Genomic DNA, 42,131 nt, shown 5'->3' on the forward strand with positions numbered 1-42,131 from the left:
ATGTGACATCTTTTTGATTGTGTAGGAACTTCAAAAGTAGATGTTTTTTTTCGCCAACAGCGGGGAACATTTGCCCCATGGGGCAAATGTTCCCCGCTGTTCTTTTAAATGCTGTTGCATTTATTTGTTGAATCTAAGTCTGATTAAAAAAGAAGAACAAGGAAATCAACTTGTAAACGAAGTATTAGAATATGCTCATCAAAACAATAATCTAGGATTAGAAAAAGAAACACTTACTGTTCTATTAAAGTACAAAAAAGAGCAATATAATGCCAATTTTGTGAGATACGAGGAGTTGAATAAACTGATACTTGATGAGAATAATGTGATCAAGAATACTTTTGCAAGACTTAGTTTTGAAGCAGATTCGTTAGAACGAGCAAATGCGCAATTACAGAATCAAAAAAGTATGATTACGATGGTAGCTAGTGCTTTATTAGTATTAGCTATAACTATCTTTTTTATCATTCTATTTAGACAAAAAGCAAAGGAAGTATCTTTAGTAAAATTGTTCCAAAAAGATACTGAAAAATATTATGATTCCATTATTAATGTAAACAGTGAGCTAGCAGAAGCACGTAATTTAGAACGTAAGGAAATAGCTAAAGAATTACACGATGGGGTTTTAAATAGACTATTTGTCACTAGATTTTTATTAATGCAAGTGAATAAAGAGTCTGTTGATGAGCATAGAGATTCTTTAATAAATGAAGTGAAACAAGTGGAACAGTATATCAGAGGAGTATCACATGCTTTAGCTAATGATGAGGATTTCAAGGTAAATGAGTTTTCTAAATTGTTAGAAGATCTAGTTTCAATTCAAAACAGAAACGAATCAATTGTGTTTAGTTTAAGTTTGGATCAAGGAATCAATTTTAAAAACTTAAATAACAACTATAAGGTACATATTTATAGAATAGTACAAGAATGTCTACAAAATGTTCATAAACATGCTCAAGCTACTAGGTGTGAGGTGGTTTTTGAAAATTATGCTGATACAAGTTTTAAAGTGTCGATTATTGATAATGGGGTTGGGTTTGATGTTAATATTGTAAAAAAGGGAATAGGGTTTAATAACATTAAGGGAAGAGTTGAGTTTATGGAGAGTAGGATTAATGTTTTAAGTGCAGAGGGCAAGGGAACAAGTATATCATTTGTTATTGATTTAAAAGAATCAGCAGAAGGTTAGAATAGAATCGTAATATAAATTGAAAAAGGACGCTTTTTAGCGTCCTTTTTTCATTTATTCTTCTTCTGTAGAGAAGGTTATTCTTTTAGAAAAATACATTAGTATGGCGATGATGGTGAATAGACCAATACTACCTACTATAAGAGCAGCTTCTTTGAGTTGTAATAAGAAAAATAAAAACGTGTATAAAGCAAATAATAATCCAAAGATAGTTGCTGCAATACGTTTGTTTTTACTCAGTCCATAGATAAATGATGTAATCAAAATTATAGTTGCCGATGCTGAAATAATATACGCTATACTAAAGCCTGTGTATTCTGCAAAAGATAAGAGTAAGACGAAGTTGATACATAGAGCTAATCCTACTAGCGTGTAGTGTAAGATGTTGATACTTAGGTTTTTTATATTCTCCATAAAAAAGAATGTAGCGAAGGTTAAACCTATAAATAGTAAAGCATATTTAGTAGCTCGGTTTACCTTACTATAAAAGTCATTGATTTGTATAAATTTCATTCCAAAACTATAATCTGTCAATTGAGGGATTGTATTTAGATCTGAACTGACAGGTATAGATTGAAAAATTGTCCATTTTGACTGCTCGTTTACGCTTTGTTTTTCATCGTTATCAGGTAGATAATTTCCAATATATTTGATATCCTTATAGTCAGAAGAGACATTGACATTAGTCTGTTTAGCAGTAGCTAGAAAGTTAATTTCTGTAGACCCCTTTAACTGAATAGGGAAATTAATATTACTCAGATCTATATCCTCTTTATTGATATCGTAACTTAAAAAAGCAATACTAGAATTGATTCTTAAAGATCTATCCTGCTCAAAGTATTGTTGAGGGTTTTTATTGATAAGAATCTCTTGAGTGAAACCTTTACTGTCTGATACAGAGAAGACAATCTTTGCATTTGTAAATGCTTCCTTATCTACTAGATTTAACTTAGACGCTAATTCATCTAGAGTAGGGAAGCTAGCTTTTACATTTAAGTTAGTATTATAAAGTGCTACTTCATATAAGCTTCTTTTCTTAATTTGTGTTTTTATATCACCTGTAAAGTCTTGTTTGATTGGAGTTTGTAAATAACTATTTAATTGTTTCATTACTTTTCCATCTTCAGTAAGATGATTAGTATAGTATTCTACCAGGACAAAAGGCCCATATATGGTTTGTTTTTGTCCCCATTTAGAGGTTACTTCAGTTGTTACTTCATTCTGAAAACTTTCACGTTCAGAGATTAGACTACTGATAAAAGGTAGTGTGATAAGTAACATAAGAGATAATACACTGATTATAACTCCTTTGATCATTGGTTTGTAATTTTCTTTTTTCATATTCTTAAAGTTGAAAGTACTTTGTTTTTCAAAGTTAATGGGTAAAAAAATTATTTAAGCTTTTTAATTAAATTTTCTAAATAGGCTAGGTGTTGTTTAAAGGCAAACTTACCTTCTTCAGTTACAGTATAAGTAGTATTTGTTTTTCTACCAACAAATCCTTTTGTAACAGTTATATAATCATTTTCTTCTAGATTCTTTAAATGAGAGGCAAGGTTTCCATCTGTTAGGTCCAGATATTCTTTTAGATCTTTAAACGATAGAGAATCATTGACCATTAATCCACTCATAATACCTACACGGATACGATTGTCAAAGACTTTGTTTAATTTTTCTAAATCGAATTTCATATATCTGTTATAATTTATTTATCGTACTTATTCCATAAAATAATTCCGTAAAGCAAATGTACTAAACCGAACCCTATTGCCCATAGTAAAAGTGTGTAATCTAAGAAATAGAACGCTAGTAAACCTAAGACTATTTCTAGTGCAGCGATTGTTTTCACTTCTTTTACAGTGTCTTCTTGCACACTAAATAATGCTAACCCATAGAATAATAATGTAGTAGGTAAAGCAAGTTGTAGTAAATGATACTTATACAATATTAAGCATAGAATTCCTGCTATTATTAGTGGAATAGAGAAGCGTACTAATAATCGCTTAGTAACTTGATTTAAAAATGATTTACCTTGTTTACGTGTTTTGCGTATTGTAAAGTAAAACCCACCTACCACAGCAATGACAAAGGTAGCGATAGCTAGCACTAGTAGCATTTCTGCAGTATAAGCAGTTTGGTACGGATCTTCTAGTGTTAGATTTTCATAAGAGTACGTAGAACTTGTCTGCCAATAGTATAAAACACTTGCCGCAAGAAGTCCGCATAGACCTACCCATATACCACTCCAACCACTAAGGCTTAAAAACTTAGTAGAGCGCTCCATTATCGACTTGATTTGATTTAAATCTTCAATAGCTTTATTTGTCATAGTAAAAGTACTTTGAAATACAAAGTTAGTAAAATAATGATATGTGCAACAAAAAAGTGAATATTTATTTTAAAGGCTATAAATCTATACTAATACGTTCCATTATAATCATAAAAGAGTATTTATAGTTAATTCAAAAATCATGTAGATATTATGTGAGTTTGCTTGTTTTGATAAGTAAATTAGGTGTAATAAATATCTTTAACTTAAAAAAACAAAGAAATTATTGAAAAGATAATTGTGAGAAAATAGGCAGTGGTCGCATAGTTATCGCATAGTGATGGCATACTGCTCGCATATTTTTGATGGTTTTTTATGTGACCACTATGCGATAGAAATGTAATCATTATACTATTATGGTAATATAAATACTTTTTAAAATCATTGATATCTATGTTTACTAGAAGTTGTTCTGTTTGTAGGTAGGCGTTTGAGCAGTATTTTATGTCAGTTTACGTTTAAATGAAAGAATCATAAAGAGTAAATTTGTTACTTGCAGTCAATTTAATAATGAATTATGACACAGATTACTTCCTATATTTTTTCCACAGCTAAAGCTTTGACAGAAGAGCAGAGTATAGACTATAATCATCAAGTAGATCAGTTTAATGTTTGGCCTGCTTATGTATTAGCTGATAACGTGAATCTAACATATTGGGATAGCATATATGAGTTGTTCGCTGATTATCAGTTTTATCTTTTAGAAGGAGATATAGTTGTTGGTAATGGAAATTGTATTCCACTTCATCTTACCGCAGAAGAGTTAGCTGACTTACCTGATGGAGGATGGGATTGGGCTTTAAAAAAAGCTGTTAAAGATCATGAGAAAGGATTAACCCCAAATACACTTTGCGCATTACAGATTGGACTCAATAAGAATTATCAAGGTAAAGGCATTAGTCATCAACTAATTCAATATATGAAAAGCATTGCTTTGTCTACAGAGATGAATGCTTTTATACTACCCATTAGACCTAATTTAAAGACAAACTTTCCTTTGATTCCAATGGATGATTATATCCAATGGGAGAATGAAGAAGGCTTGCCTTATGATGCATGGATACGTACACATATAAAAGGAGGAGCTCATATCGTGAAGGTTTGTCAGCGTTCTATGGTTGTTGAAGGAAGTATCGCCGAATGGGAAGAGTGGACTAATATGAAGTTTAGAAGCTCTGGTCAATACATCTTACCTGTATTGCTTAATCCTATTCAGATAGATTTAGCAATGGATAAAGGCGAATATATCGAACCTAATTTATGGATGAGATATGAATTAGATTAACTCTGTAGGATTGTATAACGGGGTATAGGGGAGAATTATGTGTTGTTGATTTAAGGATAAGTAACTCAAATCTTTTGAGGGGAGTAGTGAAATTAGCGAATATTTATTATATTGGCATTCTACAAAAACTAAAAAATTATGCAACAAAATACACCCTATACGCCTACTAACAAGGTGCGTATAGTTACTGCGGCGGCTTTATTTGATGGCCATGATGCGGCGATTAATATTATGCGTCGTATTATCCAATCAACAGGATGTGAGGTTATTCACTTAGGACATGATAAGAGCGTTGAAGAGGTAGTGAATACAGCTATCCAAGAAGATGCTAATGCGATTGCAATGACTTCATATCAAGGAGGTCATAACGAGTATTTTAAATATATGTACGACCTGCTACAAGAAAAAGGAGCAGGACATATCCGAATCGTTGGAGGAGGAGGAGGAGTAATTCTTCCTAGTGAGATAAAAGAGTTAATGGATTACGGTATCACACGCTTATATTCTCCAGATGATGGACGTGCGATGGGATTACAAGGAATGATTAACGATATGGTAGGAAAGGCTGACTATCCTACAATGGACTTACAATTACCAGAAGGAAAAGATGTTTATCAATCTCTAGCAGATAAAGATGTTACTACGATTGCTCGTTTAATTTCGTTAGCTGAAAATAGAGAAGAAGATTTCCTTAAAGTATTCCAATACGACGAAAAGAAACATAAGAATACACCTATATTAGGTATTACAGGAACGGGTGGAGCAGGTAAGTCATCTATGGTAGATGAGTTAGTTCGTCGTTTCTTGATTGACTTCCCTGAAAAAACAGTTGCACTAGTGTCTGTTGACCCTTCTAAGCGTAAGACAGGAGGAGCTTTATTAGGAGACCGTATTCGTATGAACTCGATTAATAATCCTCGTGTATTTATGCGTTCTCTGGCTACTCGTCAGTCTAACTTAGCGTTATCTCGTTATGTTGAAGAAACACTTCAAGTACTTCAGGTTGCTAATTATGACTTAATTATTCTTGAAACTTCGGGGATTGGTCAGTCAGATACAGAGATTTTAGACCACTCAGATGCCTCTTTATACATTATGACTCCAGAGTTTGGAGCGGCTACTCAGTTAGAGAAAATTGATATGCTTGACTTCGCTGATATCGTTGCAATCAATAAATTTGATAAGCGTGGAGCATTAGATGCAATTAGAGATGTAAAGAAACAATACCAACGCAACCATAACTTATGGGATGTAAACCCAGACGAAATGCCTGTATTTGGCACAATTGCTTCTCAGTTTAATGATCCAGGTACCAATGCTTTATATAAAGCAATTATGGATAAAGTGGTAGAGAAAACGGGAGCAGACTTAACGTCTAGTTTCGAAATCACTAAGGAGATGAGTGAGAAGGTATTTGTAATACCTCCTAACCGTACACGTTACTTATCTGAGATAGCGGAGAACAACCGTAAATATGATGAGACGGTATTAACTCAAAAAGAGGTAGCTCAGAAGCTATACGGTATTTTTAAAACAGTAGAAACAGTAGCTGGTAAATTGCCAGAAATAGATAAGTCAGGAATCGTAGAAGAAACAATAACTTCTAAAGATGCTGATACACAATTGTTCATCAACCTTCTATTAAAGGAATTTGACAAGGTGAAGATGAACTTAGATCCTTATAACTGGGAAGTGATTCTGACATGGGATCAGAAGGTGAACAAGTATAAAAAACCTGTGTACTCATTCAAAGTACGTGATAAGGAAATCAAGATTGCGACGCATTCAGAGAGTTTATCACATTTACAGATTCCTAAGATTGCACTGCCTAAGTATGAAGCTTGGGGAGATATCTTACGCTGGTCATTACAAGAGAATGTACCAGGAGAATTTCCGTTTACTTCAGGACTTTATCCGTTTAAGCGTGAAGGAGAAGATCCTACACGTATGTTTGCAGGAGAAGGAGGGCCAGAGCGTACCAATAGACGTTTTCACTATGTGTCATTAGGTATGCCTGCTAAACGTCTATCTACTGCATTTGACTCTGTGACTTTATATGGTAATGATCCAGGACACCGCCCTGATATTTATGGTAAGATTGGTAATGCTGGGGTTTCTATCTGTTGTTTAGATGATGCGAAGAAGTTGTATTCAGGGTTTAACCTAGCGCATGCTTTGACATCAGTATCGATGACTATTAACGGGCCAGCACCAATGTTATTAGGATTCTTTATGAATGCTGCTATTGATCAACAGTGTGAAATCTATATCAAAGACAATGACTTAGTGGCTGAAGTTGAAGCAAAGATTGAAGCTATTTATAAAGCAAAAGGTGTAGAGAGACCTCGTTATAATGGTGAATTACCAGAGGGGAACGACGGTCTTGGATTGATGCTTTTAGGGGTAACAGGAGATCAAGTATTACCAAAAGAGGTGTACGCTGAGATTAAAAAGAATACGTTATCACAAGTGCGTGGTACGGTACAAGCGGATATCTTAAAAGAAGATCAAGCTCAGAATACTTGTATCTTCTCTACGGAGTTTGCACTTCGTTTAATGGGAGATGTACAAGAGTACTTCATTGAGAAAAATGTGCGTAACTTCTACTCTGTGTCTATCTCAGGATACCACATTGCAGAAGCTGGAGCTAACCCTATTACACAGTTGGCATTTACATTAGCGAATGGATTTACTTATGTAGAGTACTACTTAAGTAGAGGAATGGATATTAATGACTTCGGGCCAAACTTATCGTTCTTCTTCTCGAATGGTATTGATCCGGAGTATGCAGTAATTGGTCGTGTAGCGCGTCGTATTTGGGCAAAAGCACTGAAGAACAAGTATGGTGCTAATGAACGTGCACAGATGCTTAAATATCATATTCAGACTTCAGGGCGTTCATTACACGCACAAGAGATTGACTTTAATGATATCCGTACTACACTTCAAGCGTTGTATGCTATCTATGACAACTGTAATTCACTTCACACTAACGCGTATGACGAGGCTATTACGACTCCTACGGAAGAATCTGTGCGTAGAGCTATGGCAATACAGTTAATCATAAATAAAGAGCTAGGATTGGCTAAAAACGAGAATCCAATACAAGGGTCATTTATTATTGAAGAATTAACGGATTTAGTAGAGGCTGCTGTATTAGCAGAATTTGATAGAATTACAGAAAGAGGAGGAGTGTTAGGAGCAATGGAGACCATGTACCAACGTTCTAAGATTCAAGAAGAGTCATTGTATTATGAAACATTAAAACACAATGGTACGTTCCCTATTATTGGAGTGAATACTTTCTTGAGTTCTAAAGGATCTCCAACAGTAGTTCCTGCTGAAGTTATCCGTGCAACAGAAGAGGAGAAACTATTCCAAATCAAGACAAAAGAGAATTTGAATAAGGCTAATGAGGCTTTAGTAAAAGAAGAATTAGAGCGTATTCAAGAGGTAGCTATTCAAAATGGCAATATATTCGAAGCGCTAATGGATGCTTCTAAAGTCTGTTCGTTAGGTCAGATTACTTCAGCATTGTTTGAAGTAGGAGGGCAGTACAGACGTAATATGTAAGATTAATTTCTCGCTTATTTATATAAAGCCTGTGGACTGAGTGTTCACAGGCTTTTTTTTGGTTTTTGGTGACTAGTATAGACGCAGTACTTTGCGTGTCACACAAGTTAAGAACACATCTAAAAGATGTATTATGTGACACGGAAGATATTCCGTCTCTACCTTATGTAGATTGTATTTTGACCTACTATTGTATTGCTTACAATGGAGTGATATGACATATATTATGTGATACGGAAGATATTCCGTCTCTACCTTATGTAGGTTGTAGTTTGACCTAGTGCTATATTACTTACAATGGAGTAATACGACATATATTATGTGACACAGAAGATATTCCGTCTCTACCCCTTATGTAGATTGTGGAAATATGATGTGGGTACATGTTGCAAAATATGCAGAATCTAGGATGCACAAAAAAACGCCCTGCTAAAGATCTAGCAGGGCGTTTTTAAATATATACTATAAACGATTAGTATTATCTCAATTGAGCTTGTAAAACATTTTCTAATTGGTATTTTACTTTACCCATGATTTTATCTACTTGACTATCAGTAAGTGTTTTTGTAACATCTTCCATGATAATAGAGATAGCGTATGATTTCTTACCATCTTCGATTTTTTCTCCTTGGTAAACATCAAATAGAGTTACGTCTTTGATGACTGCTTTATCTACTTGTTTTACTAGGTTATAGATCTCTTCGAAAGTTACTGCTTCGTTGATTAATAAAGCATAATCACGTTTAACTGAAGGGAATTTATTGATTTCAGCAATTTTGATTTTAGCAGAAACAACTTTTAATACATTATCCCAGTTAAATTCAGCGTAACAAACTTCTTGTTTGATATCAAAGTGTTTTGTTACTGATTTTTTCAGAATACCGAACTCTACGATTAATTCTTTTCCTATATAGTAAGCAATACCTTCTGAGAATAAATCTGATTCTACAGGTTGAGTACTTATCTTATTTAAGCCTAAACGAGTGATAATACCGTTGATGTATCCCTTGAAGTCAAAGAAGCTAATTGGTTTTTGCTCAGAGTTCCAGCTTGCTTTAGTGATATTACCTGTAGCAAATACTGAAAAACGTTTGTATTCTTCGAAGTTGTTAAGCATCTTGTGGTATGTTTTACCAAACTCGAAGAATTTTAAATCACCACGTTTTCTATTTACGTTGTAAGAGATAGACTCTAATCCTCCGAATAATAATGACTGTCTCATTACTGATAAGTCATGACTTAGTGGGTTAAGGATATCTACTTGGTAATTAGATTTAATATTTTCGCTTAACTCTGTGTAATCAGGAGTTGTTAATGAGTTATTCATAATCTCATTAAACCCTTGTGCTACCAATTGCTGAGCCACAATATTTGTTACTCTATGATCTTCTGTTCTAGAACTATTAGCGATAGTTGCATTTAATTTAGAAGAGAAAGTAATGTTGTTAAATCCATATACTCTCAAGATTTCTTCTATAACGTCAATCTCTCTAGTTACATCAGCACGATAAGCAGGAACAGTAATACCTATACCTACATCAGACATACTGTGAACTTTAATATCTAATGATACTAAGATTTTCTTGATTGTTTCTTTAGAAATTTCTTCTCCTAATAATCTATTGATATTATTGAAGTTTAAGAATACAGAATGTTCTTCTACTTTCTTAGGGTATAAGTCGATAATATCAGAAGTGATTTCTCCACCAGCTACTTGTTGGATTAATAAAGCGGCATGTTTAAGAGCATATTCAGTAATAGCAGGGTCAACACCTCTCTCAAAACGGAAAGATGAATCTGTATTAAGACCATGTCTTTTTGCTGCTTTTCTTACCGTAACCGGATTAAAATAAGCACTTTCTAAGAAAATATTTGATGTGCTTTCAGAAACAGCAGATTTGCTACCTCCGAATACACCTGCCATACACATTGGTCCATTCTCATCACAGATCATTAAGTCATCTTCGTGAAGAGTTCTTTCTACTCCGTCTAGAGTTACGAACTTAGTACCTGCGGCAACAGTTTTTACGATTACTTTACCACCTTTTATTTTAGCAGCATCAAAAGCATGTAATGGTTGTCCTAAATCGTGTAAAACGTAATTGGTAACGTCTACGATATTGTTTTTAGGAGTAATACCGATTGCTTTCAATCTATTTTGTAACCAGTCTGGAGAAGGTTTTACTTCTATGCCAGAGATTGTTACACCACAGTAACGAGGTGCTTTTTTATAGTCTTCAACACTAACATCAATCTTAAGTGTTCTTCTTTCAACTTTAAATTTGCTAACAGAAGGAGTGATTAATTCTTTGTGTTGAGTTTCTTCTTTAGAATTTTGTAGTAGACCAGCTCTTAAGTCACGTGCTACTCCCCAGTGGCTCATAGCATCAGAGCGGTTAGGAGTAAGACCGATTTCAAAAACTTCGTCTGTAGCGATATTAAATAAAGTAGCAGCTGGTGTTCCTGGCTCCCATTTATCTTCTAAAACTAAAATACCGCTTCCATCTGTACCTAAACCAAGTTCTACTTCAGAACAAATCATACCAAAGCTTTCTTCTCCACGAATCTTGCCTTTTTTGATTTGGAATGCATTTCCTTCTGCATCGAACAATTCTGTACCAATAGTAGCAACCGGTACTTTTTGCCCTGCAGCAACGTTCGGCGCACCACATACGATTTGTACTGGCTCACCTGTTCCTAAATCAACTTTTGTTACGTTTAATTTGTCTGCATTTGGATGTTTTGTACAAGATAATACGTGTCCAACAACAACTCCTCTTAGACCACCTTTAAGACTCTCATATGTAGTGATTCCTTCTACCTCAAGACCTAAGTCTGTTAAGATTTCTGAAGTTTCTTCTGGTGTTATGTCTAATTTAATGAATTGTTTTAACCAATTGTATGAAATATGCATTCGAGAATATTTTTTTATAAGTACGCAAATATACGCATTGCCAAAGTTTAAGTAAAATTATTTGTGATGAAAAAATCACAAATTAGCGTTAAGTGAAGAAATTATAGAAATTTCTGTTTAATATCCTCACTTGGTATCATACAGCTTTCTTTTTTTCCATACCATTTGTATCTGTTTTTAGCGATATATTCGTATAGAGCATCTGTGATACCTGTTGGTAAGAATGAGAATATGCCGATCAGGGAGTACTTTCCTCCTAGAGCAGAAGCAATCTCAAAGGCAGCTTTTGATTTGATAAAATAGGCTACACCTGGTTCATATAGAACGATGCTGTCTATCTTAGTACGATCAATACCGATATAGTTTAGAATCTCTTTCCCTTTTTCTGAATCTAAGGCTACGAATCTAAACTGATCTTGTTGATCTGCTTTAATAACCTTATTGACGGTGCTGTCGCATAAATTGCAAACACCGTCAAATAAGATAATTTTTTTATTGCGAGGTATATCTAACATTATTTTTTGCGTTCTACCATTTCTAGTTGATCAAGGCTTACTTTAGATGTAAAGATACCATAATTAACTGTTGCTTTATTTTTTTCGATTACATCGATTGTTCCCACTGAACGACCATCTATCATACGAACGCGATCTCCCACTTTAAGAGGGAAGTTGGTTTTCTTCTGTGCATCTTGTAGTTGCTTTTTCGCCTTTTCTTCTTTCTTCTCTTTGCGAATCACTTCTACTTTTTGCTCCACTTCCTTAATTAGCTCTTTTTGTTGAGCTTCTTTTTCTTTCTTCTCTTTTATGGTAACCTTCTTGCGTTTAGAATTTTCAATTTCAACTACTTTTAGAACTTCTCCAAAAAGAGTTTTCTTACTTTTATTATTAAAGTATTTTTCAGACAAATCATCTAAGCGTTGACCTAGAGCTACTAAACGTTGATTAGAATCAAATAATTCCTGATAACGCTCTAGTTTCTCTTGAATTTTAGCATTGATGGTCTCCATTTTCTTACTCTCATCCCTTGCCTTAGTCTCTTCCTCTTTTAAGTTCTGAGAAGTACGTTCTAGTTTATGTCTTTCTTTCTGTAGATTAGCGATAGTCTTGTCAAATCTAACTTTATCTCCTTCTACTTTTTTCTTGGCTCTATTAATTAGGCTAAACGGAATACCATTTTTCTGTGCAACTTCGAAGGTAAACGAACTACCTGCTTGTCCAACGTTTAGTTTATACATTGGTTCTAATGATTTCTCATCAAATAGCATATTGGCATTCGTAGCATTCGGTAACTCATCTGCTAGTATTTTTAGATTCGTATAGTGAGTGGTAATAATACCATATGCCTCTCTATCATAGAACTCCTCTAAGAATACTTCTGCTAATGCACCTCCTAGTTCTGGATCAGATCCTGTACCAAACTCATCAATTAAGAATAGCGTATTATCGTTACATTTCTTTAAGAAATAGTTCATATTCTTAAGTCTATAACTGTAAGTACTTAGGTGATTCTCTATAGACTGATTATCTCCAATATCTGTTAGTATTCTATCGAATAAGAATGTTTTACTTCTTTCGTGTACCGGAATAAGTAATCCAGACTGTAACATCAGTTGTAATAATCCTACTGTTTTTAGTGTGATACTCTTACCACCAGCATTTGGTCCAGAGATAACGATTATTCTACTGTTTTGCTCTAGATTAATTGTTTGTGGATAGGTAGGTTTATTCTTCGCTCTATTGTTTAACAGTAAAATAGGGTGATAAGCCTCTCTAAAGTACATTTCTCTTTCTTTGCTAATCTCAGGAAGTAAACCGTTGATTTTATTAGCATACTTCGCTTTTCCAGCAGTAACGTCGATATAGGTTAAGAAGCTTTGATACTCTAAAAGTAGATCTCTAAAAGGGCGAATAGCATCTGTTAGGTTTTTTAGAATACGTACGATTTCTTCGCGTTCTTCATACTCTAGGTTGTTTAACTCTCTAGAGAATCTCAAAGTAGCTTCAGGTTCGATATAGACAATACTTCCCGTTTTAGACGTTCCTAATACACTTCCTTTTACTTTACGTCTATGCATAGCAATTACTGCTAGTACACGTCTGTTTTCTACCACCGTTTCTCTGATATCGTCTAGATACCCAGAACTGTTGTATTGTGTAAGTGCTGCGCCAAAACTTTGGTTTATTTTACCACGAACTATATTGATGTTTTTGCGGATATTCAATAAATCTAACGAAGCATTGTCTTTGATTTCACCATATTTATCCAGGACATTATCTATTTCTTTAAGAATAGATTTTTCTAAAGGCGTTTGTTCTGCCTCATGGTATAAATTAGGATAGTACTCTTCGAATTTTTTTAAATAAGAGATTAGGGTAATTGTGGTGTCTGTTAGGGTTTGTATCTTTTTAAAGCTACTTACTTCTAAGAAACTATTTTCTATTCCTAAAAACTTTAATTCGTAGTCTATACTGTCAAAGTAGTGATTCGGGATAATGTTATTATTGGTAAATGAAGAAACGTATTCTGAAGTCTGCTTTAATGCTCTCATCGTTCCTGCTTCTGTTTTAAGCGGGCATATCTCCATAGCAGCTTCTTTACCAGCCTCTGTAGTACAAAGGGCTGATACTGTTTCTAATACCGTGTTGAATTCTAAATCTTGTAATGTTTTTTTGTTTATTGATGTCATTTTATTAAAATGAGAATATGTACAAAAATAACATTATTTGAGTGAATTAAAGATTTTTAATTCATTACAGACACAATTTTATACGAATGGTGTAGTAATAGGTGCTAAAATAAATTATAATTCTGTAGGCTATTATAGAGCAGTTAGAATTGTAATTTGATATAAACTGCTTTGCAATGAGTCCGTACTGTGTCCGTTATTAGTCCGTAGTGAGTCCGTAGTGAGTCCGTTATTTGAGGCGAATTAACGGAGTTGCTATGAAAGCACTATTCATTTATGAAGTATTCATTAGAAGTAAGGTGGTAGATAAAGGGCTTGAAGAGTATAGGTGTTTACTATTTTAGGGAATAGAATAATATTGCCGTTTTTAGTAGATTAAAACAGGGTATATTCTTGTTTTGATTTATAGAAGGATATTTTACATTTGATAAGTCATTAATACACGTAGAAGAAAATGCAAAGTAACCATTTTGTCGATAGATTATTAGAGGATTTACAGGATAGTATAATTTATAGAACGCTAACAAAAGGGGAAGAAATTCTTCAATTGGGGGAAATTTGTGATTATGTAGGAATTGTTCGTAAAGGATGCTTGAGGATGTATTATATAGATGCAGAAGGGGATGATGTATCTTTTGCATTTTATCTGTCTAATCATATATTTACTAACTATGAAGGTGTGCTGACTAATGCACCATCCCAATTAACCATTGTGGCTACAGAGGAGACAGAAGTAGAGCTAATCCGTAAGTCAGATCTCTTTGCGTATTATGAAACATCTATAGAGGCACAATTACTAGGTAGAAGAATGGCAGAGTTGATTTTCTTAGAAGCAAAGAAAAGAATAGACTTTCTCTTGTTCTTAAACCCAGAACAACGCTATTTACAGTTGATAGAGAGTACTCCTGAGGTGTTTAAATGTATTCCACAAAAGTATATTGCAAGCTATATAGGGGTGAAACCTCAGTCTCTGTCTCGAATACGAAAAAGATTAAACGAAAAAGGATATTAACTTAAGTGAATGTTTTAGAGAAAAGGAAGGATGAACTTTGTGGTCATAATATTTAATAGATGACAATGAGTTTAGAAGTAATGATTAAGATAGTGAATACCCTTATTTTCTCATTTCTATCAGCCGTACATATTTATTGGGCACTTGGTGGTACATGGGGTGTAGTAGGGGTACTTCCTACAAAAAATGGAGAGAGAAAATTAAATCCTTCACCTTTAGGTACTTTAGTAGTGGCGAGTGGCTTAGCTGTGTTTGCAGGAATTAGTCTAGGTGATGTATCAGCTTATAAATGGGTTTATTTGGTTATGGGAATTCTATTTGGATTGAGAGCGATAGGAGATTTTAATTATGTAGGGGTATTTAAAAAAGTGAAAAATAGTGTATTTGCTAAAAAAGATACGACGATATTCATTCCTCTTTGTTTTTATTTGTCACTTAGTAATATATTTTTATATATGTCCTAAAAATCAGTGAATACAAGTGTTAACTGATATAAATCAGTTGATTTCTGATTTAAAAATACGTATTTTGGAAATGTTTTCTAAATAGAAGAAACACCTTAGATGTTTAATTATTTTCAAGCATTTTTAATATGAGATATGTATCAGCTTCAGAAGCCGCTAAAGTTATAAAATCAGGAGACCGAATTTATGTACATGCCGCTGCTGCAACTCCTAATATATTAACCAAAGCAATTAGTGATAGAGCGGAAGAACTGCGCAATGTAGAGTTTTGTCATATTCATACAGAAGGGGCAGCTCCTTATGCTGATCCTGCCTTATCAGAGAGCTTTCATGTGAACTCTTTCTTTATTGGTAAGAACGTTCGGCATACTATTGCCGCTGGTAATGGTTCTTATATTCCTGTTTTTCTTAGCGAAGTACCTAATCTGTTTCGCAAAGGAGCTTTAAAAGTAGATGTAGTTCTTATACAGGTATCACCACCAGATGAACACGGTTTTTGTTCATTAGGTACATCAGTAGAAGCTACTGTTGCCGCTATGGAGTGTGCAAAAGTAGTAATCGCTCAAGTAAATAAATATATGCCACGTACTTTCGGAGATAGTGTATTGCACATATCTAAGATAGATATGGCGGTAGAATATCATACTGCTATCTATGCACAGAAACAAGCCGTTATTACAGATACAGAAGCGCTAATAGGAGATCATGTGGCTGCTCTGATAGAAGACGAGAGTACATTACAGATGGGGATAGGTTCTATTCCTAATGCAGTATTGTCTAGACTTACTAATCACAAGAATTTAGGATTGCACACAGAGATGTTTTCTGATGGTGTAATTGATTTAATAGAGAGTGGTGTAATTGACTGTTCTAAGAAAACAATAGCTAAAGGAAGGGCTCTAGCAACTTTCTTAATAGGATCAGAACGTTTATATAAATTTGTGGATAACAACCCGTTTATCGTAATGAAGGAGTCTAGTTATGTAAACGATACGGCTATTATTCGTCAGAACCCAAAAGTAGTAGCGATTAACTCCGCATTAGAAGTAGATGTGACAGGGCAGATTTGTGCTGATTCTCTAGGGGTACATATGTATTCTGGAGTAGGAGGACAGATGGATTTTGTGAGAGGAGCTTCTTTGAGTAAAGGTGGAAAGGCAATTATAGCCTTATCTTCTACTAGTAATAAAGGGCATAATCGTATCGTACCTTTCTTAAAACAAGGAGCGGGAGTGGTGACTACTCGTGCCCATGCACAGTATATCGTTACAGAATATGGAGTAGCAGACTTGTATGGCAAGACGTTGAAACAACGTGTAGATGCAATGGTGGAGATTGCTCACCCTGATTTCAGAGAAGAAATTCTCAAAACTTATCACGACAGTATCAAATAGTTTTTATAATTGATTACAAAAGAAAACCAGCGTCATAATTGGTTTTCTGACCTAGAGCATTATCGCTATTAAGGGTATTTCCTATAGTTAACAATTATTTGATTTGTGAGAATAAATAGGAATGAAAAAGCCATTACAAGTGTAATGGCTTTTTTATATTTATTTTCTTTTATATCCGAATAATTCTTTTTCTTGGATGATTTTAGAAATACCTTCTGGTAATTTTTCTTCCCATCCATTTTGATTTTGTTGTAGCAACTTCAGTACATCTCTTGAGAAGATAGATAAATGATCTTTTTCATAATCTTCAATATCGATGATTTGGTTGTTCTTTTTGAAGAATTTATACAACTCTTTAATATGTAAGTCTACTTTTAGATTAGTAGAGTCTACTATTTGTTCTTCGTTACCTATCATAGGGTATAGGTAGATCTTCATTGTGTTTCTAAATAGCTTTCCTAAACCTTCTAATATACCTCCTGTTAGATGAGTGTAGTATTTCTCTTCAAAAATATTTAATAAGCTACTAACTCCCATTGCTAATGCAATCTTCTGATCAGTATATTTAGAGAAGTATTCTGTAAGTTTATAATATTCTTGGAAATTAGAGATCATTACAGTTTGTCCAAGAGAACATAATAAGTCTGCTCTATCTAAGAAGTCTATTTCGTCTAATGAACCTTCTGCTAAAAGATTAGACAAGGTAATTTCAAAAACAACTTTAGTGTTTTCTTTAGCTAAGTTGTTTTGTGTCATGAATTTATCTAAAGACTTCTGATACATGTCCATATTAACGATAGTAACAGGTCTAAAGCTACCTCTAAGTGCTAGTATGTTTTGTTTGTATAAAATGTTAGCTGCTAGTTCACTACGTCCACTAGGACTGAACATTACAGCGTCAGTCATTCCATTTTTAACTAACTGTAAGCTCATTAATCGATTGTCTACTGTCTCAAAGATAGGACCAGAGAAGTTAATACTATCGATTTCGATTTGATCTTTATCTAAGTGGTCATAAAGACTGTGAATTAGTTTTTTAGCGTCATGGTGTTGGTAGAATGCACCATAAATTAGATTCACACCTAAGATACCTAATGTCTCTTGTTGTAGTTTAGAATCTGTCTCTTTGAACTGTATGTGTAGTACTATCTTGTTATACGCTTGGTTAGAAGCTGTCTGAAACATAATACCTACCCATCCATGCCCTTTGTTTTTCTTAGCGTAGTCAATTGTTGCTACTGTATTGGCATAACTAAAGAAAGTCTTGTTAGGATTCTCTTCGCGTATTAATCTTTCTTCAATCTTTTTTGTCTCATAATCAAGCATTTTGATTAGGCGACTTTCTGTAACATAACGTCCATCTTCTTCTACAGAATAGATAGCGTCACTAAATACTTTATCATAAGCAGACATCGCTTTGGCTACTGTTCTAGAAGAACCACCAGCTCTAAAGAAGTGACGGACTGTCTCTTGTCCTGCACCGATTTCTGCAAATGTTCCGTAAATGTTGTTGTTAAGGTTGATTTTTAGTGCTTTATCTGAAATGGCAGGGTGATGTTCTATTACTCTATCCCCATTTAGTACTAAATCTTCAGCAAAGTTTTTCATGAATTAGCTATTTTAAACAAACCTAACAAATATCGTACAACAAAAAAAGATAAACCGTACTTTTGTGGAAAATTTATGTCATTTTGGAAGTATATTTTTTAGGTACGGGTACTTCACAGGGTATTCCGATAATAGGTATAGATCATCCAGTAGCTCACAGTATAGATTCAAGGGATAAAAGGTTGAGAACATCTGTATTGGTTAAGTGGGATGAACACACTATTTTGATTGACTGTGGGCCTGACTTTAGACAACAAATGTTGACTGCTGGGTGTAGTAAATTAGATGCAATATTCTTTACTCACGAACATGCTGATCACATCGCAGGATTAGACGAAATAAGGCCATTAACCATCTTGCATGGCTCGTTGCCAATTTATGCTCAAGAAAGAGTAATAAAAGCCTTAGAGAGAAGATATGATTATATTTTTACTAAAGAAGATAGATATCCTGGGGCTCCTAGTGTAGAAGAGCATAGCATTACTTCACAAGATACCATTACGATAGGGGAGAAGACTATTATTCCTATTGATGTAATGCATGGGCCTTTGCCTATATTGGGGTATAGATTGGAGGATTTAGTCTATATCACAGATGCTAAGTACATCACAGATGAAGAGGTTGAAAAGATAAAAGGGTGTAAGGTTTTAATTGTAAATGCTTTGCGTATTAAGGATCACCCTACTCATTTTAGTTTAGATGAGTCGCTTGCTTTTATTGATAAAATAAAACCAGAGAAAGCTTATTTAACTCATATAGCACAAGACTTAGGTTTTCATAAAGATGTAGAAAATATACTCCCAAAAGATGTATATTTGGCGTACGACAATTTAAAAATCACTATATAATTTATTAGCACATTATGAAACATAAAGCTTTCTTTTACCTATTCCTTTTTTCACTTGTAATTCTTGTTCTTCTATATGCCAATAATAAGAATATGTATAAGATGGAGGGGAAGAAGATAGAAATAGCTCATAAACGCATTGATATTGTTCGAGATTCATTAAAAGAAGTTACTAAGGATTTTAATGAGGCAAATTATTTTTCTATCGAGTACAATGAAGATGCACAAGAGTATTTTAATTATAAAACAATAGATCAATCTCTAACTTCTATAAAAGAAGAGGTATTGGCCTTAAACCATCAAGATAATGGTAATCCATTAGTTCCTTATGGAGTGATTAATGGAGAGAAATGTGTGATTAATAAAGTTAAAGTTCTAAATCATAGATGGATAATTGCTGATTTTTATGCAGGAGCTGTTCATGGAGAAGTTTTAATTAAGTATTTTTACACAGAGGGTAAACCTACGGGGTTTAAGACCATAGATACTGTTATGTACGCTACGAAGTAGTGTCGTCTAATATAAAAATAGAGTAGTATGAAAAAGTCAATAAGTTTGTTTGTTATATTGTTACTTACTATGACGTCCTGTGATTTCATCTTGAAAGATAATAAAGATGATAATGAAAAAGGAATGGTCATAACAGACGGAAGTACTGAGATTGTAACACTAGATGAAGATGATGAAGTATTGGGGTGTGCTTATTCAGCTGGATATCGTTGGAGTGAGTTAGAGAATAACTGTATTCGTATATTCGAGATAGGGTTTAGACTTAATCCAGTAGGGTTAGAAGAGGATACAACAGAGGATAACGCTTTAGAGGATAATAGTGTTAGCTGTTTTGTTACTTATGCTAAGGATAAAAAGAAAGCAGAAATATTTTTGCCAAATCATAAAAAAGGGATTGTCTTAGATCTTGCTAAAGATAAGAGTGCTTATATAAACGATGGTTGGGAATTATCTAATGAAGGGATGGTTTTAAAACATAAAGGAGAGACTGTCTTTACAGCGGCAAAGACTATAGAATTAAAAATCATTAACTCTGATCAACCGATAGAGGAAGATGTTCATGAAGAATAAAACATAATTAAGTTGTGTATAAATAAGTAAGGCTAGTGTATAACACTAGCCTTACTTATTTTATTACTCTTCTAAAAGGAATTCTTTGAAATCTCTGAAGTTTAGTGGATGTACTCCATGTCCTACAGGGTATTCTTTATAAGTATGCTTGACAGCTAAACTTGTAAGAATTGTAGGTGTTCTTCTTGCCCAATCAATAGGTATAACCTGATCAACTGTTCCGTGAGATGCAAATAAGCTCAATTTGCTTAAGTTGTTTTCTTTATAGTTTTTTGCAATGATGTTTTCATTGAAGTAACCACTTAAGGCAATTACTTTATTTACCTTTTCAGGATAAGATAAAGCGATAGCATAGCTAAGTATAGCTCCTTGGCTAAACCCGACTAAGTTAACATTGTTAGCATCTATAGGGTATTTTGCTACAAGTTCGTCAATAAAACGAACAATTAAATCTCTTGATTCAATCGCTTGGTTGTCATCTGAGAATTTGTTAGCATCTGCATCAAAGGTAATAGCGTACCAAGCATATCCGTAAGGAGGTACTGTATATGGTGCACGTGCAGATATAACATAGTAGTCATCTGGTAATTCAGGAGCGAAAGAGAATAAGTCTTCTTCATTGCTACCATATCCATGTAATAAGATAATTACTGGATTTTTGTCCTTTATTACTTTAGGCTCTTTAATTAAGTATGAAATTGAAAGTGATGTATCCATAATTAAGCTGATAATTTGTCAAACCATTTTTGGAAATATACGCCAATTTTTGGTAATGGCTTAATTTCACTGTTTATTGCTCCTGCAAAACTATAAACCCAAAGTAGGAAGAAACAGAAGTAAAAAGGCCCTGAAATCATCCAAGAATCAAAACGACCTGCTGTATAAGCAAGTGCATAAAAGAATAACCAAATTCCAAAAGATTGTTTGATATAAAAACCAGCAAATCTATTCTTAGGTTCTAGGTTCATAAAAATAGCAATAAGACAACCTATAATAGTTATATGTGACACGATGGCCATGGTCTTACCAGTTTTGATCTCCTTTTCGTTAAAAGTCTTCAGCATTATGTATATTGATTAATTTATTTTAGAGTCTTTTTGTCTCCGTTTACTACTCCGTATACTTCACCATTCATTGGATGGTTTAAGAAAGCAGAGTTTTTAGATTTTGACAAGATGTTTTCTTTTGTAAAACTGTATTCTTTTGAAGGATTAAATAAAGTGATGTTTACTTTATTACCTTCTTTGATAGATGGTGTGTCTATTTTAAATATAGTTCTAGCGCTAGTCAATTTATCTACTATAACTTCTAAAGGTAGTACTGTATTAAGCGCAGCAAATGCTGACTCTAAACCAATAGTTCCATTAGAAGCACTGTTGAATTCTAGTTTTTTATGTTCAATGTCTAGCGGGTTATGCTCTGAAGTGATACAGTCGATAGTTCCGTCTAGTACTCCATTGATCAAAGCTTGTTTAGTAGCTTCATCTCTTAGGGGAGGATATACTTTAAAACGAGTATCGAAGTCTGCTAGTTTCTCATCTGTCATCGTTAATAAATGAACAGCAGTACTACAAGTAACATTTAGTCCTTTTTGTTTTGCTTCTTTGATTAACTCTACTGATCTTGCAGTTGATATTGTTGGGAAGTGTACTTTTCCTCCAGTATATTCTAATAAAAATAGATTACGTGCTATTTGTAATTCTTCTGCTAGAGTAGGGATTCCTTTTAAGCCTAATTTAGTGCTTTCTACGCCTTCATTAGCTACTCCTTTACCTTTGATGCTATTGTCTTGCGAAAAGGCGATAATTAGCCCGTCGAAGTCTTGTACATATTGCAGAGCAATTTTTAATACATTGGCATTTTGAATAGGCTTTTTGTAATCACCAAAAGCAATAGCTCCTGCATTTTTCATGTCAAATAACTCTGCTAGGTCTGTTCCTTCTGATTTTACAGTAAGTGCTCCAATAGGAAATACCTCTGTGGTCTGTCCAAGAGCTTTTTGTTTAATAAAACTTACTATACTTTGAGAATCAGTGATAGGATGGGTGTTAGGTTCGACTGCGATTTGTGTAAATCCACTTTTAGCAGCTACTTCTAAACCGTGAGCGATATTCTCTCTTTCTTCGAATCCAGGTTCTCCTAAACAAACAGAGCTGTCAAACCAACCTTGAGAAACGTGTAGGTTATCATACTTGATTTGTTCGAATTGGTCATTTTCTATTTGATTAGCGATTTTAGTAATAAGGCCATTTTCGACTTGAATGTCAACTGTCTGGTTGTGAAATGGACTAGTAGGATCGATTACTTTTGCAGCTTTTAAAATGATATTCATTTTCTGTGAAGTAGTTTTTAATTAGTGATGTGTTGTTATTTGTACAAAAATAGGTTTTATTTCTATTTTATCATATTTACAATTCGTGAAAAAAGAGCAAAAAAAATACATCCCTTAATTGGATGCATTTTTCTTTTTTGAAGCTAATAGCTTAGAATTATCGTAGCAATCATTTAATGCTTGATAAATCTGGAAGTCTGTAGCGGTATAGATAAACTTGTCTGTGTAATTACAGTTTTGAAGAGATTTTACGATATCCTCTCTTGTGATTTCTAATAAGCCACAAACAATCTCTCTGTCATATCTGGTCTGCATTAAAGCAATCATATTCTGATCTTCTTTAATAGCTTCGATTTTCTTAAGTTTTTTATCTTTTCCTTTAAATAGGTTGTACACAGCATCAACAGGGCTAAAGAAAGTACCCATAGCTGTACCATAATAAGGAGTTTTATTTTGTCTATAGAAGTCAAACTGCATTTTTTCGTTTAATTCAATTAGTTTGGTATCCACTTCTAAGTACCCAGTTAAGTCAAATTTCTTAATAAGAATTTCGTCTAGTTCTATTGTGTTTTCTGTAAAGTAAATCTTTAGATTCTCGTTGTTTAACCAATCGTTGGTTACTTTAAGTTTAATAGGGATATAACCAGGGTAGGATAGGTGTATAGAATCATTAAGATTGGCTTCTACTGTGAAAGAACCATCTCTCTTACTGATTGTACCTTTGACTTGGCTAATATTGATGACATTCACATCATCTACTGGTAAAAATGATTTGTCATTTAGAATAGTTCCTTTAACACTAGTGCGATCTTGAGCCGCTACAGTTAAAACAGAAAGTATTATAAATAAAAAAACTGTAAAATTTCTCATACTTTTTAAGATTGCTTAAAAGTAAAAGATATTTTACAGTTTTGTATGCTATTTTAAAAAAATTAACAAATTAGTTTCTTCTAGTTCTTCTAGATGAATCTCCTTCGCTACTTCTTCTAGATCCGCGTTCGTTACGAGGAGCTCTTTCTGATGATCTGTCTGATCTTCTTTCTCCACGTCCTTCAGATGATGATCTATCCGATCTTCTCTCTCCACCTCTGAATCCTCCTTCAGATGATCTATTAGATGATCTTCTTTCACCACCTCTAAATCCACCTTCAGATCTTCTTTCTCCACCTCTGAATCCACCTTTACGGTTGTTATGGTCACGGCGTCCACCGTTTCTACCACCATCATTGTTAGAAATTTCAACATTCACACGGCGTCCTTGATATTCAAGACCGTTTAATGTTTCCATTACTTTTTCAGCGTGTTCAGCTTCAGTGTTGAAGAATGAGAAACCATCTTTTACATCAACTTTGAATAAGTCATCACGACCTAACTCTAAAGTATCACGTAAGAAATCTTTTAACGTCATCCAGTCTAAGTTATCCTTAGCACCTAAGTTAACGAAGAAACGTACTGCTCCGTCTGTAGGAACTTCTTTAGAATTGTTTCTTCCAGCAGATACACTAGATAAGCTGTTAGAAGCTTTTTGGTAGTATTCTAAGAATCTATTAAATTCAACAGAAACTACTTTTTTAATGATTTCTTCTTTGTCGAAGTCTTTTAATAACTCAGTAATTGCAGGTAAATAAGCCTCAATCTCTGTGTTAACTTCTACTTCTTTAATTCTATTCGCTAAGTGGAATAATTGAATTTCACAAATCTCAATTCCAGATGGAACTGGTTTCTCTTCAAATTTAGTTTTGATGATTCTTTCGATTTGTTGAATTTTTCTTAATTCACTTTTCGTTACGATAACCATAGAAGTACCTGATTTACCAGCACGTCCAGTACGTCCACTACGGTGAGTATACGTTTCGATTTCGTCAGGTAATTGGTAGTTTACTACGTGAGTAATGTCATCTACGTCGATACCACGAGCAGCAACGTCAGTAGCTACAAGCATTTGTATCTGTTTACCACGGAATGATTTCATTACTGCGTCACGTTGAGCTTGAGATAAGTCTCCGTGTAATGCAGCAGCGTTGTATCCATCCTCGATAAGTTTTTCAGCAATAGATTGCGTATCTCTCTTCGTTCTACAGAACACTACAGAGAAAATATCTGGATTGGCATCTGCTAAACGTTTAAGCGCTGGGTAGCGATCTCTAGCAGATACTAAATAAAATTCATGACTTACATTAGTATTACCTTGGTTTTTATGACCTACAGTAATTTCTTCTGGAGTTTTCATGAACTCTCTTGCGATGCGCGCAACCTCTTGCGGCATAGTAGCAGAGAATAACCATGTGTTTTTTTCTTTTGGAGTATCCGCTAAAATAGACGTGATATCCTCATAGAATCCCATGTTAAGCATTTCATCTGCTTCATCTAGGATACAGTAATTAATGTTTTTAATGTTAACCATACCACGGTTAATCATGTCTTGCATTCTACCAGGAGTAGCGACGATAATTTGTGCTCCACGTTTTACGTCTTTTGCCTGTTCTGTAATGCTAGCCCCTCCATAAACAGCTACTGAATGAAGTCCTTTTACATACTTCGAGTACTGTTTGATTTCGTTTGCGATTTGCAAACATAACTCTCTAGTCGGCGATAAGATAAGACCTTGTGTATTCTTATTAGAAACGTCTATCTTCTGAATCAAAGGAAAACCAAAAGCTGCGGTTTTCCCAGTCCCCGTTTGGGCTAACGCAACAATGTCGGTATCTTTCTCTAATAGTAATGGAATCGCCTTTTGCTGGATCTCTGATGGATTTTCAAATCCCATATCCTTGATCGCAGATAAAAGAGATTCATTTAATCCTAATTGTTCGAAATTGTTCATATAAATATTAAAATAGCCGCAAATATACTACTATTCAAATTATAATTGTAGTTATTGCAGGTTTATTATTCGAAAATAATTTAAACGCCTGTTTTGAGCGTTTTTTTTAAAGATAATGTAATGATGTATCTTCCTTTTTATAATTTTTATTTTGCTTAAAAGTGTCTATATCATGAATGTTGTGTCATAATAAGTACTTTTTATACACTTTATATATCTTTCTTTTATTTAACAAATAGCAAGAGTGGACTTATTCTAGTTTTATAGTATTTAATTCACTTTATTCTTAATAAGTCATTCAGACATAGCGAAAAGTATGCCGAAATATAAGATTAGAAGTCGTAATAGAACTTTAATAGAGAGAAACAAACAGTTCATAAGATGTTTTTTATATCAGTAAGTAACATTTTAGTTACTTATTAGTGTGTTGTAACAAAAATGTTACTTATCTTTGTTGTAACACAACTAAACTACTTTATTATGAAGGTAAGTGAAATGCTGAAAATCCTAGTTAAGGATGGTTGGTATTTATTGAGAGAGGGGAGTAATCATTCTTTATATGTACATCCTATAAAGAGTGGAAGAGTAATACTTCCCAGGCACCCTTCAGCAGAATTGAAAAAGGGTACAGAACAGTCAATTTTAAAACAGGCTGGATTAAAGTAAAATTGTTGAATGTAAATGGAAAGTGATGAGAATTAAAGTGATTTTAGAGCGTAGTAAAACTGGTTATAGTGCATATTCTGAGGAATTGCAAGGAGCAGTGACTGTTGGTGATACTTTTGATGAAGTTAAAGCTAATTTTAAAGAAGTATTGTCTATGGAAATTGATTATCTAAAAGAATTGGGTAATAATGAGAGGGCTTTAGAGCTTAGTTTGGCTGAAGTAGTTTACTATTTGGATTTAAACACCTTTTTTGATAGTTATGAGTTGTTTAATAAAACAAAGTTAGCTACCTACTTAGGTATTAATCCGAGTCTATTAAGGAGATTATCAGTTGAACCTGTTGAATTGTCAGATAAAAAAGCAAAGCAGATACAGGATGGATTGCATAAGTTAGCAGATGAGTTAAAAGAGTACCACTTTGTGTAATATTTAAAGAGTAGGGAGTATTACCCCAAATAATAAAAACAAAAAAACGCTATCGAAAGACAGCGTTTTTTGTTTTTTATAGTATTATCGTTTTAATAAAAAGTCGACTAATTGGCGTACAGCTTTTCCTCTGTGGCTAATAGCATTCTTAGCATTGATATCAATTTCAGCAAAAGATTTGTCCATTCCATCTGCTACGAAGATTGGGTCATAACCAAATCCTTCTGTACCTTGTCTCTCTTTTAATAGTTGTCCATCTATAATGCCAGTGAAATAGTATGTCTCTGTATGTAGATTTAGGCAAATTACTGTTTTAAAGTTGGCTTTTCTGTTCTCTTCTTTTTGAAGTACCTCAAGCAATTTGTCTATATTGTCATTGTCATTTTTTTGTTCTCCTGCATAACGAGCTGAGTATACTCCTGGTGCACCGTTTAAAGCATCTACCTCTAATCCTGAATCATCAGCAAAACAGTCATACCCATAATGTCTTTTGACAAAATCAGCTTTTAGTTTAGCATTACCTTCTATAGTATCTGCTGTCTCAGGAATGTCGATATTACATCCAATATCTTCTAGGCTTAAGATTTCAATTGTATCAGGTAATTGATTTTTGATCTCTTTAATCTTGTTTTTGTTGTTTGATGCGAAAACTAATTTCATAAGTGTTGTGTGTTTTAGCTTATATAGTTCCAGATAGTGGTTTTACTATTTAGAATGTTTAATTTATTTTTGATTCTTTGGTTTTCGGGTTCTTCTAGTGTAGGGTCTTCTTTTAACAGCTGTACAGCATGATGTCTCGCATAGAGCATAATCTCTTGATCTTTAATAATATCAGCTATCTTTAAAGGAAGGGTACCACTCTGTTGAGTTCCCATAATATCACCTGGTCCTCTCAGTTTTAGATCAACTTCTGAAATCTCGAAACCATCATTAGTACGACACATCGTTTCCATTCTGATCTTAGAGTCATTACTCAGTTTATCTCCTGTCATTAGGATACAATAACTCTGTTCTGCTCCACGACCTACGCGTCCTCTTAATTGATGCAATTGTGATAATCCAAAGCGCTCTGCACTTTCGATAATCATCACGGATGCATTAGGTACATTAACACCAACTTCAATCACAGTAGTAGCTACCATAATATTCGTCTCTCCTTTAATGAATCTGTCCATCTCTCTATCTTTTTCTGCAGGAGTCATCTGGCCATGTACAATACTGACACTGTATTCTGGCAAAGGGAAATCTCGTGATATGGCTTCATATCCTTCCATTAGGTTTTTATAGTCTAATGTTTCGCTTTCATCTATTAATGGATATACGATATAGACTTGTCTTCCTTTTGCGATTTCTGTTTTTAAGAAATGCCATACAGCTAAGCGCTTACCTTCGAAGTAGTGATTAGTTTGTATTGGTTTACGTCCTGGTGGAAGTTCGTCAATAACAGAGATATCTAAGTCTCCATATAGACTCATAGCTAATGTACGAGGTATAGGTGTAGCAGTCATGACTAACACATGAGGTGGCAATTCGTTTTTATGCCATAGTTTAGAACGTTGTTCTACTCCGAATCGGTGTTGTTCATCAATAATAGCTAAACCTAGATTTTTAAAGATAACTTTATCTTCAAATAAGGCGTGTGTACCGATAAGTATATGTAGCTCTCCAGAAGCTAATTCTTTGTGCAATACACGTCTCTCAGCCGTTTTAGTAGAACCTGTAAGTAATTTTATCTTTAATCCTAAAGGTTCTCCTAGTTCTTTAATCCCAACATAATGTTGGGTAGCTAGAATTTCTGTAGGAGCTACGATACAAGCTTGAAACCCATTGTCTAATGCTAGAAGACAACTCATAAAAGCAACTATTGTTTTTCCAGACCCCACATCACCTTGTAAGAGGCGATTCATTTGCGCTGGAGCACCTACATCATTCCTGATTTCTTTTAAAACTCGTTTTTGAGCTCCAGTAAGAGGGAAGGGTAGGTGTTCGCTATAAAAAGTATTAAAGTAATCACCAACTTTCTCAAAAGGGTATCCTTTAATCTTGTCTTTTCGTGCTATATTTTTAATTAATAACTGTAACTGAACATAGAATAGTTCTTCGAACTTTAGTCTAAATTGAGCCTTATTCAACATATCCATATTCTTAGGAAAGTGGATGTTAATTAAGGCTTCTTGCATTGAAATCAAGCTGAGTTTTCTCTTGAATTCATCAGATAAGGTATCCATAAAGAGAGGATGTGTCTCTTTGACAAGTTGCATCATCATCTTGATGATAGACTTATTGGATATTCTCGCTCCGAATTTTTCAGTAGAAGGATAGACAGCTTGCATCGCATTAGCGATGTTTTTCTGATGTTCTTCTAACAGATCTAATTCAGGGTGTGGCATAGAAAAGGTATTGTTAAAGCTATTAAGCTTTCCGAATGCCACATAAGGAGTATTTAGTTTTAAATTCTCTTGTATCCATTTGTATCCTTGAAACCAAACTAACTCTATTTGTCCAGTACTGTCTGTAAAGGTTGCGACAAGGCGCTTTCCTCGTTTTTGTTCTACAGTTTTGATATGGATAATTTTACCGACTATCTGAACTTCACTATTGTTATTATAAAGTTCATTTATTTTATAATATTGTGTTCTGTCGATATATCTGTTTGGGTATAGGTGTAGTAAATCTCTATAGGTGAATATACCTAGTTCGCGTTTAAATAAGTCAGCACGCTGTGGGCCAACTCCTTTAAGGTATTCTATAGGTGTATCAAGTAGATTCTTAGACATATTATTCAAATAAATACACGGCTAAGATACGAATTAGAAGCCCTTCGGACAATTAAGAGTAAATATTTAAGGAGAATTGCTATAGATTTTAGCGGAAGCTAAGATTGTACTTAGGTTAAAAGAATAAAAAAGCGAGCCTAAGCTCGCTAGATATTATTTTTTAGTTTTAGAAATTTCTTTTACTAAAATGTATTTGATAGAAGAAGCGTCAGCAGGTGGATTTTCCACTTTCTCACGTTTTATCTCGATTACATATTCATATCCTTCTTCATAGTTAAATCCTTCGATTCCTCCATACATATTTAACCATTCGTCAGAACCTTCTTCTTTGTACTGCATACATTTCATCGGTGCTACACCTGTACAGTCTACTAGTTTAGAAGCGATCGTATAAGTTACGTTTCCTAGTTCTTCTTTAGGTGTTGCTTCAGTAGACTCAGTAGGAGTTGCAGTTTGTTCTGTTGGTTCTACTGCAGGAGTTGTAGTTCCTGATTCTCCATCTTTTTTGCAAGAGGTAAATGATAAACCTACAACAGCAGCTAATAATAAAATCTTTTTCATGATAAATGCTTTTTATTTAATTCAAAGGTACAAAAAATATTTTTTTTGAAATGAAATACTCAAAATAATTAAGTTTTAACTACAGTTCGAATAAAAGACTCTGAAAACTATTGTATAATGGCATTGTATTAGAATGGTATCAATATGTGCAAGTGTATTAAAGTAGTAACAGAAGTTAAAATCTTTAAATGAATGTACGAGTTTTGTTTTCACTATTTATGAATAAGAGAAGAACGCTTAGCTTGCACTTTCTAGGGGATTCCCTGGAGATTCCTTGGGGTTTTCTTGCCTAGAAGGTGTATTTGTCGAAGAAAGGTGCAAGAAACCCTCAAGCAATCCCCTAGCAAGTCAGAATAAAACGACTTTTAGTTTATTAATTGACACTGTGAACAAATAGATTTTCTATATACTTATTTTAGAAATGATTATTTTAATATTGTGTTGTTCGGCGGTTTACTTTCTTTTTTGTTTTACTTATTATATTGTTTTAAGTACACTAATTATTAATCGAATTCAAGTGTCATCCTAAATCAACCTTTTATAGGTAGTATAGTCGTGTATTTTGAAAAAACTTTAAGAATTGATAATAATGTTTACCAATAGAAATTGTGTCGAGATTCTTTTTAGAAGGATATATCTTGGAATACAATATCAAGAATAGGAGATGGTATAAAAAAAGCCTCACTAAAAGTGAAGCTTGTAAAGTGGGCGATGAGGGATTCGAACCCCCGACCCCCTCGGTGTAAACGAGGTGCTCTGAACCAACTGAGCTAATCGCCCTAAACAGGATTGCAAAGGTAAAGATGTTTTTTAAATTATGCAATGCCTATTGTAAAATATTTTTACATTTTTTCAATATCATAAAGTACGATCTTATCTGTATAGTTTATGACTTTGATTAATATGTTTTCATTTTGCTCATTTCTACCTATAATAACATAAAGCTTACCTTTTTCAAAATCAATATTGCTTTCTGAAAAATTCACATCTCCATATTGAAGGGATTTACGTATGTCATCATTAGATACCCAACCTTCTTTAAACTTAGCTTCTACTGCCTTTGAATAAGTAACGGGTTTACTTCTCAAATCTTTTAAAACTCTACAATTAGGTAAATAACAAAATTCTGTTTTCTTCTCACCGAAGAAATAAAATAAGAACATTCCTCCTATAAGTAATCCAAATAAGTAGTATGCTAAACGCTGTGTAAACTTCATTCCTTAAAAAATTTACACAAAAGTAGCAATTCAATACCGTAAAACTAAAGATTTATAATAATTTTAAAAGGTAAAAAGGTGAATGTCTTTATAATCAAGGTTAAACCATTCTGCTACGTTGCGATTAGTCACTAACCCTTTATAACTATATATTCCAGATTTAATAACACTATCACAATTAACAGTGCCTTCTAAGTCACCAGAATCAGTATATTCTAGTAATAGTGGGGTAATAATATTACTAAGAGCCATAGAAGCTGTTCTGCTGTATCTCGAAGTGATATTTGGCACTCCATAATGTATCACACCACTTCTAATACGTGTAGGATGGTCGTGAGTAGTTAGTTCTGATGTTTCAAAACAACCACCTGTATCAATGGACACATCTATAATTACGGCGCCTTTTTTCATATTATCTACCATCGATTCACTCACTACAATAGGAGCGCGATTTTTACCACGAATAGCACCAATGGCGACATCACATCTCATAAGTGCTTTGTGTAATATTTTCTCTTGGATGGTAGAAGTAGAGATACGCTGTGATAAATTATTTTGAAGTCTGCGCAACTTTTGAATAGAGTTGTCAAAGACTTTTACGTTAGCTCCCATACCTAAAGCAGTTCTGGCTGCGTTCTCGGCTACTAGACCAGCTCCTAATATGACTACTTCTGTAGGAACAACTCCTGCAATATTCCCAAATAATAATCCTTTACCATTATTGGTTGTGGTCATTAGTTCTGATGCAATTAGGATAGACGCAGTTCCTGCGATTTCACTTAATGCACTAACAGCAGGGTAGGTGCCGTTCTCATCATGAATAAAATCAAAACCAATAGCAGATATTTTTTTCTTAGATATCGTTTCGAAATATTGTCTAGTTAGCGTTTTTAATTGAATAGTAGACCATACAACTGTGTAAGGAGCCATTAGTTTTACTTCTTCTAGAGTAGGCGGGGCAACTTTAACAATTACAGGGCAACCAAATATTTTCTTAGTGTCACTAGTAAGTTCTGCTCCTGCTTTACTATAATCTAGATCAGAATAACTAGCGGCTTCTCCAGCTCCTTTTTCAATCAAGACACGATGACCATATGTACTTAACGTCTGTACGGCTTCTGGTGTGATGCAAATCCTCTTCTCAATTAAGGTGTTTTCTTTAGGAACGCCAATAAAAAGTTCACTTCTTTTGCGTTCTACCATCAGACATTCTTCTTGAGGAATTAAGTCTTTCATTGAAAAAGGAGTTAAGGTTGCCATGTTGTATTTGTTATTAATTGTTATTCAAAATCACTTTTCTATCTCCATTTTCTAAAATAGAGATTTCTATAGTAGCGTGTTCCTCAGGGATAATGTGAGGTGTCTTTTCAGGCCATTCGATAAAACACCAATGGTTAGAGTCTAAATATTCATCCATTCCCATATCATAAGCTTCTTCTTCACTATTTAACCTATAAAGGTCAAAGTGATATACTCTGTCTTTAGATAAGGTAGAATGATATTCATTCACAATAGAAAAAGTAGGACTACTCGTCATATCTTCTACACCTAACTGTTTGCTTATTTCTTTAATAAGTGTGGTTTTTCCTGCCCCCATTTGTGCATCAAATAATACGATGCGATGTTTTAACTTATTTAATATTTCCTTAGCTGCCTCTTGGATTTGATTTAAGGAAAAAACTATCTCAGTCATTTTTACACTTTTGGATTTAATACTATAAATGGAACGATCATCTCTTCTAAAGAAATACCCCCGTGTTGGTAAGTGTTTCTAAAGTAAGCTGCATAATAATTGAAATTATTTTGATATGCTAAGAAGAAATCATTTTTTGCAAAAATAAAGGAACTGCTTACATTTATGTTCGGTAATTGTACTTTTTTTGGATCTTTAACATGATAGACATCTTTAGCTTCGAATGTCAAGCTTTTACCTGTTTTATATCTTAGGTTTAAACTTGTGTTTTTATCACCGATTACCTTCGATGGGTTTTTACAATTGATTGTACCGTGATCAGTTGTTATTATTAGTTTATATCCTAGTGTCTGAGCTTGTTGAATAATTTCAAATAAAGGAGAGTTTCTAAACCAACTTACAGTAAGTGAGCGGTATGCTTTATCATTTGAAGCTAGTTCTTTAATTACTTCCATCTCAGTTTTAGCATGTGATAACATATCTACAAAGTTATATACTATTGTGATTAGCTTGTTATCTTTAAGAGCTTTGAAATTATCAGCTAGTTTTCTACCTTCTTTTAGATTTGTGATTTTGTGGTATTCATTCTTGATGTTTAGTCGAAGTCTTTGCAATTGATGTTGTAAGAATTCATTTTCAAATAAATTTTTACCTCCTTCGTCTGTATCGTTCTTCCAATATTGTGGTAGTTGTTCAGACATCTCTAATGGTGTCATCCCAGAGAATATTGCATTTCTAGCATACTGTGTTGCTGTTGGTAAAATAGAGAAGAAGCTGTTTTCACTCTCTACTTTATAATGGTTAGTAACTATTGCCTCGAATGCTCTCCATTGATCATATCTTAAGTTGTCAATAACAATAAAGAGTAATTTCGAATCCTCTTTCTTTAATTCTGGAGCAACCCATTTTCTAAAGATTTGATGAGAAAAAACAGGACTATCTTCAGGATCATTAATCCAGCTTTCGTAATTTTTTTCAACAAATTTCCCAAATAAACTATTTGCCTCCGTTTTCTGAGAGTCTAGTATATTGAAAAGGTTTTGATCTTCGATGTTTTCTAACTTCTGTTCCCAATAAAGTAATTTTCTATAGATAGAGATCCAGTCTTCATAATCTCTAGCTTGCATTAAATCCATAGAAATATTTCTAAATTCCTTCTGGTAGCTAAGCGAAGACTTCTCAGAGATTAGACGAGAGTCATCAAGGTTCTTCTTTAGAGAAAGTAAAATTTGATTAGGATTAACAGGTTTGATTAAGTAATCCGATATTTTGGCACCAATAGCTTCTTCCATGATATACTCTTCTTCACTTTTGGTAATCATGATAATAGGAGTATTGTTTTTAATAGTCTTGATTTCATTTAAAGTTTCAAGACCAGAAAGTCCTGGCATATTTTCGTCTAAGAATACGATGTCATATTGGTTCTCTTTAAATAAATCTATAGCATCTTGTCCATTAGTACAAGTGGTTACGATATAGTCTTTTTTTTCTAAAAATAAGATGTGAGGTTTTAATAATTCCACTTCATCATCGACCCATAATATGTGAATTTTGTTCATTGTAGTTGTTTTAGGTTGTTTTATATTTATTGTAATTTATATAAAAAGAGATTTTATATTAAAATAGTACTGATAAATATAGGAATGAATTTCCGTATTACAATAGTTAACGATATTTTTGTGATTGTATTATAAAAAAATATAAATGTATTTTTCGTTTATTATTCCTGTTTACAATCGACCAGAAGAGGTCGATGAATTATTAGATAGTTTGACAAAGCAAACTTATAAGGACGCATTTGAAGTTGTTATTATAGAGGATGGATCTAAAGAGGATTCACGTGAAGTAGTTAGTAAATATGAAGATAGCCTAGATGTGTCTTATTACTATAAAGCTAATTCAGGGCCAGGGTCTTCACGTAATTATGGAATGGAACGAGCAAAGGGGGAGTACTTTATCGTATTGGATTCAGACTGTATTATTCCTCCTAATTACCTGGCTATAGTAGATCAGTATCTTAGAGAAGAGTATGTAGACTGTTTTGGAGGACCAGATGCGGCTCTTGATAGCTTTAGTGATGTACAAAAGGCAATAAACTTCTCTATGACTTCAGTTTTGACTACTGGAGGTATTAGAGGTGCTAGTGAGCGCATTGGTAAGTTTCAGCCGAGAAGTTTTAATATGGGAATTTCAAAAAAGGCTTTTTTAGCAAGTGGAGGTTATGGTAAAGTACATCCAGGGGAAGATCCTGATTTAACAATCAGACTTTGGAATTTAGGATTCGACACTCAGTTATTTAGCAAGGCTTATGTGTATCACAAAAGAAGAATAGATTGGCAGAAGTTTTATATTCAAGTCAATAAGTTTGGAAAGGCACGTCCGATATTAAATCAGCGCTATCCAGAAACTGCCAAAATAACATATTGGTTTCCTAGTTTATTTATGGCAGGCTTATTGTTAAGTTTATTAATGACATATTATACATTTGGTTTTATTTTATGTTATATAATTTATTTTATATTAGTTTTTATTAGTTGTTTTATAAAAGAGAAAAGTTTTAAGATAAGTTTATTATCAATTGTCGCAATTTTTATACAATTTTACGGTTATGGTAAAGGCTTCTTAAAAGCTAATTATATTTTGTTTATAAAAAAGCAAAAAGCAGAGCATGGTTTACCAGAGATGTTTTTTAAATAATAAAGAATAATATGGCATTAATAGTTGGGTTAACAGGTGGTATAGGTAGCGGAAAGACAACTGTGGCTAAGATGTTTGAAGGAGAGGGAATACCTATTTATATTGCAGATGATAGAGCAAAGCAGATTATGGATCGTGCTGATGTGGTAGAAGCTGTGCAAGGTATCTTTAAAGAAAACGTGAAGACTGGAGATGTGCTAGATCGAAAGAAAATAAGAGAAATCGTGTTCCATGATAAGGAACTTTTAAATAAATTAAACAGTATTGTGCATCCTGAAGTTCGGAAGGATTTTGAGCAATGGAAAGAAGAAAATGACGCTTTTCCATTCGTTATTAAGGAAAGTGCTGTGCTGTTTGAGAATAATTTGCATAAAGAATGTGATTTAGTTATTTTAGTAACTGCCCCCGAAGAAGTGCGTGTAAAGCGAGTGATGGAGAGGGATGGGGTGTCTTCTGATAATGTCAAAAGCATTATAAATAACCAAATGAAAGATTTTGACAAAATACCCCTTAGTAATTATGTTATTACTAATATTAATAAAGATTTGGTAAAAAAAGAGGTGAAAATGATAATTAATGATATAATAATCAAAATTTAAACAATTACTATCGTTAATTTTATGTTAATCGCCGTGTAGAGTATTTTTTTTAATGTTAATTTTGAAAAAATAATGAGTAAGGTCAAATTTCGACTTTTAGTAGGGATAATGAGTTTTTCTCTTATAGGAATAATCATTGTTCAAATGTATTGGATTGTTAGCTCTTATAGAAATAATGAAGAGCAGTTTAAGTATCACGTACAGCAAGTATTAGGAAATGTTGGTAGTGGATTACAACAGAATGAAGCTACGGAGTTCTATAGAATGTATAATCAACTCAAAGATAGTATAGGTACGCCACCTAAACAAAGTGAGTTGAAACAATATTACATAGTAGAACGCAATCCTACTACTAATGAGCAAATAGTATACTCTAATATCTTAGTCCTAGAGGATTATAATATAAAGAGTTCGTTCTTTGATAAGAAAGCAGATAGTTTGAAAGTCAAAAATTTCGTTTCTAAACGAAAAACTGAGATTTATAAAGGAGATGATTTAGATAGAAGTAATCTTAAACAGAATTATCCAGACGAGGTTATAGAGCAATCAGGTAATCTAGATGTCTTAGATAAAGCACAGTTCGATATCTATTTTAAAGATATAGTGGCTCTAAGAAGTATAGATGAAAGGATATCTAAAGCTAAGTTGAGAGAATTGTTAGAAAAAGAACTTAAACAATACGGCGTTAATGCTAAGTTTGAGTTTGGGATTTATAACAAAGGTTTGTCAACAAAGATTAAGTCTGAGGATTTTATTTACGAAGAAGGCTCTACTTATGGAGTGCCTATCTTTACTGATAATGAAAATAGAAGTAAGTATCAATTATATGTTACATTCCCTGAAAAGAGTAAGTATTTATTCTCTTCGTTAATAGGAATAACGTTACTGTCTATTCTGTTTACTATGGTGATTATAGCAGCTTATTTGAATGCGATTAACCAACTTATTAAACAAAAACAGATATCAGAAATTAAGACGGATTTTATCAATAATATGACCCATGAATTTAAAACACCTATAGCTACTATTAATTTAGCTTTAGATGCCATAAAAAATCCAAAGGTTATAAGTGATCCTGAAAAAGTCGATCGTTATTTAAAAATGATTAGAGACGAAAATAAGAGAATGCATGCACAAGTAGAAAATGTGTTGCAAATCTCTAAATTAGAAAGACGTGAGTTTAATGTAGATAAAGAAGCCATGGATGTCCATGAGGTAATTGAAAATGCAGTAGATCATGTAGGACTAATTATACAAGATAGAGGAGGAGATATAAATCTACACTTAGATGCTCGTAGAAGTGATGTATTAGGAAACGATTTTCACTTTACTAGTGTAATAGTAAATATTTTAGATAATGCTATTAAATATTCTAAGGAAGTCCCTATTATAGATGTGTATACGGAGAATGTAAAGGATTTTATTCTTATCAAGATCCAAGATCACGGTGTAGGAATGAGTAAGCAAGCGCAAAAAAGAATTTTTGACAAGTTTTACAGAGAACACACAGGAGATTTACACAATGTAAAAGGACATGGATTAGGCCTAGCCTATGTACAACAAATAGTAGAAGTACATAATTCTCAAGTTTATGTTGAGAGTGAAAAAGGCAAAGGAAGTACCTTTATTATAAAAATGCCATTAATAAATTAAATATAACATGGAAACAACAAACAACAAAAAGATTTTATTAGTAGAAGATGATCCGAACTTCGGTGCAATCTTAAAAGATTATTTAGCCATTAACGACTTTGAAGTTACTTTAGCTAAGAATGGAATGGAAGGATTCGAAAAATTCAAAAGAGATACTTTTGATTTATGTATCCTTGATGTTATGATGCCTTATAAAGATGGATTTACTCTAGCCAAGGAGATCCGTGATAAAAATAAAGAGGTGCCTATCATTTTCCTTACAGCTAAGTCAATGAAAGAGGACGTATTAAAAGGTTATAAAGTAGGAGCAGATGACTACTTAAATAAGCCATTCGATTCAGAAGTATTATTAATGAAAATTAAAGCGATTATTCATAGAAAATCGTCTGAAGTTAAAACAGATAATACAAAATTTGAATTCCAAATTGGTAAGTTCCATTTAAATTCTAAGTTGAGATTCTTAACTTTTGAAAATGATGAGCCAATTAAATTATCTCCAAAAGAGAATGAATTGTTGAAAATGTTAGCAATTTATGAAAATGATTTAATGCCTCGTGAAGTTGCATTAACTAAGATCTGGAGAGATGACAACTATTTCACATCTCGTAGTATGGACGTATACATCGCTAAATTAAGAAAGTATCTTAAATTAGATGAAACAGTAGAAATCTTAAACATTCACGGAGAAGGATTTAGACTTGTAGTGAAAGAAAAAGAAGAAAATAATTAATTAAGCCACAAAAAAGGGAAGCATTTGCTTCCCTTTTTTATTTTATATAAGTTAAAATTATTGATTCTTTTTCGGACTAATAATTTTAACGTCTTGAAATGCTATTGCTCCTCTTACAATACTTAAAATAACCTCATATAAAGCATTAATAATTTGAAGCTTTAATTCGTTGTCTGTATATATTAAACTAATCTCTCTAGCAGGCTTTGGATCAGCAAACTGTATTAAGTTATTCTTATCATCTTGATTTAAAGAAAGTGTATGTAGGTATGGTAATAGTGTGTAACCTAGGCCCTCTTTAGATAGATTTATTAAAGTTTCAAAACTTCCGCTTTGTAATTTAAAGTTTTTGCTTTCTGCAGTAGTTTTGTTGTTACAGATATTGATTATACCATCTCTGAAACAATGTCCATCTTGTAGTAAAAGTAACTTTCTTAGATCTAAATCTCCTTGATGAAGTTCTGCTCCCATTTCTTGTCTAAAATTTGCAGGAACATATCCTACAAATGGTTCATAGAACAAGACTCTTTCTTTTATGTCAGACTCTTCTAATGGGGTGGCAACTATAGCTGCATCCAGATATCCATTGCGAAGTTTCTGAATAATTTCTTCAGTTGTATATTCTTCTATGATTAGATTAACCTTATTGTACTTATTTAGAAAAGTCTTTAGAAACATAGGAAGTAGAGTAGGAGCTATAGTAGGTATCATTCCTAGTTTAAACTCTCCTCCAATAAATCCTTTTTCTAAATCAATAAGATCTTTAATTCGATCTGATTCATTGACAATTTTCTTTGCCTGTTGAATAATAACTTGACCGATAGCCGTAGGTTGAATAGGTTTTGTGCTTCGGTCAAATATTTGTACCTCGAGTTCTTCCTCTAACTTTTGGATTTGCATACTTAATGTAGGCTGTGTAACAAAAGTCTTTTCTGCAGCAAGTGTGAAGTTTTTATGTTCTGCTACTGCTAATACATATATTAATTGTGTTATCGTCATTCTTTAAAACCAATATTTTGTCTAAGTTATGCAAAATAATGGAAAATGTTTTTATTCATAATCTATTTTCTCTAGCTCTGTATAGTTTTTCATTAATCGTTTGATTAATAAACCATAGATTAGACGGTAGTATAACCACAGTAATCCTAAGAATATACCACATATAATAATCACAATCACGGCGCTAATTAAAGCTGTAGGTAAGGTTAGTTTATCATCATGTGTCAGAATATCAATCAATATAATAATGAAAGCTATAAAGAAGATAATTAGGTTTGTGTAAATATAATAGTTAACTGTTTTTTTTGTTTTCAGAATAGACTCCATTAATAGTTTAGTGGAATCAGCCACAGATATTTTTTTATAGTTTAAGTAGAAGATAGTAATGAATATTACTGATATTCCTAATGATAACCAATCTAGGTTATTAATCATAAAAGTATAAATAGGACCAATATCATTTCCGCTTAAGTCTGATCCGAATAAATAACTAAAACCGTTTAGTACAATAAATTCAACTATACTGATGATAAATATCCACATGACTATAGAAGATGACTTCTTATGTATCATCTTTTGTATCTCTTGTGTAGAGATCTTAGGAAATTTTTGGTCGCTATTCCAGTGTTTTTTTAATAAATCTAACTCCTTCATATTCTATTGCCTCTAGGGATTTAATATCTTTTTAAGTTTACTTTTTATTCTATTCATTTTTACCCTAGCATTGACTTCACTAATACCTAATGTCTCTGCTATTTCTTCATAGTTTTTGTCTTCTAAATACATAAAAACTAAAGCCTTTTCAATATCATTTAATTGTTGAAGTGCTTTATACATTAGTTTTAGCTGTTCTTCTTCCTGATAATTGTATTCAGAATATTCGAATTTGCAAAATGTACTATCGTAGGGTATTGTGCTTACTTCTCTATTTTTCTTTCTATATAGAGATATAGCAGTGTTTAGAGCTACTCTATAAGCCCATGTAGAGAACTTAGAGTCTCCTCTAAACTTAGGGTAAGCATGCCATAGTTGAATAGAAATTTCTTGGAACAAGTCTTTATGAGCTGCTTCATCGACTGTATATAGTCGACAGACTTTGTGGATAAGGTTTTGATTCTTATCCAAAAGAGCAACGAATTCTTGTTCCAAATGTTTGTTCATGTCTATAAGTAGTCTAATGTTATGATTTGTTACAATATTTTTAAAAAATATATTTTTAGTTATAGAGTAATCAGTTTAGGATAATTAGTAGAACATGAGCGCAGATATTATTTTCCTAAATATTTAGTAAGTAATTGGTCAAAGTCTACTTCTAAGTGGTTAATATCTATTACAGTTCCATTCTTGTCTAAAACAAATACTGTTGGAATATTTTTAACTCCATATTGTAGTTGAATTTCATAAAGATTATAGATGTGAAGCCAATTAAGTCCTTCTTTTCGTATACTATCTATCCATTCTTCTTTATTGTCATCTAAGGCAATACTAAAGATATTCAAGCCTTTATCGTGATATTTTTCATAAATAGCCTTTATTGTAGGTAGTGTTTCGTGACATGCAGGGCACCATGGAGCCCAGAAGTGGACAATGGTTACTGTGCCAAGATTAGCTAATAGTGAAATCTCTTCTCCATTAGGATCTTTACCTGAGAAGTCTAATGCTTTGTCTCCTACTTTTACTGTGGTATTAGTAGCAGAATTGTCTAATAGGTTTTTAATAGCTATACCTATATTAGATTGTTTTATATTATCTGCTAATTGGTTATAATATAATCTAGCCTCATTAATATCTATATTTTTATTGTCTATTCGTTGAAATAAAATAACAGATGATGTGAATGAATTGCTATGTTGAGTTAGTTGATTTGTGATAATGTCATTAATGTCTTTTACATAGACTTTAAATTCTTTTGATAGTCTTTCTAGTACCTCTCTGTCATTATCTTTTATAGCTTGTGTTAAGATATCTTGATTCGTATCTCTATATGCATTAGCTTCTTTCTGTACCCTTTTTATATTATTGTGAAAAGCATTTAATTCATTATTGTTTTTTGTACCAATAGCAGAGGTACTTAGATCATCATTAAAATCATATTGAAAATTAATAACTCCATTTTCTAAAACTACTAATTCAGTAACGTTTTCAGATAGTTCTAATAACGCATAAGTAGGGTACGTAGTATTCCCTTTAAATTCAAAAGTATTATTCGTTAAACGAACAGAATCTATAGCATTAAAATTATTAGTCTCAGGATCTAGAACTTTTAAATAAATCATTTCTCCCTCAGGAATATTTTTTGTTGTTCCCTTTATTAGAAAACCTTTATCTTTTATAGTGAAACTCATTAATAGAAAGGCTATAATTACTAAAGGTAGTGTTCTCATTGGATGTGTTTTTAATATAATTTGAAAGGATTAAATATAATAAAATATTACTGATTATAACGGTGATATTAGAGTATTAAAAAAGGGCTATAGAAACTTCTATAACCCTTTTATATGTGTGCCCAGCATGGGTGATAACTCTAGGGTGTAAGTCCCGAACACGCCATTACAGCAGGAAGTGTTAACCG

At 33.2% G+C, this 42,131-nt stretch carries 38 protein-coding genes and 1 tRNA gene; 15 read left to right on the forward strand and 24 right to left on the reverse strand.

The window, feature by feature from the left end; translation table 11 throughout:
- The first annotated feature begins 124 nt into the window (after positions 1–124).
- Positions 125–1,189, forward strand: a complete 1,065-nt coding sequence (locus tag HX049_RS14875) for a sensor histidine kinase (RefSeq protein ID WP_286416825.1) — start codon at positions 125–127, stop codon at positions 1,187–1,189.
- Between the two features lie 54 nt (positions 1,190–1,243).
- Here HX049_RS14875 and creD read toward each other — a convergent pair whose 3' ends face one another.
- From creD to HX049_RS14890, 3 genes are read right to left on the reverse strand one after another with little or no spacing between them, the layout of a single operon-like run.
- Positions 1,244–2,530, reverse strand: coding sequence for a cell envelope integrity protein CreD (creD, locus tag HX049_RS14880; protein WP_286416826.1), 1,287 nt, complete (start codon positions 2,528–2,530; stop codon positions 1,244–1,246).
- 50 nt (positions 2,531–2,580) lie between these two features.
- Positions 2,581–2,880 (reverse strand): winged helix-turn-helix domain-containing protein, encoded by a 300-nt coding sequence (locus HX049_RS14885; protein ID WP_041891009.1) that lies wholly within the window; start codon positions 2,878–2,880, stop codon positions 2,581–2,583.
- A gap of 14 nt (positions 2,881–2,894) precedes the next feature.
- Positions 2,895–3,518, reverse strand: coding sequence for a hypothetical protein (locus tag HX049_RS14890; RefSeq protein WP_041891012.1), 624 nt, complete (start codon positions 3,516–3,518; stop codon positions 2,895–2,897).
- A gap of 517 nt (positions 3,519–4,035) precedes the next feature.
- Between HX049_RS14890 and HX049_RS14895 the strand changes: the two genes are divergently transcribed.
- Both HX049_RS14895 and HX049_RS14900 read left to right on the forward strand, forming a co-directional pair.
- Positions 4,036–4,803, forward strand: a complete 768-nt coding sequence (locus tag HX049_RS14895; protein WP_286416829.1) for an N-acetyltransferase — start codon at positions 4,036–4,038, stop codon at positions 4,801–4,803.
- Between the two features lie 138 nt (positions 4,804–4,941).
- Complete coding sequence (locus HX049_RS14900; protein ID WP_286416830.1) at positions 4,942–8,376, forward strand: methylmalonyl-CoA mutase family protein; 3,435 nt, start codon at positions 4,942–4,944, stop codon at positions 8,374–8,376.
- Between the two features lie 478 nt (positions 8,377–8,854).
- On the opposite strand, the gene pheT is transcribed toward HX049_RS14900, so the two are convergent.
- The 3 genes from pheT to HX049_RS14915 form a co-directional block, all read right to left on the reverse strand.
- On the reverse strand, positions 8,855–11,290 hold the full coding sequence (gene pheT, locus HX049_RS14905) for a phenylalanine--tRNA ligase subunit beta (protein WP_286416832.1): 2,436 nt from the start codon (positions 11,288–11,290) through the stop codon (positions 8,855–8,857).
- Positions 11,291–11,391: 101 nt separating this feature from the next.
- The gene (locus tag HX049_RS14910; RefSeq protein ID WP_041891022.1) at positions 11,392–11,805 is read right to left on the reverse strand and encodes a thiol-disulfide oxidoreductase DCC family protein; all 414 of its coding nucleotides are present in this window, start codon (positions 11,803–11,805) and stop codon (positions 11,392–11,394) included.
- Positions 11,805–13,979, reverse strand: coding sequence for an endonuclease MutS2 (locus HX049_RS14915; RefSeq protein WP_025124189.1), 2,175 nt, complete (start codon positions 13,977–13,979; stop codon positions 11,805–11,807). The genes HX049_RS14910 and HX049_RS14915 overlap by 1 nt, the downstream gene beginning before the upstream one ends.
- Before the next feature lie 454 nt (positions 13,980–14,433).
- Between HX049_RS14915 and HX049_RS14920 the strand changes: the two genes are divergently transcribed.
- The 3 genes from HX049_RS14920 to HX049_RS14930 all read left to right on the forward strand — a co-directional run bounded on the left by HX049_RS14920 (position 14,434) and on the right by HX049_RS14930 (position 16,849).
- On the forward strand, positions 14,434–14,991 hold the full coding sequence (locus tag HX049_RS14920) for a Crp/Fnr family transcriptional regulator (RefSeq protein ID WP_041891026.1): 558 nt from the start codon (positions 14,434–14,436) through the stop codon (positions 14,989–14,991).
- A gap of 65 nt (positions 14,992–15,056) precedes the next feature.
- A complete protein-coding gene (locus HX049_RS14925) occupies positions 15,057–15,455 on the forward strand; it encodes a DUF3995 domain-containing protein (RefSeq protein WP_286416834.1) in 399 nt (132 codons plus the stop codon).
- A 128-nt stretch (positions 15,456–15,583) separates the two neighbouring features.
- The gene (locus HX049_RS14930; protein WP_286416835.1) at positions 15,584–16,849 is read left to right on the forward strand and encodes an acetyl-CoA hydrolase/transferase family protein; all 1,266 of its coding nucleotides are present in this window, start codon (positions 15,584–15,586) and stop codon (positions 16,847–16,849) included.
- Between the two features lie 159 nt (positions 16,850–17,008).
- Here the strand turns inward: HX049_RS14930 and HX049_RS14935 are convergent, their stop codons facing one another.
- A complete protein-coding gene (locus HX049_RS14935; protein ID WP_286416836.1) occupies positions 17,009–18,457 on the reverse strand; it encodes a TonB-dependent receptor in 1,449 nt (482 codons plus the stop codon).
- A 62-nt stretch (positions 18,458–18,519) separates the two neighbouring features.
- On the opposite strand from HX049_RS14935, the gene HX049_RS14940 reads away from it, so the two are divergent.
- Genes HX049_RS14940 through HX049_RS14950 form a run of 3 tightly spaced genes read left to right on the forward strand, consistent with a single transcriptional unit; the run spans position 18,520 to position 20,384 of the window.
- Positions 18,520–19,305: an MBL fold metallo-hydrolase gene (locus tag HX049_RS14940; protein ID WP_286416837.1), complete on the forward strand. Its 786-nt coding sequence runs from the start codon at positions 18,520–18,522 to the stop codon at positions 19,303–19,305.
- 14 nt (positions 19,306–19,319) lie between these two features.
- Positions 19,320–19,814: a hydrolase gene (locus HX049_RS14945; protein ID WP_286416838.1), complete on the forward strand. Its 495-nt coding sequence runs from the start codon at positions 19,320–19,322 to the stop codon at positions 19,812–19,814.
- Positions 19,815–19,841: 27 nt separating this feature from the next.
- Complete coding sequence (locus tag HX049_RS14950) at positions 19,842–20,384, forward strand: hypothetical protein (RefSeq protein WP_286416839.1); 543 nt, start codon at positions 19,842–19,844, stop codon at positions 20,382–20,384.
- 63 nt (positions 20,385–20,447) lie between these two features.
- Here the strand turns inward: HX049_RS14950 and HX049_RS14955 are convergent, their stop codons facing one another.
- The 5 genes from HX049_RS14955 to HX049_RS14975 form a co-directional block, all read right to left on the reverse strand.
- Positions 20,448–21,101, reverse strand: a complete 654-nt coding sequence (locus tag HX049_RS14955) for an alpha/beta hydrolase (RefSeq protein WP_286416840.1) — start codon at positions 21,099–21,101, stop codon at positions 20,448–20,450.
- 2 nt (positions 21,102–21,103) lie between these two features.
- A complete protein-coding gene (locus HX049_RS14960; protein WP_006265177.1) occupies positions 21,104–21,448 on the reverse strand; it encodes a hypothetical protein in 345 nt (114 codons plus the stop codon).
- A gap of 17 nt (positions 21,449–21,465) precedes the next feature.
- Entirely contained in the window at positions 21,466–22,716 is a 1,251-nt protein-coding gene (locus HX049_RS14965) for a dihydroorotase (RefSeq protein ID WP_286416843.1), read from the reverse strand.
- Between the two features lie 114 nt (positions 22,717–22,830).
- The gene (locus HX049_RS14970) at positions 22,831–23,586 is read right to left on the reverse strand and encodes a carboxypeptidase-like regulatory domain-containing protein (protein WP_006259061.1); all 756 of its coding nucleotides are present in this window, start codon (positions 23,584–23,586) and stop codon (positions 22,831–22,833) included.
- Between the two features lie 70 nt (positions 23,587–23,656).
- Complete coding sequence (locus HX049_RS14975) at positions 23,657–25,540, reverse strand: DEAD/DEAH box helicase (RefSeq protein ID WP_006259059.1); 1,884 nt, start codon at positions 25,538–25,540, stop codon at positions 23,657–23,659.
- A gap of 480 nt (positions 25,541–26,020) precedes the next feature.
- Between HX049_RS14975 and HX049_RS14980 the strand changes: the two genes are divergently transcribed.
- A complete protein-coding gene (locus HX049_RS14980; RefSeq protein ID WP_041891048.1) occupies positions 26,021–26,206 on the forward strand; it encodes a type II toxin-antitoxin system HicA family toxin in 186 nt (61 codons plus the stop codon).
- 25 nt (positions 26,207–26,231) lie between these two features.
- Positions 26,232–26,633, forward strand: a complete 402-nt coding sequence (locus HX049_RS14985; protein WP_016649511.1) for a type II toxin-antitoxin system HicB family antitoxin — start codon at positions 26,232–26,234, stop codon at positions 26,631–26,633.
- 84 nt (positions 26,634–26,717) lie between these two features.
- On the opposite strand, the gene HX049_RS14990 is transcribed toward HX049_RS14985, so the two are convergent.
- From HX049_RS14990 to HX049_RS15025, 8 genes are all read right to left on the reverse strand, one after another.
- Complete coding sequence (locus HX049_RS14990) at positions 26,718–27,293, reverse strand: non-canonical purine NTP diphosphatase (RefSeq protein ID WP_286416846.1); 576 nt, start codon at positions 27,291–27,293, stop codon at positions 26,718–26,720.
- Positions 27,294–27,307: 14 nt separating this feature from the next.
- The gene (recG, locus tag HX049_RS14995) at positions 27,308–29,410 is read right to left on the reverse strand and encodes an ATP-dependent DNA helicase RecG (RefSeq protein ID WP_286416847.1); all 2,103 of its coding nucleotides are present in this window, start codon (positions 29,408–29,410) and stop codon (positions 27,308–27,310) included.
- A 153-nt stretch (positions 29,411–29,563) separates the two neighbouring features.
- Positions 29,564–29,971 carry a DUF4377 domain-containing protein gene (locus HX049_RS15000; protein ID WP_286416849.1) on the reverse strand — a complete coding sequence of 136 codons (408 nt, stop codon included), beginning with the start codon at positions 29,969–29,971 and terminating at the stop codon, positions 29,564–29,566.
- 705 nt (positions 29,972–30,676) lie between these two features.
- Positions 30,677–30,751 (reverse strand) — tRNA-Val (locus HX049_RS15005).
- A gap of 62 nt (positions 30,752–30,813) precedes the next feature.
- Positions 30,814–31,188 (reverse strand): DUF4258 domain-containing protein, encoded by a 375-nt coding sequence (locus tag HX049_RS15010; protein WP_286416851.1) that lies wholly within the window; start codon positions 31,186–31,188, stop codon positions 30,814–30,816.
- 63 nt (positions 31,189–31,251) lie between these two features.
- Complete coding sequence (locus tag HX049_RS15015) at positions 31,252–32,448, reverse strand: alanine dehydrogenase (RefSeq protein WP_286416853.1); 1,197 nt, start codon at positions 32,446–32,448, stop codon at positions 31,252–31,254.
- A gap of 13 nt (positions 32,449–32,461) precedes the next feature.
- Positions 32,462–32,881 (reverse strand): tRNA (adenosine(37)-N6)-threonylcarbamoyltransferase complex ATPase subunit type 1 TsaE, encoded by a 420-nt coding sequence (tsaE, locus tag HX049_RS15020; RefSeq protein WP_041891065.1) that lies wholly within the window; start codon positions 32,879–32,881, stop codon positions 32,462–32,464.
- Positions 32,882–32,883: 2 nt separating this feature from the next.
- On the reverse strand, positions 32,884–34,440 hold the full coding sequence (locus tag HX049_RS15025) for a PglZ domain-containing protein (RefSeq protein ID WP_286416856.1): 1,557 nt from the start codon (positions 34,438–34,440) through the stop codon (positions 32,884–32,886).
- A gap of 145 nt (positions 34,441–34,585) precedes the next feature.
- Here HX049_RS15025 and HX049_RS15030 point away from each other — a divergent pair, with 145 nt between their 5' ends.
- From HX049_RS15030 to HX049_RS15045, 4 genes are all read left to right on the forward strand, one after another.
- Positions 34,586–35,578, forward strand: coding sequence for a glycosyltransferase (locus HX049_RS15030; protein ID WP_286416858.1), 993 nt, complete (start codon positions 34,586–34,588; stop codon positions 35,576–35,578).
- 11 nt (positions 35,579–35,589) lie between these two features.
- Complete coding sequence (gene coaE / locus HX049_RS15035) at positions 35,590–36,177, forward strand: dephospho-CoA kinase (RefSeq protein WP_286416860.1); 588 nt, start codon at positions 35,590–35,592, stop codon at positions 36,175–36,177.
- A gap of 144 nt (positions 36,178–36,321) precedes the next feature.
- A complete protein-coding gene (locus HX049_RS15040) occupies positions 36,322–37,830 on the forward strand; it encodes a sensor histidine kinase (RefSeq protein ID WP_286416868.1) in 1,509 nt (502 codons plus the stop codon).
- Positions 37,831–37,837: 7 nt separating this feature from the next.
- Complete coding sequence (locus tag HX049_RS15045) at positions 37,838–38,560, forward strand: response regulator transcription factor (protein ID WP_006259047.1); 723 nt, start codon at positions 37,838–37,840, stop codon at positions 38,558–38,560.
- Positions 38,561–38,617: 57 nt separating this feature from the next.
- Here the strand turns inward: HX049_RS15045 and HX049_RS15050 are convergent, their stop codons facing one another.
- The 4 genes from HX049_RS15050 to HX049_RS15065 form a co-directional block, all read right to left on the reverse strand.
- Entirely contained in the window at positions 38,618–39,559 is a 942-nt protein-coding gene (locus HX049_RS15050) for a LysR family transcriptional regulator (RefSeq protein ID WP_286416861.1), read from the reverse strand.
- A 51-nt stretch (positions 39,560–39,610) separates the two neighbouring features.
- Positions 39,611–40,213, reverse strand: a complete 603-nt coding sequence (locus tag HX049_RS15055) for a hypothetical protein (RefSeq protein ID WP_286416863.1) — start codon at positions 40,211–40,213, stop codon at positions 39,611–39,613.
- Between the two features lie 12 nt (positions 40,214–40,225).
- A complete protein-coding gene (locus tag HX049_RS15060) occupies positions 40,226–40,720 on the reverse strand; it encodes an RNA polymerase sigma factor (protein ID WP_041891086.1) in 495 nt (164 codons plus the stop codon).
- Between the two features lie 107 nt (positions 40,721–40,827).
- Positions 40,828–41,943, reverse strand: a complete 1,116-nt coding sequence (locus tag HX049_RS15065) for a TlpA disulfide reductase family protein (protein ID WP_286416866.1) — start codon at positions 41,941–41,943, stop codon at positions 40,828–40,830.
- Positions 41,944–42,131 lie beyond the last annotated feature (188 nt).

The organism is Myroides odoratimimus (assembly GCF_030326305.1).
Taxonomy (GTDB): Bacteria; Bacteroidota; Bacteroidia; order Flavobacteriales; family Flavobacteriaceae; genus Flavobacterium; species Flavobacterium odoratimimum_A.

Bases quoted from the DNA above. Each gene is read 5' to 3' on its own strand.
- HX049_RS14930 (WP_286416835.1), top strand. From the start codon at position 15,584: ATGAGATATGTATCAGCTTCAGAAGCCGCTAAAGTTATAAAATCAGGA.
- HX049_RS14895 (WP_286416829.1), top strand. From the start codon at position 4,036: ATGACACAGATTACTTCCTATATTTTTTCCACAGCTAAAGCTTTGACA.
- HX049_RS15015 (WP_286416853.1), bottom strand. From the start codon at position 32,448: ATGGCAACCTTAACTCCTTTTTCAATGAAAGACTTAATTCCTCAAGAA.
- HX049_RS14990 (WP_286416846.1), bottom strand. From the start codon at position 27,293: ATGAAATTAGTTTTCGCATCAAACAACAAAAACAAGATTAAAGAGATC.
- HX049_RS14970 (WP_006259061.1), bottom strand. From the start codon at position 23,586: ATGAGAAATTTTACAGTTTTTTTATTTATAATACTTTCTGTTTTAACT.
- HX049_RS14980 (WP_041891048.1), top strand. From the start codon at position 26,021: ATGAAGGTAAGTGAAATGCTGAAAATCCTAGTTAAGGATGGTTGGTAT.
- creD (WP_286416826.1), bottom strand. From the start codon at position 2,530: ATGAAAAAAGAAAATTACAAACCAATGATCAAAGGAGTTATAATCAGT.
- HX049_RS15055 (WP_286416863.1), bottom strand. From the start codon at position 40,213: ATGAAGGAGTTAGATTTATTAAAAAAACACTGGAATAGCGACCAAAAA.
- HX049_RS15045 (WP_006259047.1), top strand. From the start codon at position 37,838: ATGGAAACAACAAACAACAAAAAGATTTTATTAGTAGAAGATGATCCG.
- HX049_RS14890 (WP_041891012.1), bottom strand. From the start codon at position 3,518: ATGACAAATAAAGCTATTGAAGATTTAAATCAAATCAAGTCGATAATG.
- HX049_RS14965 (WP_286416843.1), bottom strand. From the start codon at position 22,716: ATGAATATCATTTTAAAAGCTGCAAAAGTAATCGATCCTACTAGTCCA.
- HX049_RS14885 (WP_041891009.1), bottom strand. From the start codon at position 2,880: ATGAAATTCGATTTAGAAAAATTAAACAAAGTCTTTGACAATCGTATC.
- HX049_RS14910 (WP_041891022.1), bottom strand. From the start codon at position 11,805: ATGTTAGATATACCTCGCAATAAAAAAATTATCTTATTTGACGGTGTT.
- recG (WP_286416847.1), bottom strand. From the start codon at position 29,410: ATGTCTAAGAATCTACTTGATACACCTATAGAATACCTTAAAGGAGTT.
- tsaE (WP_041891065.1), bottom strand. From the start codon at position 32,881: ATGACTGAGATAGTTTTTTCCTTAAATCAAATCCAAGAGGCAGCTAAG.
- HX049_RS15050 (WP_286416861.1), bottom strand. From the start codon at position 39,559: ATGACGATAACACAATTAATATATGTATTAGCAGTAGCAGAACATAAA.
- HX049_RS15025 (WP_286416856.1), bottom strand. From the start codon at position 34,440: ATGAACAAAATTCACATATTATGGGTCGATGATGAAGTGGAATTATTA.
- HX049_RS15030 (WP_286416858.1), top strand. From the start codon at position 34,586: ATGTATTTTTCGTTTATTATTCCTGTTTACAATCGACCAGAAGAGGTC.
- HX049_RS14985 (WP_016649511.1), top strand. From the start codon at position 26,232: ATGAGAATTAAAGTGATTTTAGAGCGTAGTAAAACTGGTTATAGTGCA.
- coaE (WP_286416860.1), top strand. From the start codon at position 35,590: ATGGCATTAATAGTTGGGTTAACAGGTGGTATAGGTAGCGGAAAGACA.
- HX049_RS15060 (WP_041891086.1), bottom strand. From the start codon at position 40,720: ATGAACAAACATTTGGAACAAGAATTCGTTGCTCTTTTGGATAAGAAT.
- HX049_RS14955 (WP_286416840.1), bottom strand. From the start codon at position 21,101: ATGGATACATCACTTTCAATTTCATACTTAATTAAAGAGCCTAAAGTA.
- HX049_RS14925 (WP_286416834.1), top strand. From the start codon at position 15,057: ATGAGTTTAGAAGTAATGATTAAGATAGTGAATACCCTTATTTTCTCA.
- HX049_RS15000 (WP_286416849.1), bottom strand. From the start codon at position 29,971: ATGAAAAAGATTTTATTATTAGCTGCTGTTGTAGGTTTATCATTTACC.
- pheT (WP_286416832.1), bottom strand. From the start codon at position 11,290: ATGCATATTTCATACAATTGGTTAAAACAATTCATTAAATTAGACATA.
- HX049_RS14915 (WP_025124189.1), bottom strand. From the start codon at position 13,979: ATGACATCAATAAACAAAAAAACATTACAAGATTTAGAATTCAACACG.
- HX049_RS15065 (WP_286416866.1), bottom strand. From the start codon at position 41,943: ATGAGAACACTACCTTTAGTAATTATAGCCTTTCTATTAATGAGTTTC.
- HX049_RS15010 (WP_286416851.1), bottom strand. From the start codon at position 31,188: ATGAAGTTTACACAGCGTTTAGCATACTACTTATTTGGATTACTTATA.
- HX049_RS14935 (WP_286416836.1), bottom strand. From the start codon at position 18,457: ATGAAAAACTTTGCTGAAGATTTAGTACTAAATGGGGATAGAGTAATA.
- HX049_RS14975 (WP_006259059.1), bottom strand. From the start codon at position 25,540: ATGAACAATTTCGAACAATTAGGATTAAATGAATCTCTTTTATCTGCG.
- HX049_RS14920 (WP_041891026.1), top strand. From the start codon at position 14,434: ATGCAAAGTAACCATTTTGTCGATAGATTATTAGAGGATTTACAGGAT.
- HX049_RS14960 (WP_006265177.1), bottom strand. From the start codon at position 21,448: ATGCTGAAGACTTTTAACGAAAAGGAGATCAAAACTGGTAAGACCATG.
- HX049_RS14900 (WP_286416830.1), top strand. From the start codon at position 4,942: ATGCAACAAAATACACCCTATACGCCTACTAACAAGGTGCGTATAGTT.
- HX049_RS15040 (WP_286416868.1), top strand. From the start codon at position 36,322: ATGTATTGGATTGTTAGCTCTTATAGAAATAATGAAGAGCAGTTTAAG.
- HX049_RS14945 (WP_286416838.1), top strand. From the start codon at position 19,320: ATGAAACATAAAGCTTTCTTTTACCTATTCCTTTTTTCACTTGTAATT.
- HX049_RS14950 (WP_286416839.1), top strand. From the start codon at position 19,842: ATGAAAAAGTCAATAAGTTTGTTTGTTATATTGTTACTTACTATGACG.